General features: G+C 62.2%; 57 protein-coding genes and 3 tRNA genes (2 of these 60 cut by a window edge). 40 read left to right on the top strand and 20 right to left on the bottom strand.

Annotation, left to right across the window (positions count from 1 at the left end; translation table 11 throughout):
• Together ilvD and FJW08_RS03440 are read left to right on the top strand one after the other, a co-directional pair.
• On the top strand, positions 1-1326 hold the 3' portion of the coding sequence (gene ilvD / locus FJW08_RS03445; protein WP_140808812.1) for a dihydroxy-acid dehydratase. Its footprint begins 399 nt before the window's first position; 1326 of the gene's 1725 nt are visible here — the last part of the coding sequence; the start codon falls outside the window, past its left edge; the stop codon is at positions 1324-1326.
• On the top strand, positions 1313-2164 hold the full coding sequence (locus FJW08_RS03440; RefSeq protein ID WP_140761419.1) for a tetratricopeptide repeat protein: 852 nt from the start codon (positions 1313-1315) through the stop codon (positions 2162-2164). The genes ilvD and FJW08_RS03440 overlap by 14 nt, the downstream gene beginning before the upstream one ends.
• A gap of 103 nt (positions 2165-2267) precedes the next feature.
• Here FJW08_RS03440 and FJW08_RS03435 read toward each other — a convergent pair whose 3' ends face one another.
• The 4 genes from FJW08_RS03435 to erpA all read right to left on the bottom strand — a co-directional run bounded on the left by FJW08_RS03435 (position 2268) and on the right by erpA (position 4207).
• Entirely contained in the window at positions 2268-2585 is a 318-nt protein-coding gene (locus FJW08_RS03435; RefSeq protein ID WP_181182821.1) for a hypothetical protein, read from the bottom strand.
• Positions 2586-2657: 72 nt separating this feature from the next.
• Complete coding sequence (xth, locus tag FJW08_RS03430) at positions 2658-3452, bottom strand: exodeoxyribonuclease III (RefSeq protein ID WP_140808810.1); 795 nt, start codon at positions 3450-3452, stop codon at positions 2658-2660.
• Between the two features lie 7 nt (positions 3453-3459).
• On the bottom strand, positions 3460-3852 hold the full coding sequence (locus tag FJW08_RS03425; RefSeq protein WP_140808808.1) for a VOC family protein: 393 nt from the start codon (positions 3850-3852) through the stop codon (positions 3460-3462).
• Between the two features lie 7 nt (positions 3853-3859).
• Positions 3860-4207 carry an iron-sulfur cluster insertion protein ErpA gene (erpA, locus tag FJW08_RS03420; RefSeq protein ID WP_140701617.1) on the bottom strand — a complete coding sequence of 116 codons (348 nt, stop codon included), beginning with the start codon at positions 4205-4207 and terminating at the stop codon, positions 3860-3862.
• A gap of 76 nt (positions 4208-4283) precedes the next feature.
• Between erpA and FJW08_RS03415 the strand changes: the two genes are divergently transcribed.
• The 13 genes from FJW08_RS03415 (at position 4284) to FJW08_RS03355 (ending at position 20241) form a co-directional block, all read left to right on the top strand.
• Complete coding sequence (locus tag FJW08_RS03415; protein WP_140808806.1) at positions 4284-5498, top strand: deoxyguanosinetriphosphate triphosphohydrolase; 1215 nt, start codon at positions 4284-4286, stop codon at positions 5496-5498.
• Between the two features lie 61 nt (positions 5499-5559).
• Positions 5560-7317 (top strand): arginine--tRNA ligase, encoded by a 1758-nt coding sequence (gene argS, locus FJW08_RS03410; protein WP_140808804.1) that lies wholly within the window; start codon positions 5560-5562, stop codon positions 7315-7317.
• 103 nt (positions 7318-7420) lie between these two features.
• Positions 7421-10840, top strand: a complete 3420-nt coding sequence (locus tag FJW08_RS03405; RefSeq protein ID WP_140808802.1) for an SPOR domain-containing protein — start codon at positions 7421-7423, stop codon at positions 10838-10840.
• A 165-nt stretch (positions 10841-11005) separates the two neighbouring features.
• Positions 11006-12025, top strand: a complete 1020-nt coding sequence (gene nagZ, locus FJW08_RS03400) for a beta-N-acetylhexosaminidase (RefSeq protein ID WP_140808800.1) — start codon at positions 11006-11008, stop codon at positions 12023-12025.
• A 61-nt stretch (positions 12026-12086) separates the two neighbouring features.
• Positions 12087-12890 carry a ScpA family protein gene (locus tag FJW08_RS03395; RefSeq protein WP_140808899.1) on the top strand — a complete coding sequence of 268 codons (804 nt, stop codon included), beginning with the start codon at positions 12087-12089 and terminating at the stop codon, positions 12888-12890.
• Positions 12887-13642: an SMC-Scp complex subunit ScpB gene (gene scpB, locus FJW08_RS03390; RefSeq protein ID WP_140808798.1), complete on the top strand. Its 756-nt coding sequence runs from the start codon at positions 12887-12889 to the stop codon at positions 13640-13642. Before FJW08_RS03395 ends, scpB begins: the two co-directional genes overlap by 4 nt.
• 179 nt (positions 13643-13821) lie before the next feature.
• Positions 13822-14043 (top strand): twin-arginine translocase TatA/TatE family subunit, encoded by a 222-nt coding sequence (locus FJW08_RS03385; RefSeq protein WP_015317533.1) that lies wholly within the window; start codon positions 13822-13824, stop codon positions 14041-14043.
• Between the two features lie 30 nt (positions 14044-14073).
• Positions 14074-14847 carry a Sec-independent protein translocase protein TatB gene (tatB, locus tag FJW08_RS03380; RefSeq protein ID WP_140808796.1) on the top strand — a complete coding sequence of 258 codons (774 nt, stop codon included), beginning with the start codon at positions 14074-14076 and terminating at the stop codon, positions 14845-14847.
• Positions 14844-15719: a twin-arginine translocase subunit TatC gene (gene tatC / locus FJW08_RS03375; RefSeq protein ID WP_140808794.1), complete on the top strand. Its 876-nt coding sequence runs from the start codon at positions 14844-14846 to the stop codon at positions 15717-15719. The genes tatB and tatC overlap by 4 nt, the downstream gene beginning before the upstream one ends.
• A 104-nt stretch (positions 15720-15823) precedes the next feature.
• A complete protein-coding gene (gene serS / locus FJW08_RS03370; RefSeq protein WP_140808791.1) occupies positions 15824-17128 on the top strand; it encodes a serine--tRNA ligase in 1305 nt (434 codons plus the stop codon).
• Positions 17128-17886 carry a 5'/3'-nucleotidase SurE gene (gene surE / locus FJW08_RS03365; RefSeq protein ID WP_140761390.1) on the top strand — a complete coding sequence of 253 codons (759 nt, stop codon included), beginning with the start codon at positions 17128-17130 and terminating at the stop codon, positions 17884-17886. The genes serS and surE overlap by 1 nt, the downstream gene beginning before the upstream one ends.
• On the top strand, positions 17883-18542 hold the full coding sequence (locus FJW08_RS03360) for a protein-L-isoaspartate(D-aspartate) O-methyltransferase (RefSeq protein WP_140808790.1): 660 nt from the start codon (positions 17883-17885) through the stop codon (positions 18540-18542). Before surE ends, FJW08_RS03360 begins: the two co-directional genes overlap by 4 nt.
• Before the next feature lie 166 nt (positions 18543-18708).
• Complete coding sequence (locus FJW08_RS03355; RefSeq protein WP_140808788.1) at positions 18709-20241, top strand: peptidoglycan DD-metalloendopeptidase family protein; 1533 nt, start codon at positions 18709-18711, stop codon at positions 20239-20241.
• A 112-nt stretch (positions 20242-20353) separates the two neighbouring features.
• Here FJW08_RS03355 and FJW08_RS03350 read toward each other — a convergent pair whose 3' ends face one another.
• A complete protein-coding gene (locus FJW08_RS03350) occupies positions 20354-21244 on the bottom strand; it encodes an NAD-dependent epimerase/dehydratase family protein (protein ID WP_140808787.1) in 891 nt (296 codons plus the stop codon).
• A 113-nt stretch (positions 21245-21357) separates the two neighbouring features.
• Between FJW08_RS03350 and FJW08_RS03345 the strand changes: the two genes are divergently transcribed.
• On the top strand, positions 21358-22179 hold the full coding sequence (locus tag FJW08_RS03345; protein ID WP_140808785.1) for an AraC family transcriptional regulator: 822 nt from the start codon (positions 21358-21360) through the stop codon (positions 22177-22179).
• 5 nt (positions 22180-22184) lie between these two features.
• Here FJW08_RS03345 and FJW08_RS03340 read toward each other — a convergent pair whose 3' ends face one another.
• Positions 22185-23060: an ATP-binding protein gene (locus FJW08_RS03340; RefSeq protein ID WP_140808783.1), complete on the bottom strand. Its 876-nt coding sequence runs from the start codon at positions 23058-23060 to the stop codon at positions 22185-22187.
• Positions 23061-23349: 289 nt separating this feature from the next.
• On the opposite strand from FJW08_RS03340, the gene yajC reads away from it, so the two are divergent.
• The 6 genes from yajC to FJW08_RS03310 all read left to right on the top strand — a co-directional run bounded on the left by yajC (position 23350) and on the right by FJW08_RS03310 (position 29026).
• Complete coding sequence (gene yajC, locus FJW08_RS03335) at positions 23350-23691, top strand: preprotein translocase subunit YajC (protein ID WP_010909882.1); 342 nt, start codon at positions 23350-23352, stop codon at positions 23689-23691.
• A 51-nt stretch (positions 23692-23742) separates the two neighbouring features.
• Complete coding sequence (gene secDF, locus FJW08_RS03330; protein WP_140808781.1) at positions 23743-26292, top strand: protein translocase subunit SecDF; 2550 nt, start codon at positions 23743-23745, stop codon at positions 26290-26292.
• Positions 26293-26320: 28 nt separating this feature from the next.
• Positions 26321-26713 (top strand): Mth938-like domain-containing protein, encoded by a 393-nt coding sequence (locus FJW08_RS03325; RefSeq protein ID WP_140761371.1) that lies wholly within the window; start codon positions 26321-26323, stop codon positions 26711-26713.
• Position 26714: 1 nt separating this feature from the next.
• On the top strand, positions 26715-27563 hold the full coding sequence (locus FJW08_RS03320; protein WP_181182820.1) for a phytoene/squalene synthase family protein: 849 nt from the start codon (positions 26715-26717) through the stop codon (positions 27561-27563).
• Positions 27564-27641: 78 nt separating this feature from the next.
• On the top strand, positions 27642-28076 hold the full coding sequence (locus FJW08_RS03315; RefSeq protein WP_140808779.1) for a hypothetical protein: 435 nt from the start codon (positions 27642-27644) through the stop codon (positions 28074-28076).
• Positions 28076-29026 (top strand): sterol desaturase family protein, encoded by a 951-nt coding sequence (locus FJW08_RS03310; RefSeq protein WP_181182819.1) that lies wholly within the window; start codon positions 28076-28078, stop codon positions 29024-29026. The genes FJW08_RS03315 and FJW08_RS03310 overlap by 1 nt, the downstream gene beginning before the upstream one ends.
• Before the next feature lie 5 nt (positions 29027-29031).
• Here FJW08_RS03310 and FJW08_RS03305 read toward each other — a convergent pair whose 3' ends face one another.
• The 5 genes from FJW08_RS03305 to FJW08_RS03285 all read right to left on the bottom strand — a co-directional run bounded on the left by FJW08_RS03305 (position 29032) and on the right by FJW08_RS03285 (position 31997).
• On the bottom strand, positions 29032-29364 hold the full coding sequence (locus FJW08_RS03305) for a type II toxin-antitoxin system RelE/ParE family toxin (RefSeq protein WP_140808775.1): 333 nt from the start codon (positions 29362-29364) through the stop codon (positions 29032-29034).
• On the bottom strand, positions 29336-29638 hold the full coding sequence (locus FJW08_RS03300; RefSeq protein ID WP_084637101.1) for a type II toxin-antitoxin system ParD family antitoxin: 303 nt from the start codon (positions 29636-29638) through the stop codon (positions 29336-29338). The genes FJW08_RS03305 and FJW08_RS03300 overlap by 29 nt, the downstream gene beginning before the upstream one ends.
• A gap of 69 nt (positions 29639-29707) precedes the next feature.
• Positions 29708-31120, bottom strand: coding sequence for a methylenetetrahydrofolate--tRNA-(uracil(54)-C(5))-methyltransferase (FADH(2)-oxidizing) TrmFO (gene trmFO, locus FJW08_RS03295; protein WP_140808773.1), 1413 nt, complete (start codon positions 31118-31120; stop codon positions 29708-29710).
• Positions 31121-31667: 547 nt separating this feature from the next.
• The gene (locus FJW08_RS03290) at positions 31668-31808 is read right to left on the bottom strand and encodes a DUF1127 domain-containing protein (RefSeq protein WP_135904405.1); all 141 of its coding nucleotides are present in this window, start codon (positions 31806-31808) and stop codon (positions 31668-31670) included.
• 48 nt (positions 31809-31856) lie between these two features.
• On the bottom strand, positions 31857-31997 hold the full coding sequence (locus FJW08_RS03285; protein WP_013531315.1) for a DUF1127 domain-containing protein: 141 nt from the start codon (positions 31995-31997) through the stop codon (positions 31857-31859).
• A gap of 235 nt (positions 31998-32232) precedes the next feature.
• On the opposite strand from FJW08_RS03285, the gene FJW08_RS03280 reads away from it, so the two are divergent.
• Together FJW08_RS03280 and FJW08_RS03275 are read left to right on the top strand one after the other, a co-directional pair.
• The gene (locus FJW08_RS03280; RefSeq protein WP_140808771.1) at positions 32233-33351 is read left to right on the top strand and encodes a DUF2157 domain-containing protein; all 1119 of its coding nucleotides are present in this window, start codon (positions 32233-32235) and stop codon (positions 33349-33351) included.
• Positions 33348-33932 (top strand): GDYXXLXY domain-containing protein, encoded by a 585-nt coding sequence (locus tag FJW08_RS03275; RefSeq protein WP_140761352.1) that lies wholly within the window; start codon positions 33348-33350, stop codon positions 33930-33932. The genes FJW08_RS03280 and FJW08_RS03275 overlap by 4 nt, the downstream gene beginning before the upstream one ends.
• Before the next feature lie 99 nt (positions 33933-34031).
• Here the strand turns inward: FJW08_RS03275 and FJW08_RS03270 are convergent.
• Positions 34032-34114 (bottom strand) — tRNA-Leu (locus FJW08_RS03270).
• Between the two features lie 165 nt (positions 34115-34279).
• Positions 34280-34930, bottom strand: a complete 651-nt coding sequence (locus tag FJW08_RS03265) for a hypothetical protein (protein ID WP_140808769.1) — start codon at positions 34928-34930, stop codon at positions 34280-34282.
• Positions 34931-35461: 531 nt separating this feature from the next.
• Here FJW08_RS03265 and tig point away from each other — a divergent pair.
• The 3 genes from tig to FJW08_RS03250 all read left to right on the top strand — a co-directional run bounded on the left by tig (position 35462) and on the right by FJW08_RS03250 (position 38332).
• Positions 35462-36937 (top strand): trigger factor, encoded by a 1476-nt coding sequence (gene tig / locus FJW08_RS03260; RefSeq protein ID WP_140761349.1) that lies wholly within the window; start codon positions 35462-35464, stop codon positions 36935-36937.
• Positions 36938-37094: 157 nt separating this feature from the next.
• A complete protein-coding gene (locus tag FJW08_RS03255) occupies positions 37095-37613 on the top strand; it encodes a hypothetical protein (protein WP_140808895.1) in 519 nt (172 codons plus the stop codon).
• A 197-nt stretch (positions 37614-37810) separates the two neighbouring features.
• Positions 37811-38332: a LysR family substrate-binding domain-containing protein gene (locus FJW08_RS03250; protein ID WP_246682179.1), complete on the top strand. Its 522-nt coding sequence runs from the start codon at positions 37811-37813 to the stop codon at positions 38330-38332.
• Positions 38333-38492: 160 nt separating this feature from the next.
• On the opposite strand, the gene radC is transcribed toward FJW08_RS03250, so the two are convergent.
• Positions 38493-39272, bottom strand: a complete 780-nt coding sequence (gene radC, locus FJW08_RS03245) for a DNA repair protein RadC (RefSeq protein ID WP_140808767.1) — start codon at positions 39270-39272, stop codon at positions 38493-38495.
• Positions 39273-39372: 100 nt separating this feature from the next.
• Here radC and FJW08_RS03240 point away from each other — a divergent pair, with 100 nt between their 5' ends.
• Positions 39373-39852: a hypothetical protein gene (locus FJW08_RS03240; protein ID WP_140808765.1), complete on the top strand. Its 480-nt coding sequence runs from the start codon at positions 39373-39375 to the stop codon at positions 39850-39852.
• 56 nt (positions 39853-39908) lie between these two features.
• On the opposite strand, the gene map is transcribed toward FJW08_RS03240, so the two are convergent.
• A complete protein-coding gene (gene map, locus FJW08_RS03235; RefSeq protein ID WP_140760627.1) occupies positions 39909-40736 on the bottom strand; it encodes a type I methionyl aminopeptidase in 828 nt (275 codons plus the stop codon).
• A gap of 415 nt (positions 40737-41151) precedes the next feature.
• On the opposite strand from map, the gene FJW08_RS03230 reads away from it, so the two are divergent.
• From FJW08_RS03230 to FJW08_RS03205, 6 genes are all read left to right on the top strand, one after another.
• Positions 41152-41448, top strand: a complete 297-nt coding sequence (locus FJW08_RS03230) for a DUF982 domain-containing protein (protein ID WP_140808762.1) — start codon at positions 41152-41154, stop codon at positions 41446-41448.
• A gap of 168 nt (positions 41449-41616) precedes the next feature.
• Entirely contained in the window at positions 41617-41880 is a 264-nt protein-coding gene (locus tag FJW08_RS03225) for a DUF6074 family protein (RefSeq protein WP_140808760.1), read from the top strand.
• A 174-nt stretch (positions 41881-42054) separates the two neighbouring features.
• Positions 42055-43293, top strand: coding sequence for a pilus assembly protein TadG-related protein (locus FJW08_RS03220; protein WP_181178686.1), 1239 nt, complete (start codon positions 42055-42057; stop codon positions 43291-43293).
• A complete protein-coding gene (locus tag FJW08_RS03215; RefSeq protein WP_140808758.1) occupies positions 43290-43739 on the top strand; it encodes a TadE/TadG family type IV pilus assembly protein in 450 nt (149 codons plus the stop codon). The genes FJW08_RS03220 and FJW08_RS03215 overlap by 4 nt, the downstream gene beginning before the upstream one ends.
• The gene (locus FJW08_RS03210; protein WP_140760469.1) at positions 43729-44133 is read left to right on the top strand and encodes a TadE/TadG family type IV pilus assembly protein; all 405 of its coding nucleotides are present in this window, start codon (positions 43729-43731) and stop codon (positions 44131-44133) included. Before FJW08_RS03215 ends, FJW08_RS03210 begins: the two co-directional genes overlap by 11 nt.
• A gap of 198 nt (positions 44134-44331) precedes the next feature.
• Positions 44332-44407, top strand: a tRNA-Cys gene (locus FJW08_RS03205).
• A gap of 101 nt (positions 44408-44508) precedes the next feature.
• On the opposite strand, the gene FJW08_RS03200 is transcribed toward FJW08_RS03205, so the two are convergent.
• From FJW08_RS03200 to phaC, 5 genes are all read right to left on the bottom strand, one after another.
• Positions 44509-45648 (bottom strand): hypothetical protein, encoded by a 1140-nt coding sequence (locus FJW08_RS03200; RefSeq protein WP_140808756.1) that lies wholly within the window; start codon positions 45646-45648, stop codon positions 44509-44511.
• A 468-nt stretch (positions 45649-46116) separates the two neighbouring features.
• Positions 46117-46356, bottom strand: a complete 240-nt coding sequence (locus FJW08_RS03195; protein WP_140808754.1) for a hypothetical protein — start codon at positions 46354-46356, stop codon at positions 46117-46119.
• A 962-nt stretch (positions 46357-47318) separates the two neighbouring features.
• Positions 47319-47393, bottom strand: a tRNA-Glu gene (locus FJW08_RS03190).
• Between the two features lie 369 nt (positions 47394-47762).
• The gene (locus FJW08_RS03185) at positions 47763-49013 is read right to left on the bottom strand and encodes a YcbK family protein (RefSeq protein ID WP_140808752.1); all 1251 of its coding nucleotides are present in this window, start codon (positions 49011-49013) and stop codon (positions 47763-47765) included.
• Positions 49014-49228: 215 nt separating this feature from the next.
• Positions 49229-51064, bottom strand: a complete 1836-nt coding sequence (phaC, locus tag FJW08_RS03180) for a class I poly(R)-hydroxyalkanoic acid synthase (RefSeq protein WP_140760529.1) — start codon at positions 51062-51064, stop codon at positions 49229-49231.
• A gap of 97 nt (positions 51065-51161) precedes the next feature.
• Between phaC and FJW08_RS03175 the strand changes: the two genes are divergently transcribed.
• The 6 genes from FJW08_RS03175 to glpX form a co-directional block, all read left to right on the top strand.
• Positions 51162-51551 (top strand): hypothetical protein, encoded by a 390-nt coding sequence (locus FJW08_RS03175; RefSeq protein WP_140760532.1) that lies wholly within the window; start codon positions 51162-51164, stop codon positions 51549-51551.
• Between the two features lie 44 nt (positions 51552-51595).
• Positions 51596-52813 carry an LL-diaminopimelate aminotransferase gene (locus FJW08_RS03170; RefSeq protein ID WP_140760535.1) on the top strand — a complete coding sequence of 406 codons (1218 nt, stop codon included), beginning with the start codon at positions 51596-51598 and terminating at the stop codon, positions 52811-52813.
• Positions 52814-52850: 37 nt separating this feature from the next.
• Positions 52851-54164, top strand: coding sequence for a homoserine dehydrogenase (locus tag FJW08_RS03165; protein WP_140760537.1), 1314 nt, complete (start codon positions 52851-52853; stop codon positions 54162-54164).
• A 126-nt stretch (positions 54165-54290) separates the two neighbouring features.
• Complete coding sequence (locus FJW08_RS03160) at positions 54291-54650, top strand: hypothetical protein (RefSeq protein ID WP_140760539.1); 360 nt, start codon at positions 54291-54293, stop codon at positions 54648-54650.
• A gap of 72 nt (positions 54651-54722) precedes the next feature.
• A complete protein-coding gene (locus FJW08_RS03155) occupies positions 54723-54890 on the top strand; it encodes a Thivi_2564 family membrane protein (RefSeq protein ID WP_081293949.1) in 168 nt (55 codons plus the stop codon).
• A 202-nt stretch (positions 54891-55092) separates the two neighbouring features.
• Positions 55093-55366, top strand: the 5' end (the start) of a protein-coding gene (glpX, locus tag FJW08_RS03150) for a class II fructose-bisphosphatase (protein ID WP_140760541.1). 710 nt of this gene lie beyond the right edge of the window; only the first 274 of its 984 coding nucleotides appear in the window; it begins with the start codon at positions 55093-55095; its stop codon lies beyond the right edge, outside the window.

Here is a 55366-nt window from a genome sequence, read left to right as displayed (position 1 = left end):
CCCGGGATGATGATGGCCATGGTGCGGCTCAATGTGCCGTCGATCTTCATCTATGGCGGTTCGATCCTGCCGGGCAGCTATCGCGGCCGCCAGATCACCGTACAGGATGTGTTCGAGGCGGTCGGCCAGCATTCGGTCGGCACGATAGACGATGCCGAGCTGCTCGAAATCGAGCAGGCCGCCTGTCCCTCGGCCGGTTCCTGCGGCGCCCAGTTCACCGCTAACACCATGGCCACCGTCGCGGAGGCAATCGGTCTCGCGCTGCCCTATTCCTGCGGCGCACCGGCGCCCTACGAAATGCGCGACCGCTTCAATTTCGCCTCGGGCGAAAAGGTCATGGAGTTGATCGCCAAAAACATCCGGCCGCGCGACATCGTCACGCTGAAGGCGCTGGAAAATGCGGCGACGGTGGTTTCAGCCACCGGAGGCTCGACCAATGCGGCGCTGCACCTGCCGGCGATCGCGCATGAGGCGGGGATCAAATTCGACCTGTTCGACGTAGCGAAAATCTTCGAGAAGGCGCCTTACATCGCCGATCTCAAGCCAGGCGGCAAATATGTCGCCAAGGACATGTTCGAGGCAGGCGGCATTCCGCTGCTGATGAAGACGCTGCTCGATCACGGCTATCTGCATGGCGATTGCCTGACGGTCACTGGCCGTACTTTGGCCGAAAATATGGAGCACGTTGCCTGGAATGAACACCAGGATGTGGTTCGCCCGGCCAACAGACCAATTACCCAAACCGGCGGTGTCGTGGGGTTGAAGGGAAACCTTGCTCCCGAAGGCGCGATCGTGAAGGTCGCGGGCATGGCGGAGCTGAAATTCTCCGGCCCGGCGCGCTGCTTCGATTCGGAAGAGCAATGTTTTGAGGCGGTGACGAACCGCGCCTATCGGGAAGGCGAGGTTCTGGTCATCCGCTACGAGGGACCGCGCGGCGGCCCGGGCATGCGCGAGATGCTGTCGACGACGGCGGCACTCTATGGCCAAGGCATGGGCGGCAAGGTGGCGCTGATCACCGATGGCCGATTCTCGGGCGCGACACGCGGCTTCTGCATCGGCCATGTCGGCCCGGAAGCGGCGGTTGGCGGTCCGATCGGTCTCATCAGGGATGGCGACGTGATCTCGATCGACGCGGTGAACGGCACGATCGACGTGGCGCTGTCCGATAGCGAGTTGGCGGCGCGGGCGAAGACATGGAAGGCGCGCACGACCGACTATCAGTCGGGCGCGATATGGAAATACGCACAGACGGTAGGGTCCGCCAGGGATGGCGCGGTCACCCATCCGGGCGGTGCGAAAGAAACACACTGCTATGCGGATATCTGAGTTGTTGAAGTCAACACCAGAGTTGTTGAGGTCATCCGTCCTTTCGGCACTGGTCGCGGTTGCGATCTTTGGCGCCGTGGGCCAGGCCATGGCCTTCGACGACAAGGTGTTCGACGACAAGACCGGCGTCAAGCCGCAGTCGAGCCCCTGGGCGGTGTTCCAGTTCGGTTTCTCCGCCTACAAGAGCGGCCACAAGGAGCAGGCAGCCGAGGCCTATAAATACGCCGCCGAAAACGGCCAGATCGGCGCCACCTGGAAGCTTGCCCGCATGTATGCCGAAGGCGACGGCGTGGCCCGCGACGATTATGAGGCGTTCAAGTTCTTCTCGGAGATCGTCGACCAGGACGTCGAGCCCGGCTCTCCGGAAGAAAGCTACGTCTCCGACGCGCTGGTGGCGCTGGGCGACTATCTGCGCAAGGGCATTCCCGGCAGCCCGGTCACCGAGAACGAAGTGGCGGCGCAGGAATACTACATGCGCGCCGCCGCCAACTACCGCAATCCGAACGCCCAGTTCGAGATGGGCCAGATGTTCCTGAAGGGCGAGGGCGGCGTGAAGGCCAGCGTCAGGCAGGCCGGGCGCTGGTTCCAGCTCGCCGCCGAGAAGGGCCATGCCGGTGCGCAAGCGACGCTTGGCCACCTGTTGTTCCAGAGCGGCAAGATCGTGCGCGGCCTGGCGATGATGACCGCGGCCCTCGAGCGTGCATCGCCGGCCGATCAGCCCTGGATCCGCGGCATGCAGGAAGAGGCCTTCGCCGCGGCCGGCGAAGCCGACCGCCGCACCGCGATCTCGCTGGCGGACGACATCCTGACCAAGGGCAACAACGCCGATCAGGAGTAGGGTCGACACCCTATTTCTTCACGGCCGTGGTGGACAATTCTTCAATCTGGAAACGTGGCCGAGCGGTCGCTTGCAAAGCAACACTGCCGGCCATTCAAGCCACTCAGTTCTCGGTCGGCTCCGTCGGCACCATGCTTGGCGTGGGTGTCGAGATCGGCGTGACGTGCAGGTGCGGCGCCATTGTGTTTGCGGGGCAGCTATCGCCAACCTTGGTCCAGGATGTGTTGTTCAGCACCATATCGCAGCGTGCCAAATGACTCTGGTCGGCAACCGTCAGGCAGGCCACCTGGCCGACGGGATAGGATTTTCCATTGGCAAGACATTCCTGCGCGGCGAAGGCCGGCACGATGGCGACCGTGGCGAATGCCAAGCCGATCGGACAAAGAGCAAATCGAATGGTCATGGGAACCCCGGCCGCCATGATGATCTCCCATCATGCGTCGGAATGTGGCGATATGAGGTCCGGGACGATTCGGCGGCAGAAGGGCCTGCGTCAGGCGGGCTGCAGCGCGAGGTCAATCGCCACCGGGACGTGATCGGACGGTTTATCCCAGGCGCGCACATGCTTTTCGATCGACGCCGACGAGAACCGGTTCGCGGCTTCCGGCGACAACAGCAGATGGTCGATGCGGATGCCGTTGTTCTTCTGCCAGGCGCCGGCCTGATAGTCCCAGAAGGTGTAGGTATCCGGGGCATCGGTGACCGCGCGCACTGCTTCGGTGAAGCCGAGGTTCAGCAGCCGCCGGAAGGCCTGCCGCGTCTGCGGCTGGAACAGCGCATCGCCCAGCCAGTTCTCCGGAAACCGCGCGTCGATCGGCTCGGGGATGACGTTGTAGTCACCGGCCAGCACCAGCGCCTCTTCCAGCCTCAGGCGCTCCTGCGCCCACCGCTCCAGCCGTGCCATCCACGACAGCTTGAAGGGGAACTTCTTCTCGTCATCGATCGGGTTGCCGTTCGGCAGATAGAGCGAGGCAACGCGAAGCGCGCCCTTATCGGTCGAGAACACGCCTTCGATGAAGCGCGCCTGTTCGTCGGCATCGTCGCCCGGCAGGCCTTTGATAACCTCGTCGAAGCGCAATTTCGACAGCAGCGCGACACCGTTGAAGCCCTTCTGGCCATGGGTTTCGACATTGTAGCCAAGCGCCTCGATCTCGGCGCGCGGGAACTGCTCGTCGACCGTCTTGATCTCCTGCAGGCAAACGATGTCGGGCGCGCTTTCGGTCAGCCAATGGGTAAGGTTGCCGATGCGGGCGCGCACGCCGTTGATGTTCCAGGTGACGATTTTCATGACGGTCTCATTGTTCCTGCGGCGGAAGGCGTTCGACTAAACCGATCGTATTGCCTGCGGGGTCCTTTATAAAGGCCATCCATTCGCTTTCCCCCGACGGACCGAACTGGCCTTCGGTGTCGCGATGGACCAGTGTTGGCGGCGCGGTGAAGGGAATGCCGGCTGCCTTTGCCTCGGCGTGGAAGGCTTCGAGGCCAGCGATGTCGAGATAGATGGTGCCGGCCGGGATGCCGTCGGTGAACAACAGCCTGACATCGCCGGCCATGATGAAGGCGATGCCGGGCGGATCGAACCGCGCATGCACCTTTATGCCGAGCACATCACGCCAAAAGGCCAGCGTCGCGTCGAGGTCGCGACCGGCGGAGAGCGCAACCTGACGAACCGCCCCAGTTGCGGGCATCTCGGTCCTAGATGGAGAAGCTGGTGCCGCAGCCGCAGGAGGCGACCGCATTCGGGTTTCTGATCTGGAACGACTGGCCCATCAAATCGTCGACGAAGTCGATGACCGAACCGCCCATATAGACCAGGGACAGATCGTCGATCAGCACCGTTGCGCCATCCTTCTCGATGGCGACGTCGTCGTCGTTGCGAGCATCGACCAGATCGAATTTGTAGGAAAAGCCAGAGCAGCCGCCGCCTTCGACAGAGACGCGCAGCGCTGTCTTGCCGGCTTCGGCCGAAACAATCCTGGCGATCCGCTTGGCGGCAGCCTCGGTCATCTCGACTTTCATGGCGGTCTTGGCATCCGCGCCCATTGGCGTCACCTTGCTTTCGGCTTCACATGATAGGTATGAAGCGCGACGGGGCAAGTCAACTGCGGCGGCATCAGCCATGACAAATGAGCTTGGCGACATCGGATTCGGCTATCGGCCACGCGCGGCCTATGCGACGGATCCCGCGCGCTCGCGCGGCCGGCTTTTCGACGAAGTCGAGAGCCCGACCCGCACGCCGTTCCAGCGCGACCGTGACCGGATCATCCATTCGACGGCGTTTCGGCGACTGAAGCACAAGACGCAGGTCTTCATCGCCCATGAAGGCGACCATTATCGCACGCGGCTGACCCATTCGATCGAAGTGGCGCAGATCGCGCGTGCGCTGGCGCGGGCGCTGCGCGGCGACGAGGATCTCGCCGAGGCGGTGGCGCTGGTGCATGATTTCGGCCACACGCCCTTTGGCCACACAGGCGAGGACGCGCTGAACGAAAAGATGGCGGCGTGGGGCGGCTTCGACCACAACGCACAATCCCTGCGCATCGTCACGAGGCTGGAGGCGCGCTACGCCGAATTCGATGGGCTCAATCTGAGCTGGGAAACGCTGGAAGGCCTGGTCAAGCATAATGGTCCGCTCACCGACAGCGGCGGCAAGGGCCTGAAAGGGCCGGTACCGCAGGCGATCCGCGACTACTCGCAATTGCAGGATCTCGAACTCGACCGGTTCGCCGGCATCGAAGCGCAATGCGCGGCGATTGCCGACGATATTGCCTACAACACGCATGATATCGACGATGGGCTGCGGTCAGGGCTGTTGACGCTGGACATGCTGAAGGCCGTTTCGCTGCCCGGAACGATCCTGAAGAGCGTGCGCGAGCGCTATCCCAGGCTCGATGACGTGCGCACCGGCCACGAATTGATGCGGCGGCAGATCACGGCCATGGTCGAGGATGTGATCAAGTCGACGACCGCCAATCTGGAGCGGATCGCGCCGGCGAGCGCCGACGCGGTGAGAGCGGCGGGCGAGACGATGGTCACCTTTTCGGCCGAGATGGCGGAAGCCGAGAAGGAACTGAAGGCTTTCCTTTACAAGCACCTCTACCGGCACGAGGAGGTCATGCGGGTGCGTGCGGACGCCGAGCAGATCGTCAGGGACCTGTTCGATATCTATTTCGCCGACCCACGCGCCATGCCGGACGGCTGGCGTGAAGGGTTGGGCCGCGCCGAGGATCGCATCAAGGCGCGCAGCGTCGCCGATTTCCTGGCCGGCATGACCGACACCTACGCGCTCAAGGAACACAGGCGTTTGTTTGACCGCACCCCGGATTTGAGCTAGGGCGGGCTCGATTTGCCGGCCAAAGGGCCGGATTCGTCATAAAGCCACCAGAGCATACACCATGAACATCTTCGCCGATTTCACAGCGCGAGTCGTAAAGGCTGTCGAAGCGCTTGACCTGAAAGACAAGGACGGCGTTTCGCCTGATCTGTCGCGCATCGCCGTCGAGCCGCCGCGCGACGCCAGTCATGGCGATCTCGCGACCAATGCGGCAATGGTGCTGGCCAAGCCAGCCGGTCAGAACCCGCGTGCGCTGGCCGAGAAACTGGCGGAAGCGCTGCGGGCCGACAGCGATATCGCCGCCGCCGACGTCGCCGGTCCCGGCTTCGTCAATCTGCGGCTCAAGGACGGTTTCTGGCAGGCGCATCTGTCGGCGCTTCTGGGCGAGGGGCGCAACTACGGCCGCTCGACGATCGGCGCCGGCCACAAAACCAATGTCGAATATGTCTCGGCCAACCCGACCGGGCCGATGCATGTCGGCCATTGCCGGGGTGCCGTCGTCGGTGACGCGCTCGCCAATCTGATGGCGTTCGCCGGTTATGACGTGACCAAGGAATATGTCATCAACGACGCCGGCTCCCAGATCGACGTGCTTGGGCGCTCGGCGATGCTGCGCTACCGCGAAGCGCTTGGAGAAGATATCGGCGAGATTCCGGCAGGGCTTTATCCCGGTGACTATCTTGTCTCCGTCGGCCAGGCTCTGGTCAGGGAGTTCGGCCGTTCGTTGCTGCAGATGCCGGATGACGAGGCGCTGGCCATCGTCAAGGACCGGACCATCGATGCGATGATGGCGATGATCCGCGAGGATCTTGCGCTGCTCAACGTGCATCACGACGTGTTCTTTTCCGAACGCACGCTGCATGCCGACAATGCCAGGAAGATCCGCTCGGCGATCAACGACCTGACGCTGAAGGGCCATATCTACAAGGGCAAGCTGCCGCCGCCCAAGGGCGAGAAGCCGGACGACTGGGAGGACCGCGAACAGACGCTGTTCCGCTCGACGGCCGTCGGCGACGACATGGACAGGGCGCTGGTCAAGTCCGATGGCTCGTTCACCTATTTCGCCGCCGATGTGGCGTATCTGAAGGACAAGGTCGATCGCGGCTTCGTCGACCTGATCTATGTTCTCGGCGCCGACCATGGCGGCTACGTCAAGCGCCTGGAAGCCTTGGCGCGCGCGATTGCCGGCGACGACGTCAAGCTCACCGTCCTCTTGTGCAATCTGGTCAAGCTGTTTCGCGATGGCGAGCCGGTGCGCATGTCGAAGCGGTCCGGCGACTTCGTGACGCTGCGCGAGGTGGTGGAAGAAGTCGGACGCGATCCGATCCGCTTCATGATGCTCTATCGCAAGAACGATGCACCGCTCGATTTCGACTTCGCCAAGGTGACCGAGCAGTCCAAGGACAATCCGGTGTTCTACGTGCAGTACGCCTCGGCGCGCTGCCATTCGGTGTTCCGCCAGGCGAGCGAACAGTTGGGGGAGGCGAATTTCGATCGCAACAGCCTGGCGGCCGCGGCAACGTTACTGACCGACGAAGGCGAAATCGGCCTGATCCGGAAGCTCGCCGAATATCCGCGCCTGATCGAATCCGCTGCTCTTGCGCTCGAGCCACATCGGCTGGCATTTTATCTCTATGATCTGGCTTCCAGCTTCCATGGACACTGGAACCGTGGCACGGATAATCCGGACTTACGTTTTGTTAAGGTTAACGACCGACAATTGACGCATGCCAGACTAGGGCTGGTGCAGGCTGTTTCGGATGTTCTGACGTCCGGCCTGACGTTGATCGGGGCCGCCGCGCCCACCGAAATGCGTTAGGTTTGACTAAAAAACCTGTCACCTTTTGCCCACATTGCGCTGGTAAGGGCCAACCCTGCGCGACGTCCAAGGCGTCCGAATGAGTGCGAGTTCGGGAACAATAATGGCAGACAGAACCCAGCTGAGAGCAGCCGACAACAACGACATCGCCAACGATGATCCGTTCGCGGAACTGACCAGGATCATGGGATTCGACCCGCGCCAGCCGGTCAAGCCGCAGGCGCCGGCAGAGCCGAAAGCCGCTGTCACCGACGAGACTGCGGGAGAGGGCGATTTCGACATCGACCTCGAGAAGGAACTGATGGGCGAGTTCGACGCCGCCGAAAGCGTTGCTGCTCCAGTTGTCGAGGCTCATGAGCCGGCATTCGAGCCGATGGCCGTCGATGTGGCGGACGACGATCTTGCGCTGTCGCTCGATGACGATTTCCGCCTGGACATGTCGGATGCCGATGACCAGGCGGTCGTCGCCAGCCATGCGGAACCTGGCGCCTCGGAAGCTGTGCCGTCCGTCGAGCCTGCCTTCGACGCTGATTTCGACAATGCCGTCGCCAGTTCTCTAGAAGACGTTTCGCCCTTCGACGACGATCTGCCGATGGAGGACGAGCTTGCCGCCTCCCTCGACCAGGATTTCCATATCGAGGACGAGGCCGCCGAGACCCGGTCTGCCGTTGAATCGCCGGTTGCCGGAGCGCCGGTTTCCGAAGTGCCGGTGGCCGTCGAGCCGGCCTCCGATGATGAATTCGACGATGCGGTCGCGATCTCGCTCGAAGACGAGCTGATGCTCGACGACCATCCGGCGGATCAGCGCCAAGAGGCTGCTGTCGAATATCCGGACCCTGTACTGGCCGCAGCGAATGAAACCCAGGCGATCTCCGACGAGGATTTCGTGGGCCACTTCGACGATGCCATGGCCGATGTCGACGTGGATTTTGACGTTCAGGCGGATGAGCCAGGGGCTTTTGACGAGACGCAAGCGCACGAGTTGCTTGCCGATGCCGTCGACACGAAGGACCAGAATCCAGACGCCGTTTCGGATGACGCTTCCGACCTGAATTTGGAGGAGGCGTTTGCCCAGCCTGCCGAAGAGCCCGTCGCTGAAATCGCCACGGCTCCGGCGCAGCCGGCAGCGCCCGTGGCAACCATTGCGCCGCCGGTGCAAGCACCCATCGAGGACGAACGAAGCCTCGAAGATGAGTTGAACGCGCTTCTTGGCGCCATGACCGCGCGCGCGGTGCCGCCGGCCAAGGAGTTGGCCATGGCTCAGCCAGTCGTCACTCAGCGAACCGCGACGCCCGTTCAGCCGCCTCTAGCCGCGACCGCGAAGGCCGCGGAGGAACCCGCCGATCTTGTTGGTGACCTCGACTGGGACCTCGATGAACCAGGATCCCAGGATGTGCATCACTCCGGCTCTGCCCAGGCCGCCGACGCCAACCTCGACGACCAACTGCTCGATGAACTTCAGGATCAGGATTTCGGCTCGGATGAACAGGGCGATGTCGATATCGACAACGATGCCCTCGACGCCGCCCTGGCCAAAAGCATCGATCCGCGTGACGAAACAGTGTCCCGGCGGGATCAGGCCGATTCACTCGATTGGCTGGCGGATCGCTCCGCACAGTCGGAGCCGGCCCGTTCTTGGAGCCGCGTGACACCGGTTCCCCAACAGCCGGCATTTGCCGCGCAGCCTGCCGCCTCTATGGGGGGCAGGACGGCAGCACCCGAAGTGGCCACAGTGCCCTCCTACCATTCGGCCGAGCCGGTTGCAGCTGCTCCCTATTTGGCTCCGGTCTCGGCACCGCAGTCCTCGCCTTATGAAGAGATGCCCGATGTCGAGACGGTCGATGTGCCGGAGCGCGTCGTGGCGCTGGCCGACGATCTCGACATTCCAGAGTTGCATTTCGAGGAAGATGAGCCGGCAGCATCCGGTTATGACGATCTCGACGCCGAATTCGCCAGCCTTCTGACTGAAATGAATTCCGTGGAGGTCGCGCCTGCTGCCGCCAGCGCTGCCGCTTATGCCGACGAATCCTACAATGCCGGGTTCAACCAGGGATATGGCGCCGCCAATCCAGGATATGACGCTGCCAATCCGGGATATGATAGGATCAATCCGGGATATGGCGGGGCCAATGAAGAGCCCAGGCAGGCCTATCAACCGGAAGCGCGGACTTATGCGGCACGGCCGGCGGAAATGCCTGCTCGGGCTTCGGCTTCGGCCTATGCCGATGCTGCCGAAGGCTTCGACCTCGACAAACTGCCTGGTAGCCAGCCGGTCTCGCAGGCGGACGATTTTACCGTCGATGAACTCGACTACGATCCCGAACTGGACGAAGCGATGTCGGTTCCGGGCTTCGGCGAGCGGGAAGCCGCACGGCCGTCGGGCCGGCGCGGCCTGTTCATTGCCGCGATTGTCGGCGCCGTGGCGGTCGCTGGCGGTCTTGGCGCCTTCGCGCTGTCTTTGGGCGGCAAGGGCGGCAGCGAAGCTCCGGTGATCGTCAAGGCCGACAATTCGCCGATCAAGGTCAAACCGGAAAATCCGGGCGGCACCGTGGTGCCGAACCAGGACAACAAGGTCTATGACGCGGTGGTCAAGGGCGCGAAGCCCGCCGAGCCGGTCCAGCAGAAGCTTGTCACCAACGTCGAGGAACCGGTGGACGTGCAGGCGAAGGACCCGGCCCGCGCCGTCGATCTTTCTCCCGATCAGAACGCTGCAGCCGGCATGGATGGCGGTGGCGAGGTTTCGACCGCTGGCGCGGCCCCGGCCGACAATGCGGCGCCCGCGCCGAAGTCGGAGGATCGCATCGCGCAGGTCCTGCAGGAGGCCGACAAGGGCACCAACAACGATGTCGTTGCCGTTGCGCCGCGCAAGGTCAGGACCATGGTGGTCAAGTCCGACGGCTCACTGGTGGCGCGCGAGGACCCGGCACCGGCGGCACCGCAAGTGGCCGCGGCGGAGCCGACCGATCCGGCGCCACAGCATGTGGCGCCTGCCGGCCAGGCTGACGCCAACCAGGCTGACGCCAACCAGGCTGGCGCCAACCAGACTGGCACCGACCAGACTGGCACCGTGGCGTCCGCCGCCGCGCAGGCCGACGATGAGCCGGCTCTGAAGCCCGCCGCCAAACCTGCCAAGGCTGAAGCCAAGGCGCAGTCGGCCAACACGCCAGCCAAGGTTGCGATCGCGCCGCAGCGCCCGTCCGACCAGCCCGTCGATGTGGTCGGCGAGGTCAAGCCCGATCAGGTTGCTTCCATCGATCCGGCCGCGACCGCGACCGGCAGCGGTTCGTGGTCGATACAGATCGCTTCGCAGCCGACGGTGGACAGCGCCCAGTCGACCTACCAGGATCTGCAGCGCCGCTATGGCAGCGTGCTTTCCGGCCGTACGGCCAACATCGTCAAGGCCGAGATTGCCGGCAAGGGCACGTTCTACCGCGTCCGCGTTCCGGCCCAGTCGCGCAACGATGCCATCAATTTGTGCACCAGCTACAAGGCTGCGGGCGGCAACTGCTTCGTATCGCGTTAGACCTCGATCCAATCCTTCAAAGCCGGCGCGGCCCAAGGCCGCGCCGGCTTTTTCATGTGGCGATATTCATATGTCTGACTTTTTCATGTGGAAGCGTGTCTTGTAGCCCGCCGCATGCGGTCAGGGACGATTCCCTTTGATCGCGCGAAGCCCTAGACTCCTGAAATGACCGAATCAAAAGCCATGATCCTCGGCTGTGCCGGGAAATCGCTCACCCGCGAAGAAGTCAATTTCTATCGCAACGAATGCCCGTGGGCCTTCATCCTGTTTGCCCGCAATATCGGCGAGGCCGAGCAGATCCGCGATCTGGTCGCCGAGATGCGCGATTGTATCGGGCGCCCGGACGCGCTGGTGTTCGTCGACCAGGAGGGCGGCAGGGTACAGCGCCTTCGGCCGCCGCTGGCGCCGAACTATCCGGCTGGCGGCGCGCTTGGGGCGCTGTGGCGCGATGACCACGACGCCGGTGTCCGCGCCGCCTGGCTGATGGCGCGGCTGCATGCCTTCGATCTGCTGCGCTATGGCATATCGGCGGATTGCCTGCCGGTGCTCGACGTGCCGATCGAAGGGGCCAGCGATGTCATCGGCGCGCGCGCCTATGGCAAGGATCCGCGTCCGGTCATCGAACTCGGCCGCGCCGCCGCCGAGGGCCTGATGTCGGGTGGCGTGCTGCCCGTGATGAAGCATATTCCGGGGCATGGCCGCGCCTTTGCCGACACGCATTTCGAACTGCCCGTCGTCGACGCCTCGCTCAGCGATCTGCAGCGGCACGACTTTGCTCCGTTCCGTGAGCTCAACCATCTGCCGATGGCAATGACCGCACATGTCGTCTACAGCGCGATCGATCCCAAGAACCCGGCGACGACTTCCGGCAAAGTCATCGACGAGATCATCCGCCGCGAGATCGGCTTCGATGGACTGCTGATGAGCGACGACACCTCGATGAAGGCACTTTCTGGGGATTTCCCGACAAAGGCGGCCTCGATCCTTGCGGCGGGCTGCGATCTGGTCCTTCACTGCAATGGTGTTTTCGAGGAGATGGCGGGCATCGCATCGCGCACCACGGGGCTTGAAGGCAAGTCGCTGGAGCGCGCCAAGCGGGCGATGACCTATATAAGCAAACGCGACGCGGCCGAAGAAACCGAAATCCGTGCCGAATTCGCCACCTATTTCGATGCGGTGGCCTAGCAAGAGGAAGTGACAGGCAGTGGCGGAAGCATTGGAAAGCAAGGCCGCGAAGGCTGCACCGATGGACCGTCTGTGGGCCGAGAACGATGAGTCACGGCTGACGGGCGACCCGTCGCTGGTCGTCGATGTGGCCGGCTTCGAAGGCCCGCTCGATCTTCTCTTGCATCTTGCCCGCACCCAGAAGGTCGATCTGGCGCGCATTTCCATCCTGGCGCTGGTCGAGCAATATTTGACCTTTGTCGAGACGGCGCGGGCGCTGCGGCTCGAACTTGCCGCCGACTATCTGGTGATGGCGGCGTGGCTGGCCTTCCTCAAATCGAAGCTCCTGATCCCCAAGCAGCCGGGCGAAGAGGGCGAAAGCGGCGAGGAACTGGCGGCGGTGCTGCAATTCCGGCTGAAGCGGCTCGAAGCCATGCGCGATGCGTCGGCGCGCCTTGTCAACCGCAACCGGCTCGGCCGCGACGTGTTCGCGCGCGGCATGCCGGAAATGGTCATCATCGAGAAGCGCAACACCTATTCGGCTTCGCTTTACGATCTCTTGACCGCCTATGCCCAGCAGCGGCAGAAGCAGGCGATCACAAATGTGACGATTGCCAGGCGCGGCGTCTGGTCACTCAAGGACGCTCGCGACATCCTGACCCGGCTGATCGGCTCGCTGCGCGACTGGACGACGCTCGACAGCTTTCTCATTCAATATCTGACCAGCCCGCAAGAGCGGCGCACCGCGATCGCCAGTTCGTTCGCGGCCACACTGGAACTGGTGCGCGAGCGCAGGGTGGATATGCGGCAGGACGAGGTGTTCGCGCCGATCTATCTGCGCGACCACCGCGCTCAGACGATCAAGGCAGTCGAGGTGGCATCATGAGCGAACGCGCCAACGCTTCGGTTATTCCTTTCAAGATGGACGATGAGCCGGAAGAGGGTGAGATCGACCAGATTTCGGTACAGAATCCTGCCGAGCGGCTGCATATGGCGGAAGCCGTGCGCATGGCCGAGGCGATCGTGTTCGCCAGCGCCGAGCCCGTCAGCGAAAAGCAGCTCGCCGCACGGCTTCCCGATGGCATCAACGTTGCCCTCGCCATGACAGAGCTGCGGCAGATCTACGCCCGGCGCGGTGTCAATCTGGTGCGAGTGGGCGACGCTTGGGCGTTCCGTACCGCCGGCGACCTGGCCTTCCTGATGAGCCGCGATACGGTGCAGCAGCGCAAGCTGTCGCGGGCGGCGCTCGAGGTGCTGGCGATCATTGCCTATCACCAGCCGGTGACTCGCGCCGAGATCGAGGACATCAGAGGCGTCGAGACTTCGAAGGGGACGCTGGATACGCTGCTCGAGACGGAATGGGTGCGCATGCGTGGCCGCCGCAAAACGCCCGGCCGTCCCGTCACCTATGGCACCACCGAAACCTTCCTCGATCATTTCGCGCTCGAGGAGATCCGCGATCTTCCGGGTATGGAGGAACTGAAGGGCGCCGGTCTGCTTTCAGGCCGCATGCCGTCGAACTTCTCCATCCCGCAGCCGCCGGCCGATCCCGACGTGCTGACCGAGGACGAGGATCCGTTGACCGACATCGATCTCGAGGAGCTCGGTCTGCTGACGCCGCGCGTCACGGAAGATTGACCACGAGCGCCTATCAAAAGCCGTCTTGCGGCTTTACATGCGCCGTTTGGTAGCGGGCGGCATCGCCGAAAATGCGTGACATCCGACACCCTTTCATAAACTCTGTCGCGGTTGTGTTTGAATCCCAACGCGAAAACGCATAGATCATCGCCAGGGAAACCATTCGAGAGAGATTTGCTATGGGTTCATTTTCGATTTGGCACTGGATGATCGTACTGGTCATCGTGCTTCTGGTGTTCGGCCGCGGCAAGATCCCGGAGCTGATGGGCGACATGGCCAAGGGCATCAAGAGCTTTAAGAAGGGCATGGCCGACGACGACGTCGCCGACGACAAGCGCACCGTCGAACACCGTGCCGATGAGACCGTTTCGGCCGCGAAGGAAAAGGCCAGCAAGAGCTGAGCCAAAGAGTTCTAGTCGGAACAGATTGCCATGTTTGAAGTCGGCTGGACCGAAATGCTGGTGATCGCGATCGTCATGATCGTGGTCGTCGGGCCAAAGGATTTGCCCAACATGCTGCGCACCTTCGGCCGCACGACGGCGAAGCTACGCGCCATGGCGGGCGATTTCCAGAAGCAGTTCAACGAGGCATTGAAGGAAGCCGAGCTCGACGACGTCAAAAAGTCAGTCGACGAACTCAGGGGCCTGAGCCCGGTCGCCGAGATCAAGAAGCAGCTCAATCCGTTCGAGCAGGCCGCGGCCGATGTACGCGCCGGCGTCGACGCCGCGATGAAGCCGAAACCAGCCGCCGATCCGTCGGCGCCCGTCGCTTCGACGCCACAGGTGGCCGAGCCGTTGAAGAACGGTGCAACGACCATGCCTGGCGTCAACGGCCCTGAAGCCACGACACCAGCCCCGATTTTCCCGGCGATGACCGATGAATCGGTGGTGACGGCATCCACGGAATCCGCAGTTGCGCCGAAGGCAGCTAAGAAAACCTCCAGGACGGCACCGGCTGCAAAAGCGCCGTCCAAGGCCTCGGCGTCCACAAAGGCGGTGACGGCAAAGGCCGCACCCGCGCTGGCGGCAAAAGCCGCCCCCAAGGCATCGACAAAGGCCACGACAGCGGCAGCGTCTGCCACCGCGGCTGCGACGAAGCCGGCTGCCGTCAAGTCGACTGCCGCCAAGGCTGGGATGAAAGCCGAACCGAAGCCTGCTCCGGCGAAGAAGCCGGCAGCCAAGAAGACGGCTGGAGCCGCCAAGTGAGCGTTTCGGACAAGGAAAAGGACGAGATCGAAAAATCGTCGGCGCCGCTGATGGAGCACCTGATCGAGCTGCGCAGGCGACTGATCTGGTCGCTCGGTGGCTTCTTCGTAGCCTTCCTGGTCTGCTTCTTCTTCGCCAAAAGGCTGTTCAACCTTTTGGTCGTCCCGTTCAAATGGGCGACGAAATGGGCGGGGCTCGACCCGCACAAGGTCGAGCTGATCTACACCGCGCCGCAGGAGTTCTTCTTCACGCAGGTCAAGCTCGCCATGTTCGGCGGCATGGTCATCGCCTTTCCGCTGATCGCCACGCAGATCTACAAATTCATCGCGCCTGGCCTCTACAAGAACGAGCGCAATGCCTTCCTGCCGTTCCTGATCGCGTCGCCCGTCCTGTTCCTGATGGGCGCTTCGCTGGTCTATTTCTTCTTCACGCCGATGGTGATGTGGTTCTTCCTCGCCATGCAGCAGACCGGCACGGACGACCAGGTACAGATTTCGCTGCTGCCGAAAGTGTCGGAATATCTCAGCCTGATCATGACGCTGATCTTCTCCTTCGGCCTGGTGTTCCAGCTGCCGGTGGTGACCAGCCTGATGACGCGCGTCGGCATGCTGTCGTCCAAGGCGCTGGCCGAGAAACGCAAATGGGCGATCGTCATCGCCTTCATCGTTGCAGCGGTGCTGACACCTCCGGATCCGATGAGCCAGATCGGCCTGGCCCTTCCGACCATCCTTCTCTACGAGGTCTCCATCTGGGCCGCGCGGTGGATCGAGCGGGATCAGGAAAAACAGCGGCTTGCACGCGAGAAGCAGGAAGCGGGCGAGACCGTGGCGGATAAGGCGCCGGACGAGCCTCCCGCGCCTGCTGCCTCGTAAGGCATCAGCGGCGGCGGAAAACGACAACCGCCGCCCCGCCTCATCTTGCATCGATCAAGGATGCGGTTTACGCCCCTCAAGCCTAGCTTGAGGACGGATAGACCATGCTTGACATCAAATGGATTCGCGACAACCCGAAGGCCCTTGTAGAGGCGCTGGTCAAGCGCTCGTGGTCGTCCGAGGAGGCGCAGTCCACGGTCGATGATCTGATCACCCGGGATGAGGCGCGGCGCGAGCACGTCACCGAATTGCAGACCAAGCAGGAGCGCCGCAACGCCGCCTCGAAGGAGATCGGCAACGCCATGCGTTCGGGCGATGCCGCCCTTGCCGCAAAACTGAAAGCCGAAGTCGGCGAGATCAAGACCTTCATCCAGAATGGTGAGGCGCGCGAACGCGAGCTCGACAAGGCCCTGAACGACGCGCTGGCGGTGCTGCCCAATGTGCCGCTCGACGACGTGCCGGTCGGTAAGGACGAGCACGACAATGTCGTCAGGCATATCGTCGGCAAGGCGCCGACGCGGCCGAACTGGGTGAAGGAGCATTTCGAGATCGGCGAAGCGCTCGGCATGATGGATTTCGAGCGCGCGGCGAAACTGTCGGGTTCGCGCTTCACCGTGCTCAAGAGCGGTCTGGCGCGGATGGAACGCGCGCTCGGCCAGTTCATGCTCGACCTGCACACGACCGAGCACGGATATGAGGAGGTCATCCCGCCTCTGATGGTGAAGGACGACGTTCTGTTCGGCACCAACCAGTTGCCGAAGTTCGAGGAGGATCTGTTCTTCACGCCGCACGGGGAGGGCAGGCTTGGCCTGATCCCTACCGCCGAAGTGCCGCTCACGAATCTCGTGCGCGAAGAGATCACCGCGCATGAAAAGCTGCCGCTGCGCTACACCGCGCTGACGCCCTGCTTCCGCTCGGAGGCAGGCTCGGCGGGACGTGACACGCGCGGCATGCTGCGCCAGCATCAGTTCTACAAGGTCGAACTGGTGTCGATCACCGACCAGGAATCCTCGCTCGCCGAGCATGAACGGATGACTGAGTGCGCCGAGCAAGTGCTGAAGCGGCTCGGCCTGCCGTTCCGCACCATGGTGCTGTGCACCGGCGATATGGGCTTTGGCGCGCGCAAGACCTACGACATCGAAGTCTGGCTGCCTGGCCAGAACGCCTATCGCGAAATCTCGTCCTGCTCTGTCTGCGGCGATTTCCAGGCGCGCCGCATGGACGCCCGCTACAAGGACAAGGACGGCAAGGGCAACCGTTTCGTCCATACGCTCAACGGTTCGGGCACCGCTGTCGGCCGCGCGCTTATTGCTGTCATCGAAAACTACCAGAATGAGGATGGCAGCGTAACCATTCCTGAAGTGCTGCGGCCTTACATGGGCGGTCTGGAAAAGATCGAATCGAAATAATGCGCATTCTTCTGACCAATGACGACGGCATTCATGCCGAGGGCCTGGCGTCACTCGAGCGCGTCGCCCGCACACTGTCCGACGACGTCTGGGTGGTGGCGCCGGAGCAGGACCAGTCGGGCTATGCGCATTCGCTGTCGATCTCGGAGCCGCTGCGGTTGCGAAAAATCGGCGAGAAGCATTTTGCCGTGCGCGGCACGCCGACCGACTGCGTCATCATGGGCGTCAGGAAGATACTGCCCGGCGCACCCGACCTGATCCTGTCCGGCATCAACTCGGGCGCCAACATCGCCGACGACGTGACCTATTCGGGCACCGTCGCCGGCGCCATGGAAGGCGCACTGCTCGGCATCCGCTCGATCGCGCTCAGCCAGGGTTACAGCTATGTCGGCGAAGACCGTGTCGTCCCCTATGAGACCACCGAGGCTTTGGCGCCGGCGCTGCTGAAGAAGCTCGTCGCGGCGCCGCTGCCGGACGGCGTGCTGCTCAACGTCAACTTTCCGAACTGCCTTCCCGAGGAAGTGGCCGGCACGGTGGTCACCACGCAGGGCAAGCTGGTGCACAGCCTGTGGGTCGACGAGCGCCGCGACGGGCGCGGCCTGCCTTATTACTGGCTGCGCTTCGGCCGCGAGCCGGTCGAAGGCAAGCAGGGAACCGATCTCTTTGCCCTGCGCAACCGGCTGGTGTCGGTGACGCCGTTGCAGCTCGACCTCACCGCGCATGAGATCCGTGACCAATTGAGCAAGGCGCTTGCATGAATCAAGGCTTTCCAATCGATGATCGCGAAGGATTTGCAGCTTTCCTGCTGCGCCTGCGCGGCAGGGGAATGGTCCCGAAGGCGCTGATCGCGGCTTTCGAAGCAACGCCGCGACGCGGCTTCCTGGCGGCGCAGTTCCACCCGATCGCCTGGTCGGATCGCATGCTGCCGATCGAATGCGGTGAGGCGATCGAAGGGGCTGACATGCAGGCGGCGGTGATCGCCGCACTCGCCATCGAAACGGGAAACCGCGTGCTCGAAATCGGCACCGGCTCAGGTTACACGGCGGCCGTGATGTCGCGGCTGGCGGCGCGCGTCGTGACCGTCGATCGCTACAAGACGCTGGTCGAGCAAGCCCGCCAGCGTTTCGAGGCGCTCGGCATGGGCAATGCCATCGCGCGCCAGGCCGATGGTTCCAACGGATTGCCCAATGAAGGGCCGTTCGACCGCATCGTAGCCTGGGCGGCATTCGACAGCCTGCCGCGCTTCCTGCTCGACCAATTGTCGAGCGGCGGCATCGTCATCGCACCGATCGGGCCGGAGGAGGGCGAGCAGGTGCTGGCCAAGCTCACCAAGGTCGGCAGCCGTTTCGAACGCGAGGATATCGGCATGGTGCGGCTGCAACCGATCCTGCGCAGTTTGGCAGCGGTTATCTAGTTTCAGGCCGGCTGCCGGATCTCTTTCGGACCCAGCTATCGGTATCGCCGACCATCCTCAAATGTTTTAAGAAAATTTTCGTCGGATTCTAATGGGTTAACCGCCCAGTAACATTAACGCGCTTTAATCCTGTCCAGTTGGTGCAGCGTTTGTGCGGGTTAGTGCGATGCAACTCAGTGTTTTGAAGGCAAATAGTCGCAATCTGGCGCGGGGCTGCGCTGTTCTGATGATTGCGGGCGCGGCGGCAGGGTGCAGTTCCCAGGCTTCGCGGTTCAACAGTGTCGACGACGTCTTCACTTCCTCGACAAACAATCAGCGCGCCATCATCAACAAGCAGGATGCGGTTCAGCCCTATCCGGGCGATGTCTCGGCCGCTCCGCTCGACGGCAGCCACACGCAGTCGGTGAGCCGCTCCAGTCTCGAACCGGTTTCCAGCCGGCCATTGCCGCCACCGGCTTCCGCGCAGGCGCAGCCGGCTCCAGCGCTCGCGCCCGCCACCAATCCGGTGCGAGTCGCATCGGCGCCGGCCCTGGTTCGCCCGGCGCCGCATCTCGACAGGGCGACGACCGGCACTGTTGCGCCGGCCGCGAAGCCTTTCAAGAATGCCCAGCCGGACGAGCCGAAGATGGCCCAGGCCGGCACGCCGCACGCGACAGAAATCGTTGTCAGGGACGGCGAGACCCTTTCCGGCCTTGCGGCACATTACAAGGTGCCGGCCGATGTCATCATGAAGGTGAACGGCCTGAGCCCGACCAAGGGGCTGAGGACCGGTCAGAAGATCGTCATCCCGGCCTATGCCTATTCAAGCAAGGGCGAGCCGAAGGTTGCCGACGCGAAGCCGGCGAAGGACGGCAAGCACGATCTGCCGGCCACCGCGCCGGACAAGGTCGCCGTGCTGCCGCAGCAGCCGAAGCTCAAGGAGGGCAAGTCCGCGGCCCAGGTCGACGCGTCGGCCGCCGCGAGCCAGCCCAAGGAGCCAAAGCCGGCGCAGGTGGCCAAGGCAACCGGCGCTGCGGGCACTTATACGGTCCAGTCGGGAGACACGATGTCCTCGATTGCCAGGAAGACCGGCGTCGGCGTCGTGGCGCTGAAGCAGGCCAATGGCATGAAGGATGGCTTGCTCAAGATTGGCCAGACCCTGAAGGTGCCGGCCGGCGGAACAGCGACAGTCGCCAGTGCCAAGCCGGCCAAAGTCGATCCGGTGACCACCGCAACCACGCAAGCTCCGGCAAAGACCACGCCGTCGGAAACGCTGGCATCCTACACGCCGCCGAAGAAGGACGCCAAGGTCATCCAGCAGGCCGAGGACGACGACGCGGTGGCGCCGGGTGCCACTGGGATCGGCAAGATGCGCTGGCCGGTTCGCGGCCGGGTGATTTCCAGTTTCGGATCCGGCAAGGACGGCGTCGACATCGCCGTGCCAACTGGCACGCCGGTCAAGGCGGCCGAGAACGGCGTCGTCATCTATGCCGGCGACGGGCTGAAGGAATTCGGCAACACGGTGCTGGTGCGTCACGAGAACGGTCTGGTCACCGTCTATGGTCATGCCAGCTCGATCGAGGTGCAGCGCGGCCAGAAGGTCAAGCGCGGCCAGGAAATCGCACTTTCGGGCATGAGCGGCACGACGGACTCGCCGAAGCTGCACTTCGAAGTGCGCAAGAACTCGGCTCCGGTCGATCCGTCAGGTTATCTCGAATAGAATAAAAAAAGCGATTCGCGGGCCGCCTGACCTCCAGTCCTGCCCGCCGGCTCAGGCCCGCCCCGCAAGGAGCGGGCTTTTTCAGTTTTGTCGGATGGCTGTTTCTCAAGGCTCAAAGATGATCGCGCAGCGTGTCGGCGATCATCACCTCGAGGCTGCTGGCCTTGATACCGAGAAGCATCTCGGCGTCGGAGGAATCCACCAGCAAGGGGGTCTCGAAAAGATAGCTCATCTCGATGAGCTCATGCATGCCCAATGCTTCCATCTCGGCAGTGGAATAGGAACGGATTTCCAAGGCCTCTTGCCGAAGCATCGCAGCGGTTTTCAGGATGAGTTGGCGGGGTGAGGCGTATTGCGAGGGAACGTGAAACGCTCGCCCCCATTCGCCCGTGTAACGGGAAGCCGCGACAAGCGTCCTGGCGACGTCCTTGGTGAAGGCCCAGGCATGGGTTGCGTCGAGGTTCCCAATGAAAGCGGTGGGCTTCCCCTCGATGATGGAGGGCAGCGCGACCAGCGAGAAGTAGCTGATGGCGCCATGTCCGAGATAGTCGCTGGATCGCACTTCGAGTGCCGGTACGTCGGCACGGACCGCCCGCTGCCACATGATCGTCCTTGCGGTTCCTTTCTTCGAAGTCGGATCCAGGGAAAGGTCGGAGCGAAGCGGGCTGTCGGCACTTTCCCCATAGCCATACAGGTTTCCAAGGACGATGAGCTTCGCGCCGACCGCCTCCGCCGCGCGCACGGTACCGTCGATGATGGGGAAAAAATCGGTTGGCCACCTGTGATAGGTGGCCATGGCGCACATGAAAATGGCGTCGGCGCCTTGGCAGACACGCGCGAGTTCCGAGGCATCGGTGGCGTCGGCCTGTACGGCCCGCACGTTCCGCAACGTGTTCGAACCGACGCTTCGGCTGGTGAGAACGACATCATGTCCTTCCTCGCCAAGAAGGCGAGCGGTTTCGCGACCGACCGGCCCCGCTCCGACAACAACATAGAAACTCATGGCATAACCTCTCGTCCAAGTTTGATGGAGAGGCGTGAGTACAGGTCCACGGCATTGAAAATCGCGCGGGAATTGCCAAATTTTGAACAGGTTTTGCCACGAATCGAGAGAGCATGCGTTCGCAATACGGTCCGGCCCAAGCCGCGTCCGACGTCACAATGGCCTCCCGGCATATCGAAGCTGGCGTCCACCGCCTGCCCCCGGCGTCACACCATCGCATCATGGTGCATGCAAGTGCGGCGACGCGCTCCTACTGCAATCGGGTCGGACGATATTTCGTCAGGCGCGCCGGCGATATCGACCTGGTGCCGGCCGGCCAGGAGGGCGGCTTCGAGGCCGAAACCTCGTTCGACACGCTGGAGATCGCGTTGCGGCCAGCCTTGATGGAAAGGGTGGCGGAGGAGCTTGGCGGCAAGGCGCAAGCATTACGGCTCGACACGCGGCACCTGCTTCGTGATCAGCGCATCGAACATCTCGCTCGAGCGCTCGAGAGCGAACTGAATGCAAACTCGCCGAGTGACCCTTTGTTTGCCGACAGCATTGGCGCCGCACTGGCGGTGAGGCTGCTTGGCCTCGGTGATCCTGATATCGGTCCAACGAACCGCTTGTCGAATGCCCAGCTCCAGCGTGTGCTGGAACACATCGAGGCGGCTCTCCACGAGCCGCTTTCGATCCATCGACTAAGCCGAGTTGCCGGCGCGAGCAGCTCGCATTTGCGGACATGGTTCAAGGTGGCGACGGGCGTCACCTTGCACCGCTATGTGTTGCGACGTCGCGTCGAACGCGCACGCGTTCTGCTGCAGCGAGGCGATCTCAGCACAAGCGAAGTCGCTGAAATGACGGGCTTTGCGCACCAGTCACACTTGGCGCATTGGATGCGCCGAGAGATCGGCCAAACGCCGCGCGACCTGCGACGGCCGCAGCCACCCAAATGACCGCATCAATCCTGTAGCGGCTTGCCGAGCCTACCAGCCAGATCCTGGGTAAACTGCCAGGCGACCCGGCCCGAGCGGCTGCCGCGCGTCGTCGCCCATTCCAGCGCCTCTGCCCGCAGCTGCTCGGGGTCGATGTCGAGACCATGATGGCTGGCATAGCCGTTGATCATGTCGAGATATTCGTCCTGCGAGCATTTGTGAAAGCCGAGCCACAAGCCGAAACGATCGGATAGCGAGACCTTTTCCTCGACCGCTTCGGACGGGTTGATGGCGGTCGAGCGCTCATTGTCGATCATGTCGCGCGGCAACAGGTGGCGGCGGTTCGAGGTGGCGTAGAAGATGACGTTGGCCGGGCGGCCCTCGACGCCGCCTTCAAGCGCCGCCTTCAGCGACTTGTAGGACGTGTCGTCATGATCGAAGGAAAGGTCGTCGCAAAACAGGATGACGCGGAAAGGGGCCGCCTTCAGCAAGCCCATCAGCTTCGGCAGTGTGTCGATGTCCTCGCGGTGGATTTCGATCAGCTTCAGCGGCAGGCCGGATTTGGCCTTGGCGTTGATTTGTGCATGCACGGCCTTGACCAGCGACGATTTGCCCATGCCGCGCGCGCCCCACAACAGGACGTTGTTGGCGGCGAAGCCGGCGGCGAAGCGCTCGGTGTTGTCGACGAGGATGTCGCGGACGCGGTCGACGCCGCGGATCAGGCCGATGTCGACGCGGTTGACCTTGCGCACCGGCTCCAGATAACCGGGATCGGCCTGCCAGACGAAGCAATCTGCCGTATTGAGGTCGGTTTCAGGCACCGGCGGCGGCGCGAGCCGGCTGACCGCCTCGATCAGGCGGTCGAGTTTCTGGTTCAGGGCGTCGATGCTGGTGTCGGTCATGTCAGGTCTTTTTGTTTTGGTTTTTGCCGTGGCAGGCGGCCCCGGTTCGATTCCGGCGGTTTCGAAACCGGTTGCAACCATTTGTTCGAACGTGATCTTTTCCGAAAACCGGCTCGCGCTTTTCGTGATCCTGCTCTAACACGGCTAAACAGGCCGGAAAAGCAGCGGATTTGCCCGGCCGCGCAGTTGCATTGACAACTTTACCGACTATATTCCGGCCAAATTTCTAGGGGCTGCCAAATTCCACAAGAGGGTTTGGCTGCTGTTTTCAAAATTCAGGAGTACCTCGATGTTCGTGACACCGGCATACGCCCAAGGCATCGGCGGCGCGTCTCCCGATATGTTCATCAGCATTTTGCCGTTTGTCCTGATTTTCGTGATCATGTATTTTCTGATCATCCGCCCGCAGCGCACGCAGCTGAAGAAGCGCGGCGAGATGCTGGCGGCGGTTCGTCGCGGCGACACGGTCGTCACCGGCGGCGGTTTCGTCGGCAAGGTGACGAAGGTGATCGACGACAACGAACTGGAGATCGATCTTGGCGGCGGCACCAAGGTGACGGCGCTGCGCTCGACGATCGCCGACGTGCGCGTCAAGGGCGAACCGGTCGCCAACCAGAACGCCAAGAAATAACCAGATTCAAGGCGGAGCGATCCGCGGACACGCTCTGACGGACGACGCCATATGCTTTATTTCTCGCGCTTCAAGATGATCCTGATCTGGCTGGCCGTGGCCGCCACAGTGATCCTCGCCGCGCCCAATTTGTTCCCCGCCAGCACGCTGGCCCAGCTTCCCAGTTGGGTACCGAAGCGGCAGATGACGCTCGGCCTCGACCTGCAGGGCGGTTCGCACATCCTGCTGGAGATGAACCAGAACGATCTGATCAAGGATCGGCTGGAGACGGCGCGTGATGAAATCCGCACACTGCTGCGCGATGCCAAGATTGGTTATACCGGCCTTGCCGGCACGGGCCGGACGTTGCAGGTCCGCATCACCGATCCGGCCCAACTCGATGCCGCAAAGAAGGCGTTGAAGAGCTTGACGGATCCCGTCGCCGCCGGCCTGTTCACAGGCGGCTCCATCCAGGAAATGTCACTGGACGATTCGGAGCCCGGCCTGCTCAAGTTCACCGTCACCGACGCCGGCATCAAATACCGCACATCGACCGCATTGGAGCAGTCGATCGAAGTGGTCCAGCGCCGCGTCAACGAACTCGGCACGACCGAGCCTATCGTGCAGCGGCAAGGCGACGACCGCATCCTTGTCCAGGTGCCTGGCCTGCAGGATCCGCAGCGGCTGAAGGAAATCCTCGGCCAGACCGCAAAGCTGACCTTCCAGATGGTCGACCAGTCGATGCCGGTGCAGGACGCCCTCAAGGGACGCCCGCCGGCCGGCGATTCGGTGCTCTATTCGCAGGACGATCCGCCCGTTCCCTACCTGATCGAAAACCGCGTCATCGTATCGGGTGAAAACCTCGTCGACGCACAGGCGACATACAATTCGCAGAACAACGAGCCGGTGGTTTCGTTCCGCTTCGATTCGAAGGGCGCTGCCCGCTTCGGCCAGGCCACCGCGCAGAATGTCGGCAAGCTGTTTGCCATCATCCTCGACAACCAGGTGATCTCGGCTCCGCAAATCCGCGAGCCGATCCTCGGCGGCACAGGCCAGATCTCCGGCAATTTCACTGCCCAGAGCGCCAACGACCTGGCCGTGCTGCTGCGCGCCGGCGCGCTGCCGGCGACGCTGACCGTTATTGAGGAACGCACCGTGGGGCCGGGTCTGGGCCAGGATTCGATCCATGCGGGCAAGGTCGCCGGCATCATCGGTTCGATCCTCGTCGTGGCGTTCATGTTCGTGTCCTACGGTTTCCTCGGCTTCCTCGCCAACATCGCGCTGGCGGTGCACGTGGCGATGATCGTCGGGCTGCTGTCGCTGCTTGGCGCCACACTGACCTTGCCGGGTATTGCCGGTATCGTGCTGACCATCGGCATGGCGGTCGATTCCAACGTGCTGATCTACGAGCGTATCCGCGAGGAGCGACGCGCCGGTCGCTCGGTAATCCAGGCGATCGATACCGGCTTCTCGAAGGCGCTGGCGACCATCGTCGATTCCAACGTCACGTCGCTCATTGCGACGGTGGTGCTGTTCTATCTCGGTACCGGGCCGGTGAAGGGCTTTGCCATCACCTATGCCATCGGCATCCTGACGACGGTCTTCACCGCTTTCACCTTCACCCGCCTGCTGGTCTCGATCTGGCTGCGGCGTGCCCGTCCGAAGGAATTGCCGAAAGCACCGGTGACCTTCGTTCCACCGGGCACGAAAATTCCGTTCATGGGTATCCGCCGGTGGACGTTCGCGCTGTCGAGCACATTGTCGATACTGTCCGTCGTGCTGTTCATGAGCGTCGGCATCAATTACGGCATCGATTTCAAGGGCGGCTCGCTGATCGAGGTCCAATCCAAGAGCGGCGATGCCAATCTCGGCGATATCCGCAGCCGACTGACGGAATTGAACATCGGCGAAGTGCAGGTGCAACAGTTCGGTGCGCCCAACGACGTGTTGATCCGCGTCGGCACACAGGACGGGGGTGAAAATGCCGAGCAGACCGTGATCGACAAGGTGCGCGGCGAGCTGCAGGACCAGTATAATTTCCGCCGCGTCGAAGTTGTGGGCCCGACGGTTTCCGGCGAATTGGCCAAGCAAGGCACGATAGCCATGATCGTCGCGCTGGTCGGCATCCTTGTCTATGTCTGGTTCCGTTTCGAATGGCAGTTCGCGGTCGGCGCTATCGTCGCGACGGTGCACGATGTGGTCATGACGCTCGGTTTCTTCGTCATCAGCGGGCTCGAATTCAACCAGTCGTCACTGGCGGCGATCCTGACCATCATCGGTTATTCGCTGAACGACACGATCGTGGTCTATGACCGCGTCCGCGAGGATCTGCGAAAATACAAGCGAATGCCGTTGCCGCAGCTGTTGAACAACGCCATCAACGAGACGTTGTCGAGAACGACGCTGACGTCCGTGACGACCAGTTTGGCGCTGCTGGCGCTGGTGCTGTTCGGCGGCGAAGTGATCCGCTCCTTCACCTTGGCGATGCTGTTCGGCGTCGTGTTCGGCACGTACTCGTCGATCTTCATCGCGGCGCCGTTGCTGATCCTGTTCAAGCTGCGGCCGCAGGCTTCGGCCGATGAGGAAAAGCCGGTCAACGGTGGTAAGGCGGTCGCGACCTGATGTGCGGCCCCGAAGGGGTGACGGAGTGGTGACCGGCAAAGGCATCGTCATCCGCGAGGCGCATTTCCCCGGCCGCGCGCCGATCGAGGCTTATGGCAATGGCGGCTTCCGCTTTGCCGACATGTCGCATCGCGGCTCGCTCCTATGTCTGCCGTCCGGCATCCATGGCTGGGAGCCGGCAAATCCCCTGGCGCTGACGATAGCGGATTTCGACAGGCTTCTGGTCGAGGCCGACAAGGTCGAGATATTGCTGGTGGGGATGGGCAGGGATCTGCGGCCGTTGCCGGTGGCACTGCGGGGGGCCTTGAAGGATGCAGGCATAGCCTCCGACCCGATGTCGACCGGGGCAGCAGTGCGGACCTACAACGTCCTTCTGGCGGAAAACCGCGCCGTGGCTGCCGCGCTCATCGCCGTCGACTGATATGTCGCAGAATGCCAAAATCGTCATGGAGGCGGTGCGCGCGGCCGATCATGATCGCTATCTCACCGCGCTCTACGCGTCTGCCGACAAGCGCGGCGCACTGTTTTCGCTTTACGCTTTCAATGCCGAGATCGCGGGCATCCGTGACCGCATCCATGAGCCGTTGCCCGGTGAGGTGCGGCTGCAATGGTGGCGCGATGTCATTGCCGCCGGCGGCGAGGCCGGCGCGGGCCATCCCGTTGCCGAAGCCTTGAACGCTACCATTGCGGCATTCAACCTGCCGAAACCGGCCTTCGAGAACATGCTCGAAGCACGTGTCTTCGATCTCTACGACGACCCGATGCCATCGCGCACCGATCTAGAGGGCTATTGCGGCGAGACTGCAGCCGCGCTCATCCAGCTCGCGGCAATGGTGCTCGATCCTGTCGAGGCGCCGGGGTTTGCCGAACTGGCGGGCAGGGCGGGCTGCGCCCAGGCGATGACGGGCCTTTTGCTTCTGTTGCCGCTGCACCGCAGGCGAGGGCAATGCTTCGTGCCGGCCGATATTCTGGCGGCAGCGGGCTCGTCGCCGGAAGAATTTGTTGCCGGCGATGGCGGGCCTGGCGCTCAGCGCGCCGTGGCCGCGATGATCGCGCTGGCGCGCGAACATTTTTCCGCCTTCGAGCGGGGTGCCGCCGCGCTGCCGGGGTCGTTGCGTCCGGCATTCCTGCCGCTGGCGCTGTCACGCGCTTATCTCGACAAGATGGAAGGCTCGCGCCACTCACCGCTCGGCGGCGCGGCGCGGCTGTCGGCGTTGCGCCGGCATTGGTTGCTGCTGCGTCGCGCAGGCAAGGGCTGGCCCGCACTTTGACGTAAACGTCAATTGTGTTAAGGAGTCCGCCTGCCGAGAACTGTCGCAGAAGACGACAGGCTGGCCCGGAGGAAATCCATAAGCCTGCCCGTGCTGGTCGCGATCGTCGTCCTTGGCATTGCTCTGTCGGTCGCCGCCGTGCATTTCACCGGCGGCAGCAAGATGGCCACTCTGACCGGCGCGGATCAAGCGATAGGCCGTTTCGCGGAGGATTTTCCCGACGAGATTGCGACTACTGTTCGACTAACCGCGGACAGCCGGTCCGCTTTTCTCGATCTTGGCCATGGCCGCACGGGCATCGTCCAAGGTATTGGCGACTGCTTTCTGACCCGCGTCGTGACGCCTGGGGATGTCGTTGTGTCCAATGCCGATGAGACGAACACGATCCAGGTGCGGCTGACGGACTTCATCTGGAAGGGCGGCCGCTTCCGCTTTGCCAGTGACGTCGACGCACGGGCCTTGCTGAACGCTCTTGGGCCGCGAGACACGAGTTCCGCGAGGGAGGCCGCGTGATGGACAGCTACGATTTTCCGCAGGTCACCCAACTGGCCATTCCGTTTTTCGTCGCCGCGATCCTGATCGAATTATGGCTGGTGCGCACAGGTCGCGCCAAGGGCTCGTTCGAGACGCGCGACACCTTGACCAGCCTGATGACGGGCACCGGCAATGTCGTTGCCGGGCTGCTGCTCGGCGTCGTCTCCTACTGGGCGCTGCTGTGGCTCTGGCAGTTCCGTGTCTTCAATCTCGGCCTGTCGGTCTGGGTGTTCTTGGCCGCCTTCCTGCTCGATGATCTGCGCTATTATGTCTACCATCGCATCGCGCATCGGGTGCGCTGGGTCTGGGCCGAGCACGTCAACCACCATTCCAGCCAGCACTACAACCTCTCGACGGCGCTCAGGCAGAGCTGGACCGGGCTGTTCACCTTCATGTTCGTGCTGCAAGCGCCGCTGGTGCTGCTCGGTTTCCATCCGGCCGTGATTGCCTTCACCTTCGGCTTCAACCTGGTCTGGCAGTTCTGGATCCACACCGAGACGATCGGCAAGATGTGGGGCTGGTTCGAGTTCACCTTCAACACGCCGTCACACCACCGCGTCCACCACGCCACCAACCCGCGCTATCTCGACGCCAACTACGCCGGCACGCTGATCATCTGGGACCGCATGTTCGGCACCTTCGTCGAGGAATTGGAAGAGGACCGGCCGCGCTACGGCATCGTCAGGAATCTGGGCACCTTCAACCCGCTGAAGGTGGCATTCCACGAATGGATCGGCATGTTCAGGGATGCCTTCGCACCCGGTCTGACGCTGCGCGAGCGTCTGAACTATCTGATCAAGCCGCCAGGCTGGAGCCATGACGGCTCGCGCGAAACCTCGGAAACGCTGAAGGCGGCATATGTTCGGAGAAATCCGGGCGAGGCGGGCAAGCCGGGATTGCCGTCGGCGAGCGTCGAGCCAGCGGAATAGTTCTGCTACGATGGCCCGCTCGACCCGCCATCACGCATCAGCGTTTCATAGTCGCGGCCGCCGTAGAATATTTTGACGATGTGCACGAGGTCGTTGTCGATCACATAGGCGATGACGGCCGAGTGTTCGAATGGAACGGTCCGCAAGCCCGGCACGATGTCGTCGCGGGACCGCCCGCCGCGAGGCGCATTGCCGATGCTCTGGCAGCGAAGCTTGATCCGGTCGACGAATTGAATGGCTACGCGCTCGCTTCCGCTCTGGTCGAGAATATAGCTGGCAATCGAATCCAGATCGGCGAGTGCCTCTTGGCTAAGAATGACGGCGAGACGCTGGATCATCGCTCTCTCTCGCCAGCTCCGAGATTCGCTTCTTTACTCGCTCGATCGCTTCATCCAGCGGGACGCCTGGTCTTGTGTCTTCGATCGATGCCTTCACGCGCGCCCGGATCGAGGCCATACGCTCGGCATGTTCCTCTTCTTCGCGCTGGAAAGCGCGAAGGGCAGCCCGGATGACCTCGCTCGCTGAGCCGAAAGAGCCATCCTCGACTTTTTCTCGGATCATACGTGCCATGGCGGGCGTGACGGTGACGGATAGTTTCTCGGCGGATTCCATTGTGCGGCTCCTAGGATAAGTAGGATACTATACTACTTATCACTCTGATCCAACAGATGCGGCAATCCGTTATTCCGCCGCCTCAGCCGTTGGCGCCGGCAAACCCAGCCATTGCCGGCAATCGGCCCGCGCGCGCGACGTGATGGCATGCCTTTTGGCTATGGTCTTGTCCTTGCCGCGCAGGCGCTTGCCTTCGATCTTCTGCGCTTCGGCCGGTGGGAACAGGCCGAAATTGACATTCATCGGCTGGAAGGAACGCTTGCCGGGCTCATCGTCGGAGACGATGTGGCCGCCGGTGATGTGGTTGAGCAGGGCGCCGAACGCCGTGGTGAGCGGCGGCAGCGACGGTGCGTGGCCAAGCCGCTCGGCGGCCGCGAAGCGTCCGGCGAGCAGGCCGATCGCGGCGCTCTCGACATAGCCCTCGCAACCGGTGATCTGGCCGGCAAAGCGCAGGCCCGGCCGCGACTTCAACTGCAGCGAGCCGTCGAGCAAGGTCGGCGAGTTGATGTAGGTGTTGCGGTGCAGGCCACCGAGGCGGGCGAAGTCGGCGTTTTCCAGGCCCGGAATGGTGCGGAAGATGCGCACCTGCTCGGCATGCTTCAATTTGGTCTGGAAGCCGACCATGTTGTAGAGCGTGCCCAGCGCGTTGTCCTGGCGCAGCTGGACGACGGCATAGGCCTTAACCGTCGGGTTGTGCGCATTGGTCAGGCCCATCGGCTTCATCGGTCCGTAGCGCAGCGTCTCGACACCGCGTTCGGCCATGATCTCGATCGGCAGGCAACCGTCGAAATAGGGCGTGCCTTCCCACTGCTTGAACTCCGTCTTCTGGCCGTCGACCAGGGCCTGCACGAAGGCGAGGTACTGATCCTTGTCCATCGGACAGTTGATGTAGTCCTTGCCGGTACCGCCCGGTCCGACCTTGTCGTAGCGCGACTGGAACCAGCAGGTGTCCATGTCGATCGTATCGAAATGGATGATCGGCGCAATGGCATCGAAGAAGGCCAGCGCATCGGCGCCGGTCGCTTCGGCGATCGATTGGGCAAGCGAGGGCGCGGTCAATGGCCCGGTGGCGATGATCGCCTGGTCCCACTCGGCCGGCGGCAGGCCGGGAACTTCCTCGCGCTCGATGGTGATCAGCGGATGTGCTTCGAGCTTTTTCGTCACCGCATCGGAAAAACCGTCGCGGTCGACGGCCAGCGCGCCGCCGGCCGGCACCTGGTTGGCGTCGCCGGCGCTCATGATCAACGAGCCGGCCAGCCGCATTTCGGCATGTAGCAGGCCGACGGCGTTGTTTTCGGCGTCGTCGGAGCGGAAGGAATTGGAACAGACGAGTTCGGCCAGGCCATCGGTCTTGTGGGCGTCGGTGCCGCGAACCGGGCGCATTTCATACAGGATGACGGGCACGCCGGCCTCGGCCGCCTGCCATGCCGCTTCGGAACCGGCGAGCCCGCCGCCGATGATATGGATAGGATTTTTGCTCATGGCGCCGGAATAATCGCTTGCCGCGGCGATTGCAATTGTCGCGCGCGCGAAACGCCTGGTCGGGAAAGCCTGCCCCTGAACACAACAACACCCGCCGGGGGAGGAGGTCCGGCGGGTGTCGTTTTGGGGGTCGACCCTCGGGAGGAGGTGAAGGCCGACCATATTCGTCATCGCCGGGGAGGAGGTCGGCTCAGACGAAATTCTTTTCGCATCTTTAAAGAGGGCGAAGCCTCTGGGGCAAAATTCGTTTTGCCCTGGGGAAACAACGCCCGCCGCGGGAGGAGGTGCGGCGGGCGCCGTTTGGGTGGCCAACCCTCGGGAGGAGGTGAAGGTTGAACCTATTCGTCATTGCCGGGGAGGAGGTCGGCTTTGACGAAATCTCTTTTGCTATCTTTTAAAAGGGGCAAAACCCTTTTTGGGGAACAACGCCCGCCGCGGGAGGAGGTGCGGCGGGCGCCGTTTTGGTGGTCAACCCTTGGGAGGAGGTAAGGGCTAACCGTATTCGTCGAGGTCGGGGAGGAGGTCGACCCGGACGAAATTCCGTCGTTTAGATCGCCTTGCGGGCGACGATCTTGATTTCGTCGCGGACGATACCGAGATCATGCAGCTGGCGGTTCGAAAGGCGACCCAGCTCGGTAACCGTCTCGCGATAAACGCGCCAGTTACGATAGTTGCGGATCAGGTTCATTGTCATGCTCTTCTCAAAACTGATTCGGACCATTCGCGGTCCGAAGAATTAGACCGCCTTGCGAGCGACGTAAGGAATGTCGCTGCGGCTGATGCCGAGGTCGGTCAGTTCACGGTTGCTCAGGCGGCTCAGCTCGGAAACGGTGTCCCGGTAGCGGCGCCAGTTGCGGTAGTTGCGGATCAAGTTCATGGTAGTTCTCGTTTCGTCTTTCTTGCGGATCATTCCGTTTGTGTGCGAACCATAAATAGGGGGACCCATATCGATTTAAAAGCGCTATGGCTGCATGGCAGCAATGCAAATTGTGCAATGCAACATTAACGCGGCTTCACGGACCTGACACAAAGAAGCCAGAATCAGAAAGTGCCGTGACGTCAACGGTTTGGCTGCGTCGGCTAAAATGGCGACCGGGTGGGGGAGAGAGGACATGGCGGGGTATTCGACACGGATCAGTGCCGACATCGAGCGATGGCGGCAGGCCGGACTGATCGACGCCTCGACGGCTGATGTGCTGAGGCGCGACGTCGAGGTCAACGCACGCCAGTCGCTCAGCTTCGGCTCGATCCTCGCAATGCTGGCGGCCCTTCTCTTTGGAGCGGCCGTCCTGATCTTCGTCGCTGCCAACTGGGATGCGATCCCGCGCCTGGCGCGGGTGACAGCACTCTTTGCCGTCATTCTCGGCGGCTATGTCGGCGGCGCGGTGCTGAAGACGCGCGACCACGCGGCAATCGGCGAAGCGCTGTGGATCATTGCCGCGGCCGCGTTCGGCGGCTCGATCGCGCTGATCGGCCAGATGTACCATTTGTCCGGCGACGAGGCTTCCGCGCTGGTCACCTGGGGCGGCGGTACGGCGCTGGCGGCGGTAGCGCTGCGCTCCAACCCGCTGACCGTGGCAGCGGTCGGTATCGCCGACGCCTGGCTGTTCCTGAAAGGGTTCGACTATTACAGCCGTAGCGAATTTCCGCATGCCTTCGTCGTCATGGCGGTCGTGCTGTTTGCCGTCTCGTTCTGGACCCGCAGCCAGCCAGCGCGGCACCTGATCATCCTGTCGCTGCTCTTCTATCTCGTATTGCTGGCGATGGACCACGAGACGCTGCCGGTAGCGATCCCGCTGGTCATTGTCTCTGTCGTGCTTTTCGCTGCCGCCGTCTTTGCACCGGAACCTGTCGACAGGATCGTGCAACTCGGCGGCCGCTTGCCGTTGCACGCATTGCTGGGCTTCCTCACCGGCCTGGCCATCATCCAGTTCGAACTGGCTGACGAAAGCACCTACAACAGCGGCTTCGCCATTGCCTCGGTCGTAGCTCTCGCCGGCATCGTCGCGGCTATCGTGTTCGCAGGGCGTGAGAGCCGGGGGCTGCGCTGGCTCGCCTATCTCGGCTTCGCCTTCGAACTCGCCGTCATCTATGTCGTGACCTTGCAGTCGATGCTCGATACGGCCGGCTTCTTCCTGGCCGCCGCGGTGCTCCTCGGCGCGCTTGCGATCGTCATCATCCGCGTCGAAAAACGCATGAAGGGTCCAGTCATCGCGGGAGCCACGGCATGATGACTGGAAAGAGGCTTGTCATCGCGGCACTCGTGCTGGCGCTCGTCCAGATCGGATTCCTGAGCTGGATCATCGCCGGACGGGCGGCGATCCTGCGCAACGGCAAGGAAGTGCTGTTGAAGATCGAACCGGTCGACCCTCATGATCTCTTGCGCGGCGACTATATCATCCTCGGCTATGACATCTCGCGCATGCCGGTGAAGATGATCGCTAACATTCCCGAGGGCAAATTCTCGAGCGACGACACGCCGATCGTGGTCCGGCTGAAGAAGGGCGCCGATGGGTACTGGACCCCGACCACAGCGTGGTTCGGCAAGGCGCCGGCGCCGGCCGGTGCAGAGGAGGCCGACATTTCGGGCCATGTCGCCGCCGGTTGGGACCTTCGCGGCGAAGGCATGACGATCGCGCCGGATTACGGCATCGAACGCTTCTATCTGCCGGAAGGCGAGGGGCTGGCGATCCAGAACGACATGCGGGTGCGGCCATTCGGCATCAAGCTGGCGCTCGCCGCCGATGGCACGGCACAGATCAAGGCGTTGGTGGATGGCGACAAGACACTGTTCGAGGAGCCGCTTTATTAGGGACGCACGATCCTCCTTCGCCAAGGCTTCGGAGGATACTCCCTTATCCATCTAACGAGCTTGGTGTGGCCTGCCACCCGAAGCTCGAAGAGCGAAGGGTGGTGCGGGTAGAGGGACTCGAACCCCCACGATCTCTCGCCAGAACCTAAATCTGGTGCGTCTACCAGTTCCGCCATACCCGCTGGCTTTACCACGCCGTGGCACGTCTATGTCACAGCCCATGTCACAAATTCAAGGACTATTCAGCGCCCGTCAGGAACCGAGGACACTTCCGGGCGACATGCATTAGTTCCTCTGATGGAACCTGTTACGGGGGCAACCAAAGCTGTGATGGCAATACCGGCCGATCAGGCCGTCGCTAGGGTTGGATCGGCCCAGGTGACGTAGTAGTCCTGCCCATTGATTGAGCCCGTGGCTTGCCGAACACCCTGAGACTGGATGTCGAGATAGAGCGACTTGTTGAATGTGCCGGCCGAGAAACCGGCACCGCCGATCATCTGGCCGTCCTTGTAAAGCGTGTATTGAACACTGCCCAAACCCAATTCCGGCACATCGCTTGCGCGCTGTATCTTCAAGGTTCCATTCGCAGCCGCTTCGTTGAAACCCGGCAGGTCGGCAAAGTTCGCCTTGCTGTGTTCCAGCATCATGGCCTGAAAGGCTTCGTCGCTGATTTGCGGCGCCTTCATCTGCACGACGGCGTCGGCGCCCAAGGCTTTCACCTTCTCGGCGTGGGCGGCGGGAAGGTCGGAAATCTTGGTTATCCGACCCTGGCTGTAGCCGACCATTCCACCGTCAGAGGATTGGGGCTTTGTGGCCTGCTGCCCCTTAACCAGATCCTGGATTCTCAAAATCGCATCAGACACGGCAGGCGACATAGAGCGCGCAGACAGGGGATTGAGGCCGGGCGCGGTCTTGGCTCCGGTAGCATGTGACTGCTTGGCGCTAATCAGGCTCAGCACAGCCATCGCCGTCGATGAAACAGAAGTAATGGCAGCCATACTGTGCCCTCGCTCTCAGGCGGTCCTCAATTCAATGATCCCATGCAATCGTTAAGTCGCAGTCAACCGCTGAATGCAGACCTGATTGCGGCTTACAAGGATTTCACGAGGTGGCTAATGCAAGGAGGCAAGACGGAGCGAACCCTAAAATCTGGCGCCTACCAGTTCCGCCACATCCGGCAATCCCCATGTAGCCATCATTCTGTCAATGTCGGAGACAACATGTCGGGTCAGGGCCGAAATGTGGTTATTCGCCTAAACGCGAAGACTGTTGAAAATTGGGCTCGCCTGTGACAAAAGGCGTGTCAAATGTGACGGGACGCGACGATCCGCTTCTACAAGATGTGATAAGAAGTAGGAAAAACAAGAACTTATTCACATTTTGGAACGCAGTTTGGGAGAGTTTGAGCCGCATTTCCGGTCAAATCGCCAGGTTCCGTACCAAAAGCCATTCCCGGCAAGAATTACCGGCAGGCTGTAAACGGCAGGGAGCCGTTTGGCAGCCTCATTGGTGAAAACAAAGGTTTTACGATGCAGGTCACCGAAACACTCAATTCCGGTCTCAAGCGCGAGATCAAGATCACCGTGCCGGCCGGTGACATGGAAGCCAAGCTGATGGCGCGGCTGTCGGACGCCCGCAACAAGGTTCGCATCAACGGCTTCCGTCCGGGCAAGGTGCCGGTGCAGCACCTGCGCAAGGTCTACGGCAAGTCGTTCATGGCCGAGGTGGTCAACGAAATCCTCAACGACTCGACCCGTTCGATCATCACCGGGCGCGGCGAAAAGGCCGCCATGCAGCCCGAGGTCATCATGACCGAGGACGAGAAGGAAGCCGAGAAAATCCTGGCCGGCGGCGCCGACTTCGAGTTCCGCCTCAATTATGAGGTCATCCCGGCGATCGAAATCAAGGATTTCTCCGACATCAAGGTGACGCGCCAGGTGTTCGACGTCCCGGATTCGGAAATCGACGACCAGGTCAAGCGCGTCGCCGAATCGGCGCGCAGCTACGAGCCGAAGACCGGCAAGGCCGCCGAGGGCGATCGCGTCTCGATCGACTATGTCGGCAAGATCGCCGGCGAGGCTTTCGCTGGCGGCGCCGGCAACGACCAGCCGCTGGTGCTGGGCTCCAAGGAGTTCATTCCGGGCTTCGAGGAACAGCTGATCGGCACCAAGGCCGGTGACGAGAAGCAGGTCACCGTAACCTTCCCGGAAAACTACCAGGCGGCGCATCTGGCCGGCAAGGAAGCGACCTTCGACGTCACCGTCAAGGAAGTGTCGAAGCCCGGCGAACTGGAAATCAACGACGAGACCGCCAAGAACCTTGGCTTGGAATCGCTCGAGCGCCTGCGTGACATCGTGCGCGGCCAGATCGAGAACCAGTTCGGCTCGATGACGCGCCAGAAGGTGAAGCGCCAGTTGCTCGACCAGCTCGATGCAGCCTATTCGTTCGAAGCGCCGTCGAAGCTCGTCGAGGCGGAATTCAACAACATCTGGGCACAGGTCAACCGTGACCTGGAAGCCGCCGGCCGCACCTTCGCCGACGAAGAAACGACCGAGGAAGAGGCGCGCGCCGAATATATGCGCCTTGCCGAGCGCCGCGTGCGCCTTGGCCTCGTGCTGGCCGAGATCGGCGAGAAGGCAGGCGTCACCGTGTCGGACGAGGAACTGCAGCGCGGCCTGTTCGAGCAGGTTCGCCGCTTCCCGGCCAACCAGCAGCAGGAAGCCTTCGAGTTCTACCGGAGCAACCCCGAGGCGCTCAACGCGCTCAGGGCGCCGATGTTCGAGGAGAAGGTCGTCGACCACCTGCTCGAGCAGATCTCGGTCACCGACGTCAAGGTCAGCAAGGAAGAGCTGATGGCCGACGACGAGGAGGCCGAAACCGCGACCAAGGCGAAGCCGGCCAAGAAGGCCACCGCGAAGAAGGCTGACGACAAGAAAGCCGACGACGCGGAAGAGCCGAAGAAGAAGGCCGCACCGAAGAAGAAGGCGGCCAAGGACGCCGAATAGACCGGACGTTCCAACGGATTTCGAAAGGCCGCCTCCGGGCGGCCTCTTTCGTTGCGAAACTGCAACATCGGATTCGTTCTTGATGGGCACCGGTGGCGGTACGAAGCCTTGATCATTATCTGGTTGGTTGGAAGACCAGAGGTAATTGGTGATGTCGTTGCGGGTGTTCGTGGAAATGAGGCGCGCTGCCGCCACGGTGCTTTTCCTTGCCTTGGCCTGCGGCGCTGCCGGGGCCGGCACGGACAATTGGCGTTTCGCCACCGGCAATGACGGCCTCGTCACCGCGTCGGTCTATGCCACCAACAAGCTGATCACCGGGGGCGGCGCGCTGAGCTACAGCCCGGTGCTGACCATTGCCTGCCGTGCGGACGGCGAGCCGGCCTGGACCGAATGGCTGCAATTGAACGACGCGGTCTCCGCCAGCCGAAGAATCACCATGTCGGTCACGATCGACAGGGACAGCAAATTCGACGAAAGCTGGTCCGTCGGCACACGCGGCAGGCTGCTGATGCGCGACGGCGCCGATGGCATCAAGCGCCTGGTTCCGGCAAACCGCCTGCTTCTGTCGTGGCGCTTCGGACTGCTGTCCGGGCGCGGTCAGGCCGATTTCGACCTGGCCGGCTTCGGTGAGGCGGTCAGCCAGATTGCAGGCAGTTGCAAGACCGATCCGCCGTGATTGCGAAAAGGGGCAGATTTTTGGGCTATCGCCACCGGAAGATTGATCCGAAAAATTCCTTCGCGGTTGCCCCTACCGTGCCAGATCGACATGATGGACGCCGTGGGGCAAAGGGATGCGCCCGATTTGCTTTAGTGCCGGCCGGTCGCCCTTGATGACGCGAAAAACCGCAAGACCGGCGCTATCCGGATGTCGAGGTGGACCTCATCGAAATGAACTCACCATCGCTGGAAGCCGCCTTGTCGGCCGGCGAGATCGATCTGGGCGTCCTCCATCCGCCGCTTTCCGCGCCGGACCTCGCCGTTCTCGATTTGCCCGACGAAGCTCTTTTCCTGGCGCTGCCGGCTACACACCGGCTTGCCGGCCAACCGGCGATCAGGATCGCCGATCTGGAGGGGGAGCCATTCCTGCTAGCGCCGCGCAGCATCGGCCCCAGCATCTACGACCGCGTCATTGCCCTGTTCCAAGCCGAGGGCATCAGTCCGAGAATCGTCCAGGAGGTGACACCCATGACGACGCTGACAGGGCTGGTGGCCGCCGGTACGGGTCTTGGTTTCGTGACCGCGGGCATCGCGAAGGTGGCGCGGCCCGGCGTGACGTTCCGCCCGGTTCTCCCGGATCCACCCTCCTTGCCATTGGCTGTGGCCTGGCGCGGACCCGCATTGCCTGCCAGTGGCCAGCTATTTCTGGATATCGTGACGGAGTTTTCAAGGCGCTGATCAACGGAGCATGATCAAAAGCATGTCCCGTTGAATGGGAAGAGCCCGTTAATTGTTACCGCGGGTGCTCATCATCGACAAACTGCTTGCCAACTTCATGGGCTTCGTCAAACTCGCCGCTATCGCTATCTGGCTCAAATAGCTAAATCGTTACCACGGCCTAGATCAGCAACAACCCCTTCATGCTGGAATAGCCCTTTCGCCCGATGATGATGTGGTCGTGCACGGAAATACCCAGCCGCTTGGCTGCTTCGATGATCTCTTTCGTCATCTCGATATCGGCGCGCGATGGCGTCGGGTCGCCGGAAGGATGGTTGTGGACCAGGATGATCGCGGTGGCCGACAGTTCGAGCGCGCGCTTGACCACTTCTCGGGGATAGACGGGCGTGTGGTCGACCGTGCCTGTCTGCTGCACCTCGTCTGATATCAGCGCGTTCTTCTTGTCGAGGAACAGGATGCGTAACTGCTCGCGCGCCTCGAACGCCATGGCCGAGCGGCAATAGTCGAGAAGCTGTTGCCATGAGGCCAGCACTTCGCGGCCATGGACCTCGCCGCGCGCCATGCGCTGTGCGGTCGCCGCGACGACCTTCAGCTCGAGCGCTACGGTCGGTCCGATGCCCTTGACCTCCTGCAACAGGCCGACGGGCGCGCCAAGCACTTCGGCGAAGGTGCCGAAGCGGACCAGCAGCGCCTTGGCGACCGGCTTGGTGTCGGCGCGCGGGATCAGGCGGAAGAGCAGGAGCTCCAGAAGCTCATAGTCGGGCAAGGCATCCGGACCGGCCGAGGCAAAGCGCTCGCGCAGACGATCGCGATGGCCGAGATAATGCGGCTTTTCAACGACTGTCGGCTTTTCATCGATTGCCGCCTTGACTCTCGCCGCCGGCCGAACCGGCACCTCGGAGAAAAAACTCCGCTCGTCGTCGTCGCCTTGTGTCGCCATGTGCCGCCCATATCCAGCCCGCAGCTGGCAATGATCGCTGATCCCCGCGAAATACTAGGACGGCGGGCAGGGGCGGTCGAGGTCTTTTCGGCGGCAAGGAATGAGCGGCTCCGCCTATCGCGCAATGTTGCGGCAATGGGAGTGGCGCAAGTTCCCGGTGTCGTCGTTTATGACGCCACATTCGGAGACAACCAAGATGCCCAGGCTCATTCGTATACTGCTGTCAGCCGGGCTGCTTCTGAGCTTCAGTCCCGCAATGGCTGCCCCGGTGATCGATGCCGTATCCGCCGGTAGCCGCCCTGGTCGGAACCTGCCGATCCATTTGATCCAATATGATGATCCCTGTACGGACGGCCGTTACAGCGACGGGAGGCCGCATAACTGCCGGGAGCTCCTGCGCATGCTGGATCGGCGGGAGCGTTATCGGGAGCGTCACGACTATTACCCGCGCGAACGCTACGATCCCTGCACCGATGGCAGGGTCAGCGATGGCCGTCCGCGCAGTTGCCGGGAAATAATGCGGTGGTTCCGAGACCAGGACGAGGACGAAAACTGGCGGCCACGCAAACGCTGGAAATAGGCCGCTATTGACCGAGCGGACCCAGGCAATAGAGGCCAAGACCTCGCCGCGGTCTGCTAAGCCGGCAAGCCGGGACGGTCGAGCTTTTTGGGCGACAGCGTGAAAATCTCGCAGCCGGCGTCGGTCACGCCGATCGTGTGCTCATATTGCGCCGACAGCGAGCGGTCACGTGTCACCGCCGTCCAGCCATCCGACAGGACCTTCACATGCGGCCGGCCGAGGTTGATCATCGGCTCGATGGTAAAGATCATGCCGGGGCGCATTTCCACGCCTTCATTGGCATTGCCGTAGTGCAGGATGTTGGGTGCGTCGTGGAAGAGCTGGCCGACGCCGTGGCCGCAGAAATCGCGCACCACCGAGCAGCGCTCGGCTTCGGCGTAAGTCTGGATGGCAGCGCCGATGGCACCGGTGCGCGCACCTGGCCTGACGGCGGCGATGCCGCGCATGAGGCATTCGTGGGTGACCTCGAGCAGGCGTTCGGCAGCCCGCTTGATCGTGCCGACCGGATACATGCGCGAGGAATCGCCGTGCCAGCCATCGAGGATGTAGGTCACGTCGATGTTGACGATATCGCCATCCTTAAGCGGTTTGTTGTCGGGAATGCCGTGACAGACGACATGGTTGATCGAGGTGCAGGACGATTTCGTGTAACCGCGATAGTTGAGCGTGGCCGGCAGTGCGCCGTGGTCCATGCCGAATTCGAAGACGAAGCGGTCGATGGTGTCGGTGGTGACGCCGGGACCGACCATCGGCACCAGCTCGTCCAGGCAGCGCGCGGTGAGGTCGCATGCCTTGCGCATGCCGGCAAAGCCTTCCTCGCCATAGAGACGGATCTGGCCGGTGTTTCTGAGCGGTGCCGTGGCGGCGTCGAGATAGGTGACCATTTTGTCCGTATAGAAGGTGACGCGCCGCAGGAGTGCAGCCGCGAAGATGCCATCAGATTTGGCACTTGGGGGCGAAAGGTTCAAGGACGAACTGCCTGATGTGGCCCGAGCCGCCCGGATTTTCGCTCGCCGAGGCGATCCTGGACCGCACGTTCATCCCCATTCCAAACTATTTCGCGTCGCGACCCGTGCGGCGGTCGAGGGCCGCGCATTGGTGGTGCGGCGCGTCGTTTTTCGGATCAATCCAATGCAACCGGGTGCGCCGAATGGCCGATGACGGCAGGCCTTGCCTTTGCCAGCTGCGGCAAAGGAGGCAGCTTTCCGCAGTGACGACACATTTCCGCGGCACAAAGCGGACAAAGCAACTTTTGACGACGAGCGGCGTTGCTGGGCGATGCCGGTCGGGAGATGTCGGATGGACAGATTGCAATTCGAGGTGCCGGTACGCATCGCACCAGGCCCAGGCTTGCCCGTCGAGGAAATCTACAGCGTCGAACAGGCGCTCGATTTTCTGCAGGACTGGCCGGCACGCCGGCAGGGACCGGTGTATCAGAAAGCCTTCAATGCCTGTTTTGGCGCGACCGTGGATGTGGTCAAGACCGAAGATGCCTGCCGGGCATTCATGGCGTTCTGCCGCGTCACCGGAGTGATGGCCGGCGACATGATGGCGCCACGCAAGCGCGGCGGCGAGGCGAGCGCACTGCAAGCCTGAAGACCGCTTCGAATGGCCGGATGAAGCAGTTTAGCTTCGAGTGCGCCTGACAATTCGCATGCGGTGATGCATCAGCCGGCGCCGTTAAGCTTCCGTTTCCACCTTCGCGGTTAGCCATTGCTTGTTCGGCAATGGTTGATTCGTTGCGTCAGTCTCATGGTTCGGAAGATGTCCCCAGAAAAAGTGCGTGCGTTCCCGATCGATCGTCAGCTATTCCTGGTCAGGGAAGTTGCCGCCAAGCTCGGCAATCTGCATGGCGAGACCGCCACCTCGTTCTGGAAGGCAAAAGCGGCGGAGCTGCTCGATCTCGTTATCGGGAGGGGCAGGGACAGAATGGCGGCCAGCGACGAAGTCCGCAGGTTCTTCCTTGCCGTGCAGCGCGAGCTTTTGGCTGCCCCGACGGTCGAGGCGACGCCAAGCCTGTCCGCCTGAAAAAAACTATTGTCAGCCGGCTATGCGCTCCTACGGGGCCTTTGGTTGCCGCGGTCCAATCGGCCGCGATGATGCCTGCCTGTCGGCCTTGTCGAGGCGATTGTACATCCTCACCAAAAATCGACCGAACTTTTTAGCCGTTCCTTCATACATGCGTGCTTACTAATTTATGCTATGGGCTTCAACTGCTTCACCCGGATTCGGCACCTGGCGGACGGCATCCGCCGGGGTAGGAACGCGAATGTCGCCACGATCTTCGCCCTAGCCTTGCCGATCGTCGTCGGTGCGGCGGGTTTCGGCGTCGAGACCTCCTACTGGTATTACAGCAGCCTAAAACTGCAGGCCACGGCCGACGCGGCCGCCTATGCCGGTGCGCTGGAAAAGCTCGCGGGGTCCGACACGGCATCGATCACGGCGGCCGCGACCCAGTCGGCGACCGACAACGGCCTCGGGAACGGCACCATCGTCGTCAACACGCCGCCGACATCAGGGCCGAATGCTGCCAAAAAGGCGGTCGAGGTGATCCTCGACCAGAACCTCGACCGGATGTTCACCTCCGTCTTCACGCAGGGCAAGGTGCCGGAGCGGGCGAGGGCGGTGGCGCTCATCACCAACGCCTCGAAGGCCTGCATGACCGCGCTCGATCCGACCGCCTCGCAGGCTGTATTGTTTTCCGGCAATACCAGCGTGAAGGTCACTGGTTGCGTGGTGACGTCCAATTCGATCGCCCCGGACGCCATCCGGCTTCAGGGCTCGGCGGCCCTCCAGGTCGATTGCCTGATATCGGCGGGCGGCGTCGTGCTGAACAATCCGGTGACGACGGTCTGCAACTCTCCGATCACCCAGGCCTTGCCCGTATCCGATCCGTTCGCCAGCGTGCCAGCGCCCGCCGCCAGCAACCCATGCCAGAATCTCAAAGGCAATAAGACAACGCAAACAATCCAGCCCGGGACTTATTGCAGTGGCATGGACCTCTCCGGCAATGTCACGCTTTCGCCCGGCGTCTATGTCGTGCAGGGCAATTTGAAAATCAACGCGGGCGCGGTCATCCAGGGCGACGGCGTAACCATCTTCATGGCCGGCAGCAGCACCGTCAGCATGAACGGAAACGCCAACGTGACGCTCAGCGCGCCGCAGTCGGGCACCTATTCCGGCATGCTGTTCTACGGCGACAGGACAGGCGCGGCGGCGCAGAGCACCTTCAACGGTACGGCAACATCCTTGCTGACCGGCGCCATCTATTTCCCCAAGCAGCAGGTCAACTACCTCGGCAACTTCTCAGGCAAGAATGGCTGCACGCAGATTGTGGCCGACACTATCCAGTGGTCTGGCAATTCCACGATCAACCAGGACTGCTCGAGTCTGGGAATGAAGGACATTCCCGCGGCGGCGTCAGTGGCGATTGTCGAATGAAGCGCGGGGCCTATCGATTGACCTCAGCCATTCGCGAAGACGCGGGCGGTGCCGCGGTTGAGTTCGCGATGGTCCTGCCGATCCTGTGTCTGGTACTGCTCGGCATCGCCGACGGCTGGTCATACGTCACGAGTTCGCTGTCGATGCGCGCCGGCGTGAAGACGGCAGCGAACATGGTCTTGGCGGGCTCCGCCGACGACAGCGCGACGCGGGCCGCGGCACTGGCGAACTGGGAGAGGATGCCGGACGACGGTCAGGTTACGCTGAGCCGGATCTACAAATGCGGGACGACCGTGGTCGTCGCTTCGACCTTGTGCAGCGGGCCGAAGGCACCGTCGGTCTTTGTCCAGATCGACGCATCGGCGACGTGGACTCCGCCCTTCACCTTCGGCGTCTTTTCCGCCCCCAGCGCGATCGGCCAGCAGGAGCTGATCCGTGTTCGGTAATGCGGGAGGCTTCAGGGCCGATCGATCGGGCGGAGCCGCGCTCGAATTCGCGCTGATCGCACCGTTCCTTATCATGCTGCTATTCGGAATCTTCGCCTTCGGCTGGTCTATGAATTCGGCTTCCAGCGTTCGTTACACGCTGGAGGCGTCCGCACGGTCCCTGCAGCTTAACAACACGCTGACCCAGGCCGACATCCAGGCGATCGCGACGCAGAAACTGCTTGCGCTGGGTCTGAGGAATGTGAACGTCACGATCGCCACCGACCCGGCGAGCGGCGGCTTTCGCATGGCGCACCTGACCGCTGCCTATGCGTTCGTGATAGATTTCCCATATTTCAACGCCTACCCGATCAACTACGCGACCACCGTTACCGTGCCACTGGTCGGCAGTTAGCCACGTAGTCTGCCAGGCCGAGAATCTGCTGGCCTCGAGGTCCGTGGTCAGGCTGCATGAGTTCCCCTCGTCGAGGGCATTCAATTCAAATCTGGCAAAGGGGTCCTGGGCCGGCTCTTTTCCGCAACGGTTGTTGTCGAAATTTTTACCCAAGACATCAAGAATCTTTAAACTTTCGCCCGTTACCAAAGCACGTATGGCCTCGTGGCGGAGCGGCTACGCTAGAGACTGCAAATCTCGGAAGCCTCGGTTCGATTCCGAGGCGAGGCCTCCAAAATTCCAAAGCTGATGGACCGGTGGATCGGGCGGGACTGGATCCCTTCCCCGGTCCATTTCCGCATTACGCCAGGCGATTCCGCTTGAGCGCAAAAAGCTCTAACGGAACAGATATTTCGACACCTCGGGATTGCCGCGGCGCCACATCACATTGTCCAGGAAGTAGTGGTGCACGTTGATGAAAATCAGCACGATGAAGAAGAACAGCGACGATCCCAGGACGTCCCGGTCATAGGGTACAAGGGCCGTCAGCGCGGTCGGGAGAAGCCAGAAACCCAGACCGCCAAGGAGGAGGCCAGCACTGATGAACTCCAGAAGCCGCACCCTGTAGGCCGGACCAAGGATGGACAGGATTCTGGATGGCGACACTTCTTCGGCACCACGCCCGTCACGCTCGACATTGCTCTGGTAACGCCAGACCACCGCCAGATATTGCAAGGAATGGAGCGCCGGCACCACGAGCAGCCAGAGTGGATTTGTTCTTACGATCAGAATCCAAAGGTATAGCGACGCGATGTAGGCGATGATGCCGTTATACGGCAGGCTGCCGCCACTCCTGCTCCAACGATTGATCAGCATCACGGCAGCGGCTGCCGTGGAAGCGGCCGCGGCCGACAGCGCAATCGCATTGAGCCATGCAGGGGTGGCAAACGTATAATATTCCAGCCCCAGGTATTTCCCCTGGCTAACCGCCGTGTTCGTCTGAAGCCATGCGAACAGCCAGACGGCATAGCTGTTGATCAGCAGGATTTTTTTGTCCGGATCGGAGAAGAACCTGCGCTTCAGGACGGCATCCACCATCAATATGCCGTAGCCTTGCTTGACGTAGTGCCAGCCCACGAAAAAGAACATCGCATTGGTTGCGTTTCCCAGCAGCCGGGCGTCCGCCGTTATCGAGCTGTAGGCAAAAAATGCGCCCATGAGCAGGGGAACGACGATGCCGGCGAAGATGTAGCGGATCTGGAGGGTCCTGTCGTATCCATCGCCGCGCAACTTCCGCCCGAAATTGCGGTAGAAGAGCTGGTATGAGTGGGCGAAGTGCGGATAGTTGATCAGATAAGCCAGGAAAAGCATCGTCGCCGCTACCGGCCCTTCGTACCGCAGTGGCACGAAGTACAGCGCCGGCAAGATCAGGAACGCGCTGCCGCCAAGCATCAGAAAGTCCGCGAGCGGACCAAAGAGATATTTCGGGGGCGTTGCCGCAGGAGCGCGTGTATTCGCCGAAAGGTCAACTGCCATATTAGCGCTCCCTTCGCATTCCATTTAACCACCGGCCCGTCTGCTCGACAAGATCGAGGAGCCGAGCGGCTGGTGAAAGGCATATGCATCGGCTGCAGTGGGCGCCGCATCCCGCAATATTGCCCACGCGGTGCCGCCCCTCGACCCCCTGTCTCTCAGCGTTGTATCAGCCTGCGTCACGCCGATCCACGATCCCGACATGACCGAGAGAGCCAGGCGGGTTGTCATTTGAGGATGAAGTAAAGCGGAATGAGGATTGAGAAACCGGCGACGCCAGCGAGAAATAAGTCTGTGATCATGCGCTCCATGCGGTGCGCGATGACACGACGTGTCGGTATCTACGCAAAACCCCGCCCCTTTATTGCCCAAACTGAGCATCGCGTGATCAAGGGAGGAGTGCAAGCATCGTCTAAATTAGACGCCGGCAGTCATCTAACCGTTAGCGCAAGATAGCGCGTGTGGGGCGCTTCATGTGGCCTTGTCGACCAGGGGTATCCTCCGCGTCGGCGGCTTGTAGGGCGTCATCAGTTTGACGGTGTCGGCATCTAGGGTGACGGGAATGCCCAGGTTCACCGTCACGCGGTTTCCGTCGATTAGGTGGGTAACGCCTCCGTTTGTTCCGGATCTGAAATCGCCAGAACCCAAAGGTCGATGAAAGATTGTCCGTGAATCGCCTTCCCGCTTAGCGGGACCAACCCTGATCTTCATCTCTTGGCCCTCCGTCCGATAAATATCAGGCCTCGCAATTCCGGGGCCAACAAACCTGACCCAACATGGGACATGGTCGAAGGCTCGGGCCGGATCATTCCTGCATGCATTGGGGATTGATCAAGGTCGTCTTCTGTCACGAATGCCGTGCAGCCGGCCGCGATGACGAAACCTGGGGTTCACGAACCACGCGCTGACGCCTGAGAAGCGGAAGGCTGGACACTTGCCCTTAGCGGCCCGACAGTTCCTCGTTGGGGTAGTGTTGGGATGAACCGCCGGGCCTAGCCGACTCGGGTGGGGAGCCGGCTGAAACAAACACTACATTAGTGCGTATGCATGAAGATCACGGTTGGTTACGGTCCACCGCTTTTCGCGCAGAGGCGGAAAGGGCTGGTGATGAAGGAGACGTGGCGCCGATCCGCGACCGCATGCCAGTCATCCTGGCGCCGGCCAGGCGCACGTCTTCACAGAAGTCGCGAAATCATGTGGATCAGGTGGGCAACTCGCGTACCAAGACCAATCGTGAACTCTCCTTCGTTGGTAGCAAAGTCCCAACCGAAGAATCCTGCCCAGCATAACAGCAGAACGGAGAAGCGCATTCGCAAATGCTAATTTAGCTATATTGAAAAAACCTTAAAGGCGCTCAGTCGACCACCAAGCCCTTGATAGTGTTCACTTCGCAAGGCGCTCCTCAAAGGGGGCAAGTTGATTTCCAAGAAGCTCGCCCTTCTGATACATCATCAATGTCCATGGAAGTCTGGGAAGTCCACCAAGGCCAGACCAACAAAAACTCCGAAAGCGGCGGCCACGACATTGCTCGCGGCCACCAGCCGTCTGTCAGCGATCGTGCTGGCGGCAGCTCCTGGTCTGTATCGCACGGAGACACTGCCCGGATTCGCTGTGAGATATTGGCCAAACGTTGGACGGGAAATGCAGAAAATCAGCCAAGTGCTTGAAAGATCTGGTACGCCCAAGGGGAATCGAACCCCTGTTACCGCCGTGAAAGGGCGGTGTCCTAACCGCTAGACGATGGGCGCGCTCAGACGAAGCGGCTTATACTGGCGTTGCGCGCAGCCGGCAACCCGTTAGGTGCCGCCTTGGACAACTTTTTTCCAGCCTGTCAAATCAGCGATTTCGCGAGGCGTCGGCAGGACTTGGCGATCAGCGGTGACATTAGTCGCTTCGTCATCCACGGGCGGAGCAAGGAGCGTAGCGACGCAGCGCAGACCCGAGGATCCATACCCCGACTTCAACACGTTGCTGCGTGCGGAATTCTACTCTCGTTGCGCTCTTCGACCAAGGGCATAGCATGGATCCTCGGGTCTTCGCGACGGAGCTTCGCCCAGGGGTGACGACATGGGAAGGACTCTGGCCTGCCAACAGGCTTCGGTCCGTCAAATTCGCTGTTAGCCGTCGTCACCGCCGCTGCGCCGGCGGCAGCGCCAGTTCCAGTCGCGCTCGGGGCCGACGTCGACATGGACCGATTCGGTATGGCAATAGGTGCCGACGCCGCCGCGGCCGGGCATGGTCCTGATGTAATTCGCCAGCTCCCATTTGGAGACGCCGGGCACCTGGATGTCGGCGGCCGCGCAATACATGTGCAGCGAATTCTTGGCGCCGTTGGCGCGGCGGTTGCGGGCCGGGTCGCGATAGCCCGAAGTGACGACCATCTTGCGACCGTAATGGCCTTCGATCGTCTTCAGTACGCGCACCAGGGACGGCTTCAGGCAGGCGACGTCGACACTCTCATTCTGCTTCAAGAGACCGTTGGGCGCCAGGCGGGCCATGCCGGCGGCGGACGCAACCTGATAGCTGCCGCCCGAGCCTTCATCCTCATTGAGGTCGACGTCGCTTTCGTCGTCGAGGCCGGATTTGCGCTTGATCTCGAACAGGGCTGTCTGGCGCACGCCGGGCAGGGCGTCGCTACCCGTGATGTGACCGGCCTCGTCACCGCCGGTCGAAGCCAACTGTATCGGTTTTGCCGTGGAATCGGCCGAGGCCAAAGTGATGATCGGCTTTGCCGCTGCCTGAGCGGGCTTGGCCTGCACGGCAGCCTGTTCGCCCGATCGGGTATTGACCAACGGAGCGGCTGTTGCCGACGCTGGGGTGGCGCCAAACATCGAGGCCAGGAAGCCTTTTTTCTTCGGCGCCTCGGCTAGCGGCGCCTCACCAGCGGTCACATAGACCGGATTGTTCATCACTGGTGCCGCGACCGGCTTCGGCGCTGTCGCGGCGGCATCGGCGGCGGCGATCTTCTGGGCGACCGCGTCGGTCTGTTGCGCCGTCTGTACCGGCTGCTGCAAGGACTGCGGCGTCTGTCCCGCAATCGTTTCCGCGCCGGCCGGTATGGTGAGCGGGAAAGTGGCCCCGGGCTTGGCCATCGGCACGTAGGCAACTGTTTCGGGGAGCGCCGTGTCGCTTTCGCTCATCACGGTCGTCTGCTCCGTCGCCACCTGCGATGACGAATCGGCGGCAAGAGGCTTGCCCGTGGAGGCGGCGTGGATGTCCGATGCGGAAGCATTGTATCCCGGCATTCCGACCGACATTGTCGGGTCGCCAGGCGATGTGCAGGAGGCCAGAAGCATCGAGCAGAGCGCTGCCACAATGGCGCGGCGTTCTCCCTTTGCGAGGCTCCATCCTGCTGATTTCAAAGTCAAATTCCCCCTCGATGCCCGGTCGGGTATATCCGTGGCGCTGACTGGTATGTCCGCGTCAGGGTGCCCTTGTCTCCGATCCGGAAACGAGACCTGTGTCAAATCAGCAAGCCTGTAAGTATTTTTGCAGCGATTGCCGAATTGCGGCTGCTTGATGGTTGACGACACCATTTCGCCCGCTTTTAGAGGGGCGTCAACTCACCAGACATTACAGTCCGTTACACACGCACCTTGACATAGGTACCGGGAGCATCGCCCAAGGTTTTCATATGCTTGCCGGGTTTGCGGGCAGGCACGCGGGTGTTGTCCTTGGCCTCTATCCAACTTTGCCAGTGCGGCCACCAGGACCCAGGATGGTCCGTGGCAGAGGCTATCCACTGGTCGAAGTCGCCTTTCGGCGGGCCGCCGGTCCAGTACTGGTATTTGTTGGATGCGGGCGGATTGACGACGCCCGCGATATGGCCCGATCCCGCCATCACGTATTCGACCTTGCCGCCGAAGTATTTCGAACCGAGGAACACTGAAAGCGCCGGCGCGATGTGATCTTCCCTGGAGGCGAGGTTGTAGATTGGGATGGTGACATCGCCGAGCGAGATCGTGTGGCCCGCAAGTTCCATCGTCCCGCGCGAGAGGTTGTTCTCGAGATAGCAGTTGCGCAGGTAGAAGGAATGGTTGGCCGCCGCCATGCGGGTCGAATCGGCGTTCCAGTAGAGCAGGTCGAAGGGCAGGGGATCTTTGCCGCGCATGTAGTTGTTGACGACATAGGGCCAGATCAGGTCGCCCGAGCGCAGCATGTTGAAGGCGGTGGCCATCTTGGTGCCGTCGAGATAGCCCTTTTCGTTCATCGACTTTTCCACCGCCGCGACCTGTTCCTCGTCGACGAACACTTTCAAATCACCGGCATGGGTGAAGTCGACCTGCGTGGTGAAAAAGGTCGCAGACTTGATGCGGTCGTCGCCTTCCCCAGCCATCAGCGCCAATGCCGCCGCCAGCAACGTGCCGCCAACGCAGTAACCTATGGCGTTGACGTCGCGCTCGCCGGTGGCCTTCTCGATCGTGTCGAGACCGTATTGCAGGCCTTCCCTGATATAGGCTTCCCAGCTCTTGGCGCCGTGGCGCTCGTCCGGATTGATCCAGGAAATGACGAAAACGGTGTGGCCCTGCTCGATCGCCCAGCGGATGAAGGATTTCTGCGGGTTGAGGTCGAGGATGTAGAACTTGTTGATCCAGGGCGGGCAAATCAGCAGCGGGCGTTTCAGCACCGTCTCGGTCGCCGGATCATACTGGATGATCTCGGCGACATCGCTGCGGCCGACCACCTTGCCGGGCGTGGTGGCGATGTTCCTGCCGATCTCGAAGGGCGAATAGTCGGCCTGGCGCAATTTCAGGTCGCCCTTGCCGGCGGCGATGTCCTCGGCCAGCATCTTCATGCCGCGCACCAGGTTTTCGCCGTTGGAGGCGACGGTTTCGCGAAACAGTTCCGGATTGGTCAGGATGAAATTGGATGGCGAGATGGCGTTGGATACCTGCTTGACATAGAAGCTCGCCTTGTGGCGGGTATGCTCGTCCAGGCCTTCGGCGTGGTCGACCAGCTCGGACGCCCAGCGCGAGGTGACGAGATAGGCCTGCTTGAGGAAATCGAAGAACGCGTTGCGGCCCCATTCCGGATCCTGGAAGCGCTTGTCGCCGCGCTCCGGCTTGACGGCATCGTCGGCACCTTCGGCGTTGGGGCTGACGCGCTGGATGGCGTTCGCCCAAACCGTCATATAGCCGGCGAACAGCCGCGTCTGCGCTTCGAGCGCACGCTGTGGATCGGCAAGCCAGTATTCGCTGAGCTTGGAGAAGGTCTTGACCATGTCGACGACCGGCTCGGCGACATGGTCGCGCACCTCACCTTTTTCGCGCGGTTCGGCCCAGGCGGACGCCGCCTTGCCGGCCTGCTCGATCATCCGCGCCATGTTCAGCGCGAAGCGTTCCGGGTCCTTCACCAGATATTGCTCGACCGTCGAAGGTCCGCCATCTTCCGCTTTGCCCGAATCGGGTGTTTTGGACATGGTTCGCGGGGTTCCTCCGGAAGCGTTTTCTTGACATATTAACATGGGACATCCGACAGGGTCCAATCTGCTCTACCCCGGCTGCCAAGGAAACAATATGACGATTAAGTTTGGCGAGACTGTTTTTTTCGGTGCCGGCCACTTTTGCCGCATCGGCGCGGCCGTCATGCTCCTGGGCGTTGCCGGATGCTCGAGCACGAATACCGGCGGTCCGGTGCCGATGGCCACCGACGCGGGTCCGAAGGACACCGGCACCTTCCCGAACCTCAACATCCCGCCGCAAGTGGCGGCGAAACAATTCACCGAGGCCGAGAAGAACGCCAAGCTCGCCCAACTGAAGGCCGACGAGAACGGGCAAGGCGCCAAGGGCGGCGCGGCCGTCAGCAACCAGGCGGCGTTGACCGATCTCGCCAAGAAACATGGTCCGCAGACGCTGAAGCAGATCGAAGGCAAATGCGACCCGGCCCTCGACCCTACCTGCAAATGAGTATATAGCGCGCGCCCAACGCTCCCTTGCTGTCTGGAACTGCCATGGAAGAATTTCACAAGGTCCGCCGGCTTCCGCCTTACGTGTTCGAGCAGGTCAACAGGCTCAAGGCCAGCGCCCGTTCGCGAGGCGCCGACATCGTCGACCTCGGCATGGGCAATCCGGACCTGCCGACGCCCAAGGCCATCGTCGACAAATTGTGCGAGGTCGTGCGCGATCCGCGTACGCACCGCTATTCCTCGTCGCGCGGCATTCCTGGCCTGCGCCGCGCCCAGGCCAACTACTATGCCCGCCGCTTCGGCGTGAAGCTCAACCCCGACACCCAGGTGGTGGCCACGCTTGGTTCGAAGGAAGGCTTCGCCAACATGGCGCAGGCGATCACCGCGCCCGGCGACGTGATCCTGTGTCCCAACCCGACCTATCCGATCCATGCCTTCGGCTTCATCATGTCGGGCGGCGTTATCCGCTCGCTGCAGGTCGAGCCCGATGACGGTTTCATTCCCGCGCTCGAGCGCGGCGTCCGCCACTCGATCCCGAAGCCGCTGGCGCTGATCCTCAACTATCCGTCGAACCCGACGGCGTTGGTCGCCTCGCTCGATTTCTACAAGGATGTGGTAGCCTTCGCCAAGAAGAACGACATCATCATCCTGTCCGACCTTGCCTATTCGGAAATCTACTTCGACGGCAATCCGCCGCCTTCCGTGCTGCAGGTTCCGGGCGCCATCGACGTCTGCGTCGAGTTCACCTCGATGTCGAAGACCTTCTCCATGCCCGGCTGGCGCATGGGCTTCGCGGTCGGCAACGAACGGCTGATCTCGGCGCTGACCCGGGTCAAATCCTATCTCGATTACGGTGCCTTCACGCCGATCCAGGTGGCGGCCGCGCACGCGCTCAATGGCGACGGCGCCGATATCGCCGAGGTGCGTGACATCTATCACAAGCGCCGCGACGTGATGGTCGATGCGTTTGGCCGCGCTGGATGGACAATTCCGGCACCGGCGGCGTCGATGTTCGCCTGGGCGCCGATCCCGGAGCCGTTCCGGCATCTGGGTTCCCTCGAATTCTCCAAGCTGCTCATCGAGCATGCCGACGTTGCTGTGGCGCCTGGTGTCGGTTTCGGCGAGCATGGCGATGATTTCGTGCGCGTGGCGCTGGTCGAGAACGAGCACCGGATCCGCCAGGCGGCGCGCAACATCAAGCGCTTCCTGTCTACCAGCGCCAAGCAGCCCAACAATGTGGTGCCGCTTTCCGCCCACCGGTAAATACAAATTCGATCTGATTTGAGGGGCGCCGCTTTCCATGGCTGAAGCACTGCGTGTTGGAATTGCCGGACTTGGCACGGTCGGTGCATCGGTGGCGCGCGTGTTGCGCGACAAGGCGGCGGAGCTGACCCGCCAATGCGGGCGCGACATCATCGTGTCGGCGGTTTCGGCACGCGACCGGAAACGCGACCGTGGCATCGATCTGAGCGCCGCAAAATGGTTCGACGATCCGATGGAGATGGCCCAGACCGGCGAGATCGACGTTTTCGTCGAGCTGATCGGCGGCGATGAGGGGTCGGCGCGCGCCTCAGTGAAGGCGGCTCTCGAAGCTGGCCGCCATGTCGTCACCGCCAACAAGGCGCTGCTTGCCAAGCATGGCGTGGCGCTTGCCGAAATCGCCGAGAAGAAGGGCGTGCTGCTCAACTACGAGGCCGCGGTGGCGGGTGGCATTCCCGTCATCAAGACGATGCGCGAAGCGATGGCCGGCAACTCGGTCAACCGTGTGTTCGGCATTCTCAACGGCACCTGCAACTATATCCTGACCCGCATGGAGGCCGAGGGCGTCTCCTTCGACGTCGTACTGAAGGACGCGCAGCGGCTGGGTTATGCCGAAGCCGATCCGACCTTCGACATCGAGGGCCACGACACCGCGCACAAGCTGTCGATCCTGACCAGCCTTGCCTTCGGCACCAAGATCGCGGCGAACGACATCTATATGGAAGGCATTTCCAACATTACCCAGGCCGACATCCGTGCGGCAGGCGATCTCGGCTACCGGATCAAGCTGCTCGGCGTCGCCCAGCGCACGGAGAGCGGCATCGAGCAGCGCGTGCATCCGACCATGGTGCCGACGGCTTCCGTCATCGCGCAGGTGCATGGCGTCACCAATGCGGTGGCGATCGAGACCGATATTCTGGGCGAATTGCTGCTCTCCGGTCCCGGCGCAGGCGGCAATGCCACCGCCTCGGCGGTCATCGGCGACATCGCCGACATCGCCAAGAGCCGGCCCGGCTTCCAGCATGGTCCCGTCTTCGGCCGGCCGGCGAAGGAGCTGAAACCTTACAAGAAGGCGCAGATGCGCAGCCATGCCGGCGGCTACTTCATCCGGCTGACCGTGCATGACCGTATCGGCGTGTTCGCGGCGATCGCCAAGCGCATGGCCGACAACGATATTTCCCTGGAATCGATCGTCCAGCACGCGGTCAGCGGCGAGGCGGCGGCGCAGAAGACGGTGATCCTCGTCACCCACGAGACCACCGAGGCCGCCGTGCGCAAGGCCGTCGACGGCATCACCAAGGACGGCCATCTGACCGACAAGCCGCAGGTCATCCGCATCGAGCGGGCCGGGTAGCAGCAGCCTCGTCGTCGCGGAGCATAACCACCGGCGACGCATCTCCGTTCTGTGAGGATTCCGCTGCGCCCGGAACGAATTGGCGTCGGCACCGTTCTCTTGGTCAGCAACCAAGGGAGCCGCTTCATGGCTGATACCAACAAATCCGGCCCTCCTGACATCGAGGATATCCAGAAGACGCTGGAAAAGCAGATCGCCGACCTGCGCAAGGAGATCACCAAGATCAACAAGAGCATTTCGGCGCGCAGCGCGGAAATGCTCGATGACGCCAGCGAACAAGCGTCGGATTTCTACGATACAGCCGCTTCCCGCGCCTCGCGGACAGCGCAGCAGTTGCGCAGCCAGGCTCAGTCCGTTTCAGAAGCCGCGCGCGAAAATCCCGGCACGACGACCGCAGTGATTGGCGTGATTGGCCTGCTCGGCTTCCTGGCCGGGATTGCCGTCGGCCAGTCGATGAACGACACGCCGCGCCGCTGGTACCATTAGCTGCAAGGCGGCCAGATTGGCCGGCCGCATCATCTCGCTACGTTTCAACATGTTCGTCTCGGGGAGGGTATCATGGCGTCGTCCATGCTGATCGGCATTCTCATTACATTCCTGGTCATTATCCTGGTTCTGTATCTCGTCCAGCGCCTGCCGCTCGACGCCAGGATGAGGCAGATCGTGCAGATCATAGTCATCATCATCGGCATTATTTCGCTGCTCAAATACCTCGCGGTATTCTAGGCCGCGAAGGACGGCAATTTCCTGTTTCGAGCCGGCCTGGCTCGTTTCAAGCCGGGCCGGCATTGTTTCAAGAATGCGGTTCAATCGATTGATATTTCTATCCTTTCGATAAAACTGCCGGCCGGTCTTGCCGTTGTCATGCTCGTTTGACAAAACAGGCGCGCCTCCGGCGGGAGGCGGCATCAAACGAGGATTTGCCGAAATGAATGTGGCCCAGAACATCGTCGCCGGCCTTGACCGGATACTCACCATGGAACTGGTGCGCGTCACCGAACGGGCCGCCGTCGCGGCCGCCCGGCTGCGTGGCCGCGGCGACGAAAAAGCTGCCGACCAGGTCGCCGTCGACGCCATGCGCGAGGAGCTTAATCGCCTCGCCATCAAGGGCACGGTGGTGATAGGCGAGGGCGAGCGGGACGAGGCGCCGATGCTCTATATCGGCGAGGAGGTCGGGACCGGCCAAGGCCCGGCGGTCGATA

Source organism: Mesorhizobium sp. B3-2-1, assembly GCF_006439515.1.
In the GTDB taxonomy this organism is placed as follows: domain Bacteria; phylum Pseudomonadota; class Alphaproteobacteria; order Rhizobiales; family Rhizobiaceae; genus Mesorhizobium.
The sequence above is the reverse complement of the archived record's forward strand: the minus strand, read 5'-3'. Positions and strand labels throughout refer to the sequence as shown.

Excerpts from the sequence above, each read along its gene's own strand:
- yajC (WP_010909882.1), top strand. The coding sequence starts at position 23,350 with ATGTTCGTGACACCGGCATACGCCCAAGGCATCGGCGGCGCGTCTCCC.
- FJW08_RS03240 (WP_140808765.1), top strand. The coding sequence starts at position 39,373 with ATGAGCGGCTCCGCCTATCGCGCAATGTTGCGGCAATGGGAGTGGCGC.
- FJW08_RS03175 (WP_140760532.1), top strand. The coding sequence starts at position 51,162 with ATGACGATTAAGTTTGGCGAGACTGTTTTTTTCGGTGCCGGCCACTTT.
- xth (WP_140808810.1), bottom strand. The coding sequence starts at position 3,452 with ATGAAAATCGTCACCTGGAACATCAACGGCGTGCGCGCCCGCATCGGC.
- FJW08_RS03280 (WP_140808771.1), top strand. The coding sequence starts at position 32,233 with ATGGCGGGGTATTCGACACGGATCAGTGCCGACATCGAGCGATGGCGG.
- FJW08_RS03265 (WP_140808769.1), bottom strand. The coding sequence starts at position 34,930 with ATGGCTGCCATTACTTCTGTTTCATCGACGGCGATGGCTGTGCTGAGC.
- serS (WP_140808791.1), top strand. The coding sequence starts at position 15,824 with ATGCTTGACATCAAATGGATTCGCGACAACCCGAAGGCCCTTGTAGAG.
- FJW08_RS03355 (WP_140808788.1), top strand. The coding sequence starts at position 18,709 with ATGCAACTCAGTGTTTTGAAGGCAAATAGTCGCAATCTGGCGCGGGGC.
- map (WP_140760627.1), bottom strand. The coding sequence starts at position 40,736 with ATGGTCACCTATCTCGACGCCGCCACGGCACCGCTCAGAAACACCGGC.
- FJW08_RS03170 (WP_140760535.1), top strand. The coding sequence starts at position 51,596 with ATGGAAGAATTTCACAAGGTCCGCCGGCTTCCGCCTTACGTGTTCGAG.
- FJW08_RS03165 (WP_140760537.1), top strand. The coding sequence starts at position 52,851 with ATGGCTGAAGCACTGCGTGTTGGAATTGCCGGACTTGGCACGGTCGGT.
- FJW08_RS03415 (WP_140808806.1), top strand. The coding sequence starts at position 4,284 with ATGACAAATGAGCTTGGCGACATCGGATTCGGCTATCGGCCACGCGCG.
- tatB (WP_140808796.1), top strand. The coding sequence starts at position 14,074 with ATGTTTGAAGTCGGCTGGACCGAAATGCTGGTGATCGCGATCGTCATG.
- FJW08_RS03220 (WP_181178686.1), top strand. The coding sequence starts at position 42,055 with ATGGGCTTCAACTGCTTCACCCGGATTCGGCACCTGGCGGACGGCATC.
- FJW08_RS03340 (WP_140808783.1), bottom strand. The coding sequence starts at position 23,060 with ATGACCGACACCAGCATCGACGCCCTGAACCAGAAACTCGACCGCCTG.
- FJW08_RS03275 (WP_140761352.1), top strand. The coding sequence starts at position 33,348 with ATGATGACTGGAAAGAGGCTTGTCATCGCGGCACTCGTGCTGGCGCTC.
- radC (WP_140808767.1), bottom strand. The coding sequence starts at position 39,272 with ATGGCGACACAAGGCGACGACGACGAGCGGAGTTTTTTCTCCGAGGTG.
- FJW08_RS03385 (WP_015317533.1), top strand. The coding sequence starts at position 13,822 with ATGGGTTCATTTTCGATTTGGCACTGGATGATCGTACTGGTCATCGTG.
- surE (WP_140761390.1), top strand. The coding sequence starts at position 17,128 with ATGCGCATTCTTCTGACCAATGACGACGGCATTCATGCCGAGGGCCTG.
- FJW08_RS03215 (WP_140808758.1), top strand. The coding sequence starts at position 43,290 with ATGAAGCGCGGGGCCTATCGATTGACCTCAGCCATTCGCGAAGACGCG.
- FJW08_RS03290 (WP_135904405.1), bottom strand. The coding sequence starts at position 31,808 with ATGAACCTGATCCGCAACTATCGTAACTGGCGCGTTTATCGCGAGACG.
- FJW08_RS03285 (WP_013531315.1), bottom strand. The coding sequence starts at position 31,997 with ATGAACTTGATCCGCAACTACCGCAACTGGCGCCGCTACCGGGACACC.
- FJW08_RS03405 (WP_140808802.1), top strand. The coding sequence starts at position 7,421 with ATGGCAGACAGAACCCAGCTGAGAGCAGCCGACAACAACGACATCGCC.
- FJW08_RS03440 (WP_140761419.1), top strand. The coding sequence starts at position 1,313 with ATGCGGATATCTGAGTTGTTGAAGTCAACACCAGAGTTGTTGAGGTCA.
- erpA (WP_140701617.1), bottom strand. The coding sequence starts at position 4,207 with ATGGGCGCGGATGCCAAGACCGCCATGAAAGTCGAGATGACCGAGGCT.
- nagZ (WP_140808800.1), top strand. The coding sequence starts at position 11,006 with ATGACCGAATCAAAAGCCATGATCCTCGGCTGTGCCGGGAAATCGCTC.
- FJW08_RS03160 (WP_140760539.1), top strand. The coding sequence starts at position 54,291 with ATGGCTGATACCAACAAATCCGGCCCTCCTGACATCGAGGATATCCAG.
- phaC (WP_140760529.1), bottom strand. The coding sequence starts at position 51,064 with ATGTCCAAAACACCCGATTCGGGCAAAGCGGAAGATGGCGGACCTTCG.
- FJW08_RS03195 (WP_140808754.1), bottom strand. The coding sequence starts at position 46,356 with ATGAAGATCAGGGTTGGTCCCGCTAAGCGGGAAGGCGATTCACGGACA.
- FJW08_RS03360 (WP_140808790.1), top strand. The coding sequence starts at position 17,883 with ATGAATCAAGGCTTTCCAATCGATGATCGCGAAGGATTTGCAGCTTTC.
- trmFO (WP_140808773.1), bottom strand. The coding sequence starts at position 31,120 with ATGAGCAAAAATCCTATCCATATCATCGGCGGCGGGCTCGCCGGTTCC.
- FJW08_RS03350 (WP_140808787.1), bottom strand. The coding sequence starts at position 21,244 with ATGAGTTTCTATGTTGTTGTCGGAGCGGGGCCGGTCGGTCGCGAAACC.
- scpB (WP_140808798.1), top strand. The coding sequence starts at position 12,887 with ATGAGCGAACGCGCCAACGCTTCGGTTATTCCTTTCAAGATGGACGAT.
- FJW08_RS03300 (WP_084637101.1), bottom strand. The coding sequence starts at position 29,638 with ATGGAATCCGCCGAGAAACTATCCGTCACCGTCACGCCCGCCATGGCA.
- argS (WP_140808804.1), top strand. The coding sequence starts at position 5,560 with ATGAACATCTTCGCCGATTTCACAGCGCGAGTCGTAAAGGCTGTCGAA.
- FJW08_RS03155 (WP_081293949.1), top strand. The coding sequence starts at position 54,723 with ATGGCGTCGTCCATGCTGATCGGCATTCTCATTACATTCCTGGTCATT.
- FJW08_RS03425 (WP_140808808.1), bottom strand. The coding sequence starts at position 3,852 with ATGCCCGCAACTGGGGCGGTTCGTCAGGTTGCGCTCTCCGCCGGTCGC.
- FJW08_RS03395 (WP_140808899.1), top strand. The coding sequence starts at position 12,087 with ATGGACCGTCTGTGGGCCGAGAACGATGAGTCACGGCTGACGGGCGAC.
- secDF (WP_140808781.1), top strand. The coding sequence starts at position 23,743 with ATGCTTTATTTCTCGCGCTTCAAGATGATCCTGATCTGGCTGGCCGTG.
- FJW08_RS03320 (WP_181182820.1), top strand. The coding sequence starts at position 26,715 with ATGTCGCAGAATGCCAAAATCGTCATGGAGGCGGTGCGCGCGGCCGAT.
- tig (WP_140761349.1), top strand. The coding sequence starts at position 35,462 with ATGCAGGTCACCGAAACACTCAATTCCGGTCTCAAGCGCGAGATCAAG.
- FJW08_RS03435 (WP_181182821.1), bottom strand. The coding sequence starts at position 2,585 with ATGGCGGCCGGGGTTCCCATGACCATTCGATTTGCTCTTTGTCCGATC.
- FJW08_RS03345 (WP_140808785.1), top strand. The coding sequence starts at position 21,358 with ATGCGTTCGCAATACGGTCCGGCCCAAGCCGCGTCCGACGTCACAATG.
- FJW08_RS03310 (WP_181182819.1), top strand. The coding sequence starts at position 28,076 with ATGGACAGCTACGATTTTCCGCAGGTCACCCAACTGGCCATTCCGTTT.
- FJW08_RS03230 (WP_140808762.1), top strand. The coding sequence starts at position 41,152 with ATGGACAGATTGCAATTCGAGGTGCCGGTACGCATCGCACCAGGCCCA.
- FJW08_RS03305 (WP_140808775.1), bottom strand. The coding sequence starts at position 29,364 with ATGATCCAGCGTCTCGCCGTCATTCTTAGCCAAGAGGCACTCGCCGAT.
- FJW08_RS03225 (WP_140808760.1), top strand. The coding sequence starts at position 41,617 with ATGTCCCCAGAAAAAGTGCGTGCGTTCCCGATCGATCGTCAGCTATTC.
- FJW08_RS03200 (WP_140808756.1), bottom strand. The coding sequence starts at position 45,648 with ATGGCAGTTGACCTTTCGGCGAATACACGCGCTCCTGCGGCAACGCCC.